General features: G+C 61.3%; 50 protein-coding genes and 6 pseudogenes (1 of these 56 cut by a window edge). 17 read left to right on the top strand and 39 right to left on the bottom strand.

Annotated features, from left to right (window positions below; all coding sequences use genetic code 11):
* The 10 genes from FHS81_RS12400 to FHS81_RS12355 all read right to left on the bottom strand — a co-directional run.
* A protein-coding gene (locus FHS81_RS12400; RefSeq protein ID WP_183753391.1) for an SDR family NAD(P)-dependent oxidoreductase crosses the window boundary here: on the bottom strand, positions 1-479 show its 5' portion. It extends 274 nt beyond the left edge of the window; 479 of the gene's 753 nt are visible here — the first part of the coding sequence; the start codon lies at positions 477-479; the stop codon falls past the left edge of the window.
* A gap of 6 nt (positions 480-485) precedes the next feature.
* Positions 486-1,238 carry an SDR family NAD(P)-dependent oxidoreductase gene (locus tag FHS81_RS12395; protein WP_183753389.1) on the bottom strand — a complete coding sequence of 251 codons (753 nt, stop codon included), beginning with the start codon at positions 1,236-1,238 and terminating at the stop codon, positions 486-488.
* Positions 1,235-2,266, bottom strand: coding sequence for a proline racemase family protein (locus FHS81_RS12390; protein ID WP_183753387.1), 1,032 nt, complete (start codon positions 2,264-2,266; stop codon positions 1,235-1,237). Before FHS81_RS12390 ends, FHS81_RS12395 begins: the two co-directional genes overlap by 4 nt.
* Positions 2,263-3,735, bottom strand: coding sequence for an aldehyde dehydrogenase family protein (locus FHS81_RS12385; protein ID WP_183753385.1), 1,473 nt, complete (start codon positions 3,733-3,735; stop codon positions 2,263-2,265). Before FHS81_RS12385 ends, FHS81_RS12390 begins: the two co-directional genes overlap by 4 nt.
* A gap of 106 nt (positions 3,736-3,841) precedes the next feature.
* On the bottom strand, positions 3,842-5,074 hold the full coding sequence (locus tag FHS81_RS12380; protein WP_183753383.1) for an NAD(P)/FAD-dependent oxidoreductase: 1,233 nt from the start codon (positions 5,072-5,074) through the stop codon (positions 3,842-3,844).
* A 58-nt stretch (positions 5,075-5,132) separates the two neighbouring features.
* The gene (locus FHS81_RS12375; protein ID WP_183753381.1) at positions 5,133-6,014 is read right to left on the bottom strand and encodes a dihydrodipicolinate synthase family protein; all 882 of its coding nucleotides are present in this window, start codon (positions 6,012-6,014) and stop codon (positions 5,133-5,135) included.
* Positions 6,015-6,040: 26 nt separating this feature from the next.
* Positions 6,041-6,709: an amino acid ABC transporter permease gene (locus tag FHS81_RS12370; RefSeq protein ID WP_210281667.1), complete on the bottom strand. Its 669-nt coding sequence runs from the start codon at positions 6,707-6,709 to the stop codon at positions 6,041-6,043.
* Between the two features lie 15 nt (positions 6,710-6,724).
* Positions 6,725-7,384, bottom strand: coding sequence for an amino acid ABC transporter permease (locus FHS81_RS12365; protein WP_183753379.1), 660 nt, complete (start codon positions 7,382-7,384; stop codon positions 6,725-6,727).
* Positions 7,385-7,392: 8 nt separating this feature from the next.
* Positions 7,393-8,115: an amino acid ABC transporter ATP-binding protein gene (locus tag FHS81_RS12360; protein WP_246375002.1), complete on the bottom strand. Its 723-nt coding sequence runs from the start codon at positions 8,113-8,115 to the stop codon at positions 7,393-7,395.
* Between the two features lie 135 nt (positions 8,116-8,250).
* Positions 8,251-9,081 carry a substrate-binding periplasmic protein gene (locus tag FHS81_RS12355; protein ID WP_183753375.1) on the bottom strand — a complete coding sequence of 277 codons (831 nt, stop codon included), beginning with the start codon at positions 9,079-9,081 and terminating at the stop codon, positions 8,251-8,253.
* A 207-nt stretch (positions 9,082-9,288) separates the two neighbouring features.
* Here FHS81_RS12355 and FHS81_RS12350 point away from each other — a divergent pair, with 207 nt between their 5' ends.
* The gene (locus tag FHS81_RS12350) at positions 9,289-10,017 is read left to right on the top strand and encodes a GntR family transcriptional regulator (protein WP_183753373.1); all 729 of its coding nucleotides are present in this window, start codon (positions 9,289-9,291) and stop codon (positions 10,015-10,017) included.
* A 1-nt stretch (position 10,018) separates the two neighbouring features.
* Here the strand turns inward: FHS81_RS12350 and FHS81_RS12345 are convergent.
* The 3 pseudogenes from FHS81_RS12345 to FHS81_RS18990 form a co-directional block, all read right to left on the bottom strand.
* Positions 10,019-10,123, bottom strand: a pseudogene (locus FHS81_RS12345) (IS5/IS1182 family transposase); the annotation flags it as partial.
* A pseudogene (locus FHS81_RS12340) lies at positions 10,111-10,569 on the bottom strand (ATP-binding protein); the annotation flags it as partial. The pseudogenes FHS81_RS12340 and FHS81_RS12345, both read right to left, overlap by 13 nt.
* Positions 10,559-10,753, bottom strand: a pseudogene (locus FHS81_RS18990) (IS21 family transposase); the annotation flags it as partial. The pseudogenes FHS81_RS18990 and FHS81_RS12340, both read right to left, overlap by 11 nt.
* 60 nt (positions 10,754-10,813) lie before the next feature.
* Here FHS81_RS18990 and FHS81_RS12330 point away from each other — a divergent pair.
* Positions 10,814-11,566: pseudogene (locus tag FHS81_RS12330) on the top strand (IS5 family transposase).
* Between the two features lie 114 nt (positions 11,567-11,680).
* On the opposite strand, the gene FHS81_RS12325 reads toward FHS81_RS12330, so the two are convergent.
* From FHS81_RS12325 to FHS81_RS12305, 5 genes are all read right to left on the bottom strand, one after another.
* Complete coding sequence (locus tag FHS81_RS12325) at positions 11,681-12,814, bottom strand: ATP-binding protein (RefSeq protein ID WP_183753369.1); 1,134 nt, start codon at positions 12,812-12,814, stop codon at positions 11,681-11,683.
* A gap of 385 nt (positions 12,815-13,199) precedes the next feature.
* Positions 13,200-14,015: a DNA-binding transcriptional regulator gene (locus tag FHS81_RS12320; RefSeq protein ID WP_183753367.1), complete on the bottom strand. Its 816-nt coding sequence runs from the start codon at positions 14,013-14,015 to the stop codon at positions 13,200-13,202.
* A 40-nt stretch (positions 14,016-14,055) separates the two neighbouring features.
* On the bottom strand, positions 14,056-14,898 hold the full coding sequence (locus FHS81_RS12315) for a fumarylacetoacetate hydrolase family protein (protein ID WP_183753365.1): 843 nt from the start codon (positions 14,896-14,898) through the stop codon (positions 14,056-14,058).
* A gap of 2 nt (positions 14,899-14,900) precedes the next feature.
* Positions 14,901-16,397, bottom strand: a complete 1,497-nt coding sequence (mhpA, locus tag FHS81_RS12310; protein WP_183753363.1) for a bifunctional 3-(3-hydroxy-phenyl)propionate/3-hydroxycinnamic acid hydroxylase MhpA — start codon at positions 16,395-16,397, stop codon at positions 14,901-14,903.
* Between the two features lie 2 nt (positions 16,398-16,399).
* Positions 16,400-17,380, bottom strand: a complete 981-nt coding sequence (locus FHS81_RS12305; RefSeq protein ID WP_183753361.1) for a VOC family protein — start codon at positions 17,378-17,380, stop codon at positions 16,400-16,402.
* 331 nt (positions 17,381-17,711) lie between these two features.
* Between FHS81_RS12305 and FHS81_RS12300 the strand changes: the two genes are divergently transcribed.
* Positions 17,712-19,034 (top strand): MFS transporter, encoded by a 1,323-nt coding sequence (locus FHS81_RS12300; protein WP_183753359.1) that lies wholly within the window; start codon positions 17,712-17,714, stop codon positions 19,032-19,034.
* Positions 19,035-19,226: 192 nt separating this feature from the next.
* Entirely contained in the window at positions 19,227-20,018 is a 792-nt protein-coding gene (locus tag FHS81_RS12295) for a helix-turn-helix domain-containing protein (RefSeq protein ID WP_183753357.1), read from the top strand.
* Between the two features lie 7 nt (positions 20,019-20,025).
* On the opposite strand, the gene FHS81_RS12290 is transcribed toward FHS81_RS12295, so the two are convergent.
* The 10 genes from FHS81_RS12290 to FHS81_RS12245 form a co-directional block, all read right to left on the bottom strand.
* On the bottom strand, positions 20,026-21,714 hold the full coding sequence (locus FHS81_RS12290) for an FAD-binding protein (protein WP_183753355.1): 1,689 nt from the start codon (positions 21,712-21,714) through the stop codon (positions 20,026-20,028).
* Positions 21,711-22,472, bottom strand: a complete 762-nt coding sequence (locus FHS81_RS12285; RefSeq protein ID WP_183753353.1) for an SDR family NAD(P)-dependent oxidoreductase — start codon at positions 22,470-22,472, stop codon at positions 21,711-21,713. Before FHS81_RS12285 ends, FHS81_RS12290 begins: the two co-directional genes overlap by 4 nt.
* A 12-nt stretch (positions 22,473-22,484) precedes the next feature.
* Positions 22,485-23,423 carry a branched-chain amino acid ABC transporter permease gene (locus FHS81_RS12280; protein WP_183753351.1) on the bottom strand — a complete coding sequence of 313 codons (939 nt, stop codon included), beginning with the start codon at positions 23,421-23,423 and terminating at the stop codon, positions 22,485-22,487.
* A 39-nt stretch (positions 23,424-23,462) separates the two neighbouring features.
* Positions 23,463-24,329 carry a branched-chain amino acid ABC transporter permease gene (locus tag FHS81_RS12275; protein ID WP_183753349.1) on the bottom strand — a complete coding sequence of 289 codons (867 nt, stop codon included), beginning with the start codon at positions 24,327-24,329 and terminating at the stop codon, positions 23,463-23,465.
* A 3-nt stretch (positions 24,330-24,332) separates the two neighbouring features.
* A complete protein-coding gene (locus FHS81_RS12270; RefSeq protein ID WP_210281665.1) occupies positions 24,333-25,070 on the bottom strand; it encodes an ABC transporter ATP-binding protein in 738 nt (245 codons plus the stop codon).
* The gene (locus FHS81_RS12265; protein WP_183753347.1) at positions 25,067-25,828 is read right to left on the bottom strand and encodes an ABC transporter ATP-binding protein; all 762 of its coding nucleotides are present in this window, start codon (positions 25,826-25,828) and stop codon (positions 25,067-25,069) included. The genes FHS81_RS12270 and FHS81_RS12265 overlap by 4 nt, the downstream gene beginning before the upstream one ends.
* Before the next feature lie 95 nt (positions 25,829-25,923).
* Entirely contained in the window at positions 25,924-27,072 is a 1,149-nt protein-coding gene (locus tag FHS81_RS12260; protein ID WP_183753345.1) for an ABC transporter substrate-binding protein, read from the bottom strand.
* A 617-nt stretch (positions 27,073-27,689) separates the two neighbouring features.
* Positions 27,690-28,892: a 3-oxoadipyl-CoA thiolase gene (gene pcaF / locus FHS81_RS12255; protein WP_183753343.1), complete on the bottom strand. Its 1,203-nt coding sequence runs from the start codon at positions 28,890-28,892 to the stop codon at positions 27,690-27,692.
* Positions 28,893-28,902: 10 nt separating this feature from the next.
* The gene (locus FHS81_RS12250; protein ID WP_183753341.1) at positions 28,903-29,601 is read right to left on the bottom strand and encodes a CoA transferase subunit B; all 699 of its coding nucleotides are present in this window, start codon (positions 29,599-29,601) and stop codon (positions 28,903-28,905) included.
* Entirely contained in the window at positions 29,598-30,335 is a 738-nt protein-coding gene (locus FHS81_RS12245; RefSeq protein WP_183753339.1) for a 3-oxoacid CoA-transferase subunit A, read from the bottom strand. The genes FHS81_RS12250 and FHS81_RS12245 overlap by 4 nt, the downstream gene beginning before the upstream one ends.
* Positions 30,336-30,481: 146 nt before the next feature.
* Between FHS81_RS12245 and FHS81_RS12240 the strand changes: the two genes are divergently transcribed.
* The gene (locus FHS81_RS12240; protein ID WP_183753337.1) at positions 30,482-31,243 is read left to right on the top strand and encodes an IclR family transcriptional regulator domain-containing protein; all 762 of its coding nucleotides are present in this window, start codon (positions 30,482-30,484) and stop codon (positions 31,241-31,243) included.
* Positions 31,244-31,312: 69 nt separating this feature from the next.
* Here the strand turns inward: FHS81_RS12240 and FHS81_RS12235 are convergent, their stop codons facing one another.
* Genes FHS81_RS12235 through mhpA (FHS81_RS12220) form a run of 4 tightly spaced genes read right to left on the bottom strand, consistent with a single transcriptional unit; the run spans position 31,313 to position 35,266 of the window.
* Complete coding sequence (locus FHS81_RS12235; protein ID WP_183753335.1) at positions 31,313-31,645, bottom strand: hypothetical protein; 333 nt, start codon at positions 31,643-31,645, stop codon at positions 31,313-31,315.
* On the bottom strand, positions 31,617-32,528 hold the full coding sequence (locus tag FHS81_RS12230; RefSeq protein ID WP_183753334.1) for a dioxygenase family protein: 912 nt from the start codon (positions 32,526-32,528) through the stop codon (positions 31,617-31,619). The genes FHS81_RS12235 and FHS81_RS12230 overlap by 29 nt, the downstream gene beginning before the upstream one ends.
* Positions 32,529-32,568: 40 nt before the next feature.
* Positions 32,569-33,624 carry a maleylacetate reductase gene (locus tag FHS81_RS12225; RefSeq protein WP_183753333.1) on the bottom strand — a complete coding sequence of 352 codons (1,056 nt, stop codon included), beginning with the start codon at positions 33,622-33,624 and terminating at the stop codon, positions 32,569-32,571.
* 13 nt (positions 33,625-33,637) lie between these two features.
* Complete coding sequence (gene mhpA / locus FHS81_RS12220; protein WP_183753332.1) at positions 33,638-35,266, bottom strand: bifunctional 3-(3-hydroxy-phenyl)propionate/3-hydroxycinnamic acid hydroxylase MhpA; 1,629 nt, start codon at positions 35,264-35,266, stop codon at positions 33,638-33,640.
* 438 nt (positions 35,267-35,704) lie between these two features.
* Between mhpA (FHS81_RS12220) and FHS81_RS12215 the strand changes: the two genes are divergently transcribed.
* The 7 genes and pseudogenes from FHS81_RS12215 to FHS81_RS12185 form a co-directional block, all read left to right on the top strand.
* Complete coding sequence (locus FHS81_RS12215) at positions 35,705-36,346, top strand: TetR/AcrR family transcriptional regulator (protein WP_183753331.1); 642 nt, start codon at positions 35,705-35,707, stop codon at positions 36,344-36,346.
* A complete protein-coding gene (locus FHS81_RS12210; RefSeq protein ID WP_183753330.1) occupies positions 36,346-36,825 on the top strand; it encodes a MarR family winged helix-turn-helix transcriptional regulator in 480 nt (159 codons plus the stop codon). Before FHS81_RS12215 ends, FHS81_RS12210 begins: the two co-directional genes overlap by 1 nt.
* 638 nt (positions 36,826-37,463) lie before the next feature.
* The gene (locus tag FHS81_RS12205) at positions 37,464-38,672 is read left to right on the top strand and encodes an FAD-dependent monooxygenase (protein WP_183753328.1); all 1,209 of its coding nucleotides are present in this window, start codon (positions 37,464-37,466) and stop codon (positions 38,670-38,672) included.
* A 4-nt stretch (positions 38,673-38,676) separates the two neighbouring features.
* Positions 38,677-39,735: a maleylacetate reductase gene (locus FHS81_RS12200; protein WP_183753326.1), complete on the top strand. Its 1,059-nt coding sequence runs from the start codon at positions 38,677-38,679 to the stop codon at positions 39,733-39,735.
* Positions 39,736-39,775: 40 nt separating this feature from the next.
* Positions 39,776-40,633 carry an intradiol ring-cleavage dioxygenase gene (locus FHS81_RS12195; protein WP_183753324.1) on the top strand — a complete coding sequence of 286 codons (858 nt, stop codon included), beginning with the start codon at positions 39,776-39,778 and terminating at the stop codon, positions 40,631-40,633.
* 228 nt (positions 40,634-40,861) lie between these two features.
* Complete coding sequence (locus tag FHS81_RS12190; protein ID WP_183753322.1) at positions 40,862-42,226, top strand: MFS transporter; 1,365 nt, start codon at positions 40,862-40,864, stop codon at positions 42,224-42,226.
* Positions 42,227-42,532: 306 nt separating this feature from the next.
* A pseudogene (locus FHS81_RS12185) lies at positions 42,533-42,911 on the top strand (transposase); the annotation flags it as partial.
* A 204-nt stretch (positions 42,912-43,115) separates the two neighbouring features.
* Here the strand turns inward: FHS81_RS12185 and FHS81_RS12180 are convergent.
* Both FHS81_RS12180 and FHS81_RS12175 read right to left on the bottom strand, forming a co-directional pair.
* Positions 43,116-46,409 (bottom strand): efflux RND transporter permease subunit, encoded by a 3,294-nt coding sequence (locus tag FHS81_RS12180; protein WP_183753320.1) that lies wholly within the window; start codon positions 46,407-46,409, stop codon positions 43,116-43,118.
* Positions 46,406-47,479, bottom strand: a complete 1,074-nt coding sequence (locus tag FHS81_RS12175; protein ID WP_183753318.1) for an efflux RND transporter periplasmic adaptor subunit — start codon at positions 47,477-47,479, stop codon at positions 46,406-46,408. The genes FHS81_RS12180 and FHS81_RS12175 overlap by 4 nt, the downstream gene beginning before the upstream one ends.
* A 22-nt stretch (positions 47,480-47,501) precedes the next feature.
* On the opposite strand from FHS81_RS12175, the gene FHS81_RS12170 reads away from it, so the two are divergent.
* Genes FHS81_RS12170 through FHS81_RS12155 form a run of 4 tightly spaced genes read left to right on the top strand, consistent with a single transcriptional unit; the run spans position 47,502 to position 52,822 of the window.
* On the top strand, positions 47,502-47,801 hold the full coding sequence (locus FHS81_RS12170; RefSeq protein ID WP_183753315.1) for a hypothetical protein: 300 nt from the start codon (positions 47,502-47,504) through the stop codon (positions 47,799-47,801).
* A 55-nt stretch (positions 47,802-47,856) separates the two neighbouring features.
* The gene (locus tag FHS81_RS12165) at positions 47,857-48,927 is read left to right on the top strand and encodes an HlyD family secretion protein (RefSeq protein ID WP_183753313.1); all 1,071 of its coding nucleotides are present in this window, start codon (positions 47,857-47,859) and stop codon (positions 48,925-48,927) included.
* The gene (gene rbbA, locus FHS81_RS12160; protein WP_183753311.1) at positions 48,924-51,707 is read left to right on the top strand and encodes a ribosome-associated ATPase/putative transporter RbbA; all 2,784 of its coding nucleotides are present in this window, start codon (positions 48,924-48,926) and stop codon (positions 51,705-51,707) included. Before FHS81_RS12165 ends, rbbA begins: the two co-directional genes overlap by 4 nt.
* A 2-nt stretch (positions 51,708-51,709) precedes the next feature.
* A complete protein-coding gene (locus tag FHS81_RS12155; protein ID WP_183753309.1) occupies positions 51,710-52,822 on the top strand; it encodes an ABC transporter permease in 1,113 nt (370 codons plus the stop codon).
* Between the two features lie 245 nt (positions 52,823-53,067).
* Here the strand turns inward: FHS81_RS12155 and FHS81_RS12150 are convergent, their stop codons facing one another.
* The 5 genes from FHS81_RS12150 to FHS81_RS12130 all read right to left on the bottom strand — a co-directional run bounded on the left by FHS81_RS12150 (position 53,068) and on the right by FHS81_RS12130 (position 56,042).
* Positions 53,068-53,517 carry a hypothetical protein gene (locus tag FHS81_RS12150; RefSeq protein ID WP_183753306.1) on the bottom strand — a complete coding sequence of 150 codons (450 nt, stop codon included), beginning with the start codon at positions 53,515-53,517 and terminating at the stop codon, positions 53,068-53,070.
* 20 nt (positions 53,518-53,537) lie between these two features.
* Positions 53,538-53,834: a hypothetical protein gene (locus FHS81_RS12145; RefSeq protein ID WP_183753304.1), complete on the bottom strand. Its 297-nt coding sequence runs from the start codon at positions 53,832-53,834 to the stop codon at positions 53,538-53,540.
* A gap of 80 nt (positions 53,835-53,914) precedes the next feature.
* Positions 53,915-54,640 (bottom strand): sll1863 family stress response protein, encoded by a 726-nt coding sequence (locus FHS81_RS12140; protein WP_183753302.1) that lies wholly within the window; start codon positions 54,638-54,640, stop codon positions 53,915-53,917.
* A gap of 53 nt (positions 54,641-54,693) precedes the next feature.
* Positions 54,694-55,302 carry a hypothetical protein gene (locus FHS81_RS12135; RefSeq protein ID WP_183753300.1) on the bottom strand — a complete coding sequence of 203 codons (609 nt, stop codon included), beginning with the start codon at positions 55,300-55,302 and terminating at the stop codon, positions 54,694-54,696.
* 68 nt (positions 55,303-55,370) lie between these two features.
* Positions 55,371-56,042, bottom strand: a complete 672-nt coding sequence (locus FHS81_RS12130) for a CerR family C-terminal domain-containing protein (RefSeq protein ID WP_183753298.1) — start codon at positions 56,040-56,042, stop codon at positions 55,371-55,373.
* A 348-nt stretch (positions 56,043-56,390) separates the two neighbouring features.
* Between FHS81_RS12130 and FHS81_RS18985 the strand changes: the two are divergent.
* Positions 56,391-56,837 (top strand): annotated as a pseudogene (locus FHS81_RS18985) (integrase core domain-containing protein); the annotation flags it as partial.
* Positions 56,838-56,929 lie beyond the last annotated feature (92 nt).

Genomic DNA, 56,929 nt, shown 5'->3' with positions numbered 1-56,929 from the left:
GCCGCCTTCGTGACATTATAGGCAATGTGATCAGGTGCCGGATGAAGCCCCCATTGCGAGGACGTATTGACGATAACGCCGCCACCAGCCGCGATCATATGCGGCAGCACTGCCTGACAAAGATGGAACATCGCATCGAGATTAACTGCGAAGCTCAATCGCCAGTCATCCGGCGTCAGCGACAGCAGATTGCCACGACGGTTGATGCCAGCATTATTGCAGAGCACATCGATGCGCCCTTCCGTCGCAATGATGTTTTCTATGATTGCCCAACAGCCTTCGGCGGTCGAGATGTCGCTGGTGAGCGCCCGCGCCCTGCCGCCATTGGCGTGGATCTGCGCGACGGTCGCTTCGGCACCATCGCCATTCATGTCGGTGGCGACGACTTCGGCGCCCTCAGCAGCAAAGCGGGCGCTTATAGCGCCGCCTATACCGCCTGCGGCCCCGGTGACGATCACAGTCTTATCCTTGAAGCGCATAAGAATTTACCTTAGATAGCTGCCGCCGTTTACGTCCAGGACGGCACCGTTGAGCGAGGACTGCGAGGAACGGAAGGCAAAGGCAGCGATCTCACCAATCTCCTGCGGATCGGCCATCCGAGCGATGGGGATACCGGCAAGGGCTGCGGCCTCGCCGTGCTCGGCTATATAGGCTTCGGCCATTTCGGTGCGCACCCAGCCGGGCGCGAGCGCTACCGCCGTGATCCCCTCGTGAGCGTGACTCTGGGCGATGGACTTTGTCAGGTTGATCAATGCCGCTTTTGAGGCGCCGTAAGCCATGGCGTTCGAAGCGTAGCCACGCTGCCCCGCGCGGCTTGCCATATTGATGATGCGCCCGCCGCCATGCAGCCGGAAATGCTGGATCGCCAGCTTGGACAGATCGACGGCGGCGAGGAAATTCACCTGCATTTCCCGTGCCCACACTTGCTGCCATTCGGCCATTGGCGCATCGACGGCGACTTCGGAACGGATGCCGGCATTGTTGACGAGGCCTGTGACCCGCCCGGTTTTTGCAACCGCCTCGCTCCATAGCATTTGCGGGCCTTGCGTATCCGCCAGATCGGCGGGTATGCACCAGCCTTTGCCGTCGAGTGCTGCAAGCAGCGCCTCGGCCGCTTCGCGATTGCGTCCGTAATGAATGACGACCCGCGCGCCGTCATTCACCAAGGCTTGGCAGATGGCCTGCCCTATGGCCCCCGTCGCGCCGGTGACGAGGATGGTCTGACCGGAAAGGCTCATAGTTCACCGACCTGCGGACCCCAGGTGTCCGACAGCGCGAAGCCTGTGGCAAAGGGATCGTGCGGATCAAGGCGCAACTCCTGCCGGCCGAACACATACCCCTGCCCCGTGATGCGCGGGAGAACGGCGGGGCGGCCGCCAACCGTGGTTTCACCCAGCATCTCCGCAGTAAAGGTGCCGCCGATGATGCTGCGCGAAATCCGCTTGTCGCCAGTCTTCAACTGCCCGCGTGCGTGAAGGATGGCGAGATTGGCGGAACTGCCGGTGCCGCAGGGCGAGCGATCGACGCGTCCGGGTTTCAGCGTCGTGCAGGTGGTGATCGTGCCGTCATCATGCCGCTCACGGAACATGACATAGGCTATTTCGTTCAGGCTCGGAATGTCCGGATGCTCGACATCGATCTGGTTTTTCAGCAGCGCCTTGATTTCGGTGCCAGCTTCCGCAAGCGCCCGCGCGGCTTCCGGAACGATGCGCAATCCCACCTGATCCACATCGATTTGCGCGTAGAAGACGCCGCCAAAGGCGATATCTGCCTGGATAGTCCCCCATTTCGGGGTCTCTATCGCCGCATCGAGGCTGACGACGAAAGCCGGTACGTTGTCGAGGCTGACCGATATGCAGCGCCCACCCACGCACCGCGCTCGGGCGACGATAAGCCCGGCAGCGGTGTCGAGACGCACGATGGTTTCAGGCTCCGTCATCTTCACACGGCCGGTTTCCAGAAGCGCCGTGACCACGCAGATGCAATTGGAGCCGGACATTGGATGCGCCATGTCCGGTTGGAGCACGATGAAGCCGGCATCGGCATCTGGCCTGCTAGGCGGCAACAGCAGGTTGGTGGTCTGCACAACCTGCGCTCTTGGCTCGCGCGTCAGAAACAGGCGCAGGCTGTTATCGACGTGGTTGAGAAAATTCATTTTCTCAAGAACAGTGGCGCCCGGCAGTTCCGGAGCGCCGCTGACCAGCACATTGCCGCTCTCGCCCTGACAATGCACCAGCAGAATTTCAAGGCTGTTTGCGGTCGTCATTTCAGATACCAACCCCATGGTTCGTTGCTGATGAAGTTGGTAATCTGTTTTGTTTCCAGATAGTTATCCAGCCCCCAGCGTCCCAGCTCCCGCCCGATTCCGGATTGCTTGTAGCCGCCCCACGGCGCTTCGGTGAAGGTGGGTTGCGAGCAGTTGATCCAGACGATCCCGGCGCGGAAGGCACGTGCGACACGCTCTGCCCGCGTCTCATCCGCCGACATCACCGCAGCAGCGAGACCAAAACGGGAATCATTGGCGAGGCGGATTGCCTCTTCTTCTGCCTCGAAGGGGCGAACGCAGACCACAGGGCCGAAGATTTCCTCGACCCATGCGTCGGAGTCGAGCGCCATGTCGGTGAGGATTGTCGGCTCCAGATAATAACCCTTGTCGTATCCCTCCGGCCGGCGGCCGCCAGCGGCCACTGTGGCGCCCTGCTCAATGGCTTTATCGATGTGGCGCAGCACGTCCTCGTATTGCGACTTGTTGACCAGCGGCCCCAGCAATGTTCCCTCATCCAGCCCGTTGCCTATACGGATCTTTTTGGCCTCCTGCACCAGCCGCTCCAACAGACGCGGATAAAGCGATGCTTCGACCAGAACACGCGATGTGGCCGAGCACACCTGCCCCTGATTCCAGAAAATGCCGAACATGATCCATTCGACGGCTTTTTCGATGTCGCTGTCCGCAAACACGATGAACGGCGACTTGCCGCCCAGTTCAAGACTGACTCGCTTGATGTCCTTAGCTGCCGCCGCCATGATGCGCGAGCCGACCGGCCCCGAGCCGGTGAAGGCCAGCTTGTCCACTTGCGGGTGCTCGATCAGCGCCTGCCCAACGACCGATCCTTTGCCGGAGAGGATGTTCAGCACACCGGCGGGCAGTCCTGCGGCTTCCGCGATGGCGCCCAGCTCCAGCGCCGTTAGCGACGTGGTCTCCGCTGGTTTGAGGATCATTGTGCATCCGGCAGCAAGGGCGGGCGCAACCTTCCACGAGGCCATCAGCAGCGGATAGTTCCATGGCACGATCGCCGCCGCCACACCGATCGGCTCGCGAACGGCTTTGGAAACAAAGCGCGCATCGGCGAGCTTCACCGTTTCGACCTCATCATCGAGTTCCTCGGCGAGCCCGGCGTAGAAATCGAAGCAGCCGGCGGCGTCTTCCAGATCCCAGGTGGACTCCGGCAGCGGTTTGCCGTTGTCGCGTGTTTCAATGCGTGCAAGTTCTGGCAGTCTGTCGCGGATGCCCTGCGCAATGGCGCGCAGAACCGTCGCACGTTCCGCGCCGCTCATGCGGGGCCACGGCCCGGTGTCGAACGCCGCCCGCGCGGCATGCACCGCAGCATCGGCATCTGGCGCGGTCGCAGCCGGAATATGATGAAAGACCTCCTCGGTGGCAGGGTCGATCACCGGCAACGTACCGCCCTCGACAGGGGCCACCCATGCGCCATTGATGTAAAGTTTCGTCTGCATGTTTCCCTCTCGTTATACTTGTCACACCGTCATCATCTTTAAGGATAACGGCAGTGGTGCAATTGAATCGTCGTTTGGCGAAGGATTACAGGCCTTTGCCTTTCTCTCAGAACCGATCGACGCGGTAGGGCGTCATATCCACCGGCGGCGTCGCACCGGTTATCAGGTCGCCCATCAGCCGCGCCGTGGTTGCCGCATAGGTCACCCCAAGATGGCCGTGACCCGTGGCGTAGAAGACGCCGGGTGTTTTCGCCGAAGCCGACATCACGGGTATCGTATCCGGAAACGCCGGACGATGGCCCATCCACTCGGTTGTGTTTTCGGCTTTCAGTTTCGGAAGTGCCGTCTGCGCGCGTTTCAGAGTGATCTTGGCGCGGCGGTAATCGGGCGCACTGTCTAACCCCGCCATCTCGACCGTGCCGCCGACACGGATTCCGCCCGCAGTGGGCGTCACCATGAAGGCGCGAGCTGGCCAGATGATCGAATGGCGCATCGCAATGCCGGGAGACATGATCTGCGTGTGATATCCTCGCTCGGTTTCAAGCGGTATCGGTTCGCCAAGCATCCGCGACAACCGGCCCGAAAATGCGCCGGCAGCAATCACCACCTCATCGGCGGGAAGACGGCGCCCGTCCTTCAGAATAACAGACCGAATGGCCTCAGAGCGCTCGAAACCGACCACTTCACCTTGCTCGATACGCCCGCCCAACGCCACGAACTTCTCGGCCAACTTCAGCACAAGCCGATAAGGATCACGCAGGCTGCGGTTATCGGGAAACAGCACGGCCATGCCGATGTTTTCCGACAGATCAGGTTCAAGTTCACGCGCCTGCGCGCCGGTAAGGACGCGGTGCTCGAAACCGAAACGTTCGAGAATTTCGATATGATCGCGATCTGCCCTGAACTCCGCTTCATCGGTATAGAGCGACAGGCAACCCTCCGCGCTCAGCTCCGCCTCAAGGCCAGTTTCACGCAGCAGTGCGCCGAGATCCTCGTGAACGCGCTTGCACAGCACGGCTCCCTGCTCCTCAAGCACCCGCAGTTTTGCAGGCCGGGACGCCGCGATGAAGCGCATGAACCACGGCGCAAGCTTGGGCATGTACGCCGGGCGCACCCGGACAGGACCTTCCGGGTCCAGCATCCAGCCGGGTATCTGCTTCCAGATGGATGGCCTCGACGCTGGCATGAACTCGGTCACCGCTATCGATGCCATGTTGCCATATGACGCGCCGCGCCCCGGTGCGTGCCGGTCCACCAGCACGACAGTACGGCCACGGCGTTGCAGATCATATGCAAGGGCGGTCCCGATGATACCCGCGCCGATGATGACAGTCGCCATCACCCTCTCCCCATTTTATGGTGATGGCGGGCGACCTTTTGCCGCCCGCCGCGATCAATCATGCCCAGCTCAGAATGGGTTCCATGGCAGTGCGGAACTGCGCCTTTTCCTCGTCGGTCAGCGGCCCGAGCGGCGCGCGGCATTGGCCGACAGGCGTGCCCTGAAGCTCGCAACCATATTTGAGCTTTTGCACGAACTTTCCGGATTCCAGAATGTTCATAACAGCATAGAGGATCGCCATCTGCGCCTTGGCCTTGACCAGATCGCCGGACCGGAAGGTGCGGTCCAGATCGCAAACGGCCTTGCCCAGAAAATTGGACGGCCCGCAGATCCAGCTATCGGCGCCCCAGATCATGAAATCCAGCGCGATATCGTCCGAACCGGACACAAGCTGGAGCCGATCCTTATACCGCGTGGAGATGCCGATAGCGCGCTGCAGCGACCCCGAGCTTTCCTTGATGCCAATGACACGGGGATGATCCGCCAGCGCATCCAGCACCTCCCAGCCAAGCTCAACGCCGTCCTTGTCCGGATAGTTGTAGAGCACGATATTGACGTCGACAGCATCGAGAACGGTCTCGAAATGCTTGATCAACTCGGCCTGTGTCGGTTTGGTATAGAATGGAGTGGCCAGAAGAACAGTGTCGTAGCCAATTTCCTTCGCGCGCCGGGTGTTAGCGATGACGCCGGCGGTGTGGGGCGCATTGGTGCCCGCAATCAGGATTTCATCAGGAGTGGCGAAATCCTTGACGAATTGCAGAACCGCATCGCGCTCGGCATCGGAGAGAAAGTTGTACTCTCCCGACGACCCGCAAGGCACCCAGCCGGAGACGCCCGCGGCGCGAAGATCGGTCAGCAAGGCCTTGAAAGCCGCGAAATCGATAGCACCATCGGCGTCGAAAGGCGTGACAAGCGCAGGAAGAATACCTGTAAGTTTCATCGTACTTTCCTTTATGAAAAGAGAGATCAGGCTTTCAGTTTTCTGAGCATTCGGCGCTCGAAAACCGTAACCACCCGGGTGATGGGAAAAGCGATGACGAAGTAGATCAGAGCAACGATCGTCAGAACTTCCACGGGTCGCCCGGTGGTGTTCGAGATGTTCTGGCCAACGAACATGAGATCAGCCAGACCGACAGCGGAAACGAGCGCGCTTTCTTTGAACAGACTGACGGAGTTGGAGAGCAGCGGCGGCGCGGCGCGCAGAAGCGCCTGTGGCAACACCACATAAGTCACCTCGACATGGCTCGGCAGGCCGAGGGCAATCGCCGCATCATGCTGCTCGGGACCGACTGTTCTGAGAGCGGCCCGAAAGGTTTCGGACGAGACCGCGCCCATATAGAGCGACAGCGCGATAACGCCCGAGACCAGGTTTGACAGTTCCACCCCCAGAATGAGCGGGAGGCAGAAGAAGATCCAGAACAACTGCACGAGCACCGGCGTACCGCGAAAGAATTCGACATAGGTCGCGCAGATAAAACGCAGTACGCCGTTGCTGGATGTGCGCGCAAGCGCCACCGCAAAGCCGATCACCGAGCCGATCAGGATTGACAACACCGTCAGCTTGAGCGTCATCACCAGGCCAAGTGTCAGCGCATCGGAGAAGCGCAGAACGACACTGAAATCATAGGACATCATGGCTGTTCCTCCGGGTCACGCGGGCCTGCGCCGCTCCAGCCAGCCGACGAGCTGACTGACCGGGAGGGAGATGGCGAAATACATCAGCGCGACGATCGTAAAGGTTTCGATCGGGCGATATGTCTCGGTTGCAAGGGTTTTGGCCTCGTACATCAGATCCGGAACAGCAACGATGGAAACAAGCGCGCTTTGCTGCAATATTCCGATGCCATTCGTCAGCAAGACCGGTACAGAAGCTCTGATGGCCGATGGCAGAATGATGTAAAGAACACGCTGCAATGGCGAGAGACCAAGCGCTATCCCTGCATCTTCATGCTCGCGAGGCACGGCCTGAATGGCTGCCCGATAAGCCTCGGCGTTGAAGGCGGCAAGGTTCAGGCCAAGCGCCAGCACGGCCATTGTTATCGAGCCGATAAATACGTTGAACAGCATCGGCACGCAGTAAAAGAACCAGACGATCTGGATCAACGCCGGCGTACAGCGGAAAAACTCGACAAATGCCGTTGCTGGTCCCCGCACCAGTGCAAACCGGCTGACAAGCATCAACGCAAGCAGAAAGCCAAGGATCAGCCCGACTATATTAGCAGCTATTGTCAGTTGCAGGGTTAGCGAAAGCCCTTGCAGCAAGACATCGAAGTTGCGCGTCACAGCGCCGAGATCGAACGTGTAGTTCATCGCGCCCCTCAAGTCTTGATATGGAAAACGCGTTCAAGGAATTCTCGTGTGCGTTCCTCGCGCGGGTTGCCCAGCACCTGCTCCGGCGGGCCGTCTTCGATGATCCTGCCTTCGGCGGCAAAGATAACGCGCGACGCGATATTCTTGGCGAACCACATATCGTGCGTGACGATCATCATCGGCATATTCTGGGCCGCAAGCTGCAGAATGACCTGTTCGACCTCGGCAACCAATTCAGGATCGAGCGCCGATGTCACCTCGTCGAAAAGCATGAGCTTGGGATCGAGCATGAGTGCGCGGGCAATGGCGACACGTTGTTTTTGCCCGCCGGAAAGCTGCGCCGGGTATGCATCGACGCGGTGCGACAGTCCAAGGCGCTCAAGAAGAGCCCGCGCGCGCTCGGAGGCGGATGAACGGCTTTCGCCGGCCACCTTGCACGGCGCAAGGATCAGGTTCCCCAATACACTGAGATGAGGGAACAACGTGTAATGCTGGAAGACCATACCGATTTTCTTGCGAACACCAATATCGATCTTCGTCTTCCCCTTATCAGCAGTAATATAAGGGTCGCCTCCGAATGTAATCTGACCGTGCTGGATCTGCTCAAGGCCCATCATGACGCGAAGCAGCGTGCTCTTGCCGCTGCCGCTTGGCCCGATCAGCACGACGCGCTCACCGGGTTTCATTTCGATGTCCATACCTTTGAGCACTTCAACCGGGCCATAGCCCATACGAAGACCTTTTACGCACAACAGGGCACTGCCGTCGCCCTGCGCGGGCGCGACTGTCATAGTATTTCCCATGTCTGCCTCTCGATAGACGGCAAGGAGGCGCGGCAGCCATCAAGAACAGCCGCGCTCTTGGCTTTACTGACCGGCGATGACTTCGGCCGTTGCCTTGTCTATGAACGATTTAACCTTGCCAGCAGCGCGAAGCTGCTCAATGAAGATATTCGCCACTTGAACATCTGAATACGACAGATGCCGCGGCAAGCCGAAGCCCACGCCATATTCGGCCAGCGCCGGAGTTGGATTGAACAGCACGGCCCAGTCTGGATTGATGCCTGCAAAAATAGCATTGGTATCTGACGGAGCAACGAGTACATCGGCCCGCCGCGAGACAAGCGCCATACGCGTCTCTTCAGTTGATGGCAGGCGAAGAATACGAGCGTTCTTGATCGCCTCGGACACAGTCTTGTCCTGAGACGTCCCGGACATCACGACAAACGTCAGATCCTTTTTGTCGAGATCCGCGAAAGACACCAGACCTTCAGGTATCTTCGTATTGTTCTTGTTGTAGACGAAGGAGGTTTGATACTCCATCGCAGGTGCAGAGAAGTTGATGGCCATCGCGCGGGCCGGCGTGCGGCTCAGGGCAAGGGAAACGTCCCATTTTCCAGCCTGAAGGCCTGCGACGATATTGTCCCAGGTCGTATCGACGAATACAGGCTTAACCTTCAGGACTTCAGCGAATTCACGGCATAAATCCGCAAAAAACCCCGAATACTCACCCGTCGCCGGGTTACGCATGACATAAGGCTGATCGATGGCTGCGCCGCAGCGCAGTGTGCCCGCTTTCTGGACACCCTGCCAGAAACCATCGCCAGTTTGCGCCGCTGCTGAAGTCATGGAGAGCCCGGCGACGAGCGCCAAGGCAGACGCCGCACACATTGCGGGCGCGAAAGTTTTAGCAAACATATGACTCTCTCCCGAAATAAAGCCATCTTGAATGGCTCGTTTTATCCCCGGCTTATTGCCTTTATTGATTTTGTGTCGTCACAGTGTCGACCGTAGAGAGTTTGGCGGCAACAGATCATCCGTGTCAAGCGGAAAGTTGATTGTCGACATCGTGAATTTCACGCGCTATGGATTCGCTTGAAAACGGCGTGAGATAGGTCGAACGGGATGGATAAGAGACAGGTGAAGGGGTCTGGCTGGAGAACAGTCTATGAAACCCTGCGCAATGAAATTCTGACGCTGACGCTTCAGCCGGGGCAACTGCTGGATGAAAATACGCTGGCAGAGCGTTTCGGCATGTCACGCTCGCCCGTGCGGGAAGCATTGATCCGGCTTGCGGGGGAAGAGCTTGTCGTAACGCTGTCGAACCGCAGCACCATTGTTGCGCCTATCGAGGTCAGGACTTTTCCCAAATATGTCGAGGCGCTGGATATTGCCCAGCGAATGACCACGCGTCTGGCAGCAGCCTTGCGCACAGCGGCGGACCTGAAGCAGATCGCCAGCCGTCAGCAGTCCTTCGAGGCTGCCGTTCAAGCCAACGACTATCTGGAGATGTCAGAAGCCAACAAGCAATTCCATCTTGCCATCGCCAAAGCCGGAAAGAACCCCTACTTTACATCATTTTATGAGCGCTTACTCAATCAAGGCCAGCGCATGCTGCATCTTCATTTTGAGTATATTGAGAGAACACAGGATAGTTATCTTCTGACGGATGAACACAATCAGATGTTTGAAGCAATCCGCGCGAAGGATGTCGACCTGGCCGATCAGCTGGCCCACGCCCATACGCGCCAGTTCCAGGATAACTTCATCAATTTCATGCGCGAGAATTATACCAGCGACGTATCACTCTCCCCACTTACGACATCTGGAAACAAGCATGCCAGAAGGGATTAGGTCATGTTGACAAATGGCAGAGCCATAGCCTGATGCAGGCGACATCGACGAAGCCGAGGAAACTGTCTGCGGTTTTGTCATCGCGGGTTGCCAGCCGGCGGCTGTCTCCTGCTCGAGCGTATTGACCAATTCGATGGTCGAGAAGAAGCGGACTTTTCGGCAGTGATGCTCGATAGCCTGGACGCCGAGGGCGGTCTCGACGTATGTTTTGCCTGTGCCCGGCCCGCCGACGAGGACAATGTTCTGCGCTCCGTTCATGAACTCGCATCGATGCAGTTGGCGAACCGTCGCCTCTTTTATCTCGCTGGCGGCGAAATCGTAGCCTTAGATATCCTTGTAGGCGGGGAAGCGCGCAGCCTTCATATGATAGGCTATCGAGCGGACCTCGCGCTCAGCCATCTCGGCTTTTAGCAACTGGGACAGGATCGGCACGGCCGCATCGAAGACTGGAGCGCCTTGCTCGATCAGGTCCGTGACCGCTTGGGCCATGCCATACATCTTCAGGCTACGCAGCATGATGACGACGGCGGCGCTGGCGGGATCATGACGCATGGCGACCTCCCACGATCCGGACCCGCAAACCATTGTAGCGTTCCACATTGGCCTTGGGTTCAGGCAGCAAGGTCAGTGCCTGTGGCGTGTCAATGTCAGAGCCGTCAGTCGTCTTCCCATCGATCAGAAGATGCAGCAGGTTCAGCACATGCGTCTTGGTCGCGACGCCTTGATCCAGAGCTAGGATGATGAGCTATTAATATGACTTGAGATGTGATTGACAGTCTCCATTGAGGAGGTTGTGATGGGTGATCTGTTTTTGCTGAGCGAGCGCCAAATGGGGCAGATATCGCCGTTTTTCCCGCTGCCGCATGGTGTTGCGCGCGTCGATGATTGGCGCCTGGTCAGTGGCATCGTCTACGTGATCAGGAACGGTTTGCAGTGGAAGGACGCGCCGAAGGACTACGGTCCGCACAAGACGCTCTACAACCGCTTCATCCGCTGGAGCCGGCAGGGTGTGTTCGACCGCATCTTCGCCAGCCTCGCCGGCGAAGGCCCAAACCTGAACGCATCATGATCGATGCCACGCATCTGAAGGCCCACCGCACGGCGGCGAACCTTCTTCAAAAGGGGATGTTCCCCGTCGTATCGGGCGAACCAAAGGCGGGCTGAACTCGAAGCTGCATGCTGTCTGCGACGAGAAGGGACGACCGCTCGTCTCTGCTCCTGAGCGAAGGCCAGATGAGTGACCACAAGGGGGCTCTGCCTCATGCCTGCTGTCCTGCCACCTGCGGCCAACCTGATCGCCGACAAAGGCTACGACAGCAACTGGTTCAGACAAGCCCTCATCGAAAGGGGCATAGAGCCGTGCATTCCGTCAAACAGAACCCGAAAGCAGCCGCTGCCTTACGACAAGAGGCTCTATCGCCAGCGCCACAGGATCGAGAACATGTTCGGCAGACTCAAGGACTGGAGGCGCATCGCAACACGATACGACCACGCCTTCTTTTCGACCATCTGCATCGCAGCAACCGTCACATTCTATCTTAATCAATGAGGCCTGAGCCTCATAGGGACCACGCCGATGTGCCGCAGACTGTATCCAGCCTTCCGGCCTGACAGGCTCACCTCTTCCACATGCAACGCTATAGCCATCCTTGGCTAATTGTGGCTATCTCCCGTCCTTGAAGTCGGTGTCCGGCCGCCCCCGAACCCATACTTCGAGCAGGGTGTCGTTCAGTCGCCAGGTGTTCTCCCATTTTTCCGCCATGCCCAGACGGGAGAGGCGCCTGATCGCTGTTTGGACCGCTGCGTTCGACGGGGCAGACTTTCCCGTCAGGCTCGCCATGCGTGCGGTCGACGCTTCCGCGTAGATCTGCTCTGTTTGCTCGACCAGAAGTCTGAGAACCGCGCGCTGTAACCCGCTCAGGCCCCTCCAGATCCTGTCGAAGTCAAACTGCACCCCAATGTCTGCAAGGACATGATCGATTGCGGTAGCCGGAGTCAGCTCCGAATGGACCATCAGCGCGATGAGCCATTGCTGAAAGAAAAGCGGGTTTCGCTGAATCTTGTCGAAGACCGCCAGCGCATCAGTCCTTTCGATCTTACGCTTTGCCTTGCTTTTGAAGACAGCCAGTTGATGATCGATGAATTCCTCGTCCAGCTCCGGCAAGGTCATTTGCGTAGCGAAACGATAGAATGGCGCATCTTTGGCGCTGAAAACCTTTCTCAGCCCTTCCTGCGATGAGCCGGTGAAAACCGACAACAGACTGCCATGGCGCTTGTCCAGGCTGGTTCGCAAGGCTGCAACGATCGGAGCGCTGTTCTCGCTGCGCGCCAGTTCTTGAAACTCATCGAACAGCAGAATGGTCGGGTGTTTTTCATCCGCAAGGCGTTCGCAATACTGATCGAGCAAAAGGAGATGATTGTCCTGCGGCTTGCCGCGCAACGCACCCACATCGATTTCGATCTCTGCGCCGGTTCCTGGCGCCTTGAGCTTGAACTTCGGCGCCAGTCTGCGCGCGGTGTCTTTGATCCGGTCGGTCAGACTGCCGCCGCGCAAGGCGCTGTCAAAAGCATAGAGAAGGCTCGCCATCGGCGCTTGGACCGTCTGCCACAGGCTGACATACACGACGCGGTGCTTCCTGCCCTCCGCCAGCGGCGCCAGATCCTGCTGAAGGAACTCCGTCTTGCCCGTTCGGCGCGGCCCGAAGAGGCTGACCGCGGAGGCCGGGCTTTCAACGAGGACGCCATAGACGCTCGCCGCAAACGCGCTACGCGGAAAATGCCATTCTTTTTTCGCCATGAATCACCTCTTGTAGCTACTTATAGCCATAAATAGCTACAGATGGCTAATCCATGCGGCCCTTGTCGGTCGCGCTCTTCCACAGCAAGAATCTTGCATGTCGCATAGACAACAAAAATCCCGCTAAACTGTTGTTTTAGAGTGTTATTTTCTGTCGCGGGGGCTTGCAGTCACCGATGCAGACATTCATTGGAGGCAGCAATTTGACACCGCTATCCTAAACCACTAGTGCCCTCGCGAAAGCAACAGACAACTCGGGGGTGGGCTCGCACAGTTTCAAGGAGAAGAGATGCGTGTGATATTTGGCCACTGCTCCTGGCTGAGGTGAATGGAGTGCCCGGCATGATCCCTTCGCTGGGCCACATGCCTCGCCACCTGCGCCACATCATGGTGTGCCTAGTACCGCATGTGGACGGGCGGGAAGTGCCGCAACGATCCGGCTGGCTAGTTCCCTCAGAGGAGTAGCATAGCTTTCGATGGCATCGCGCGTGTTCAGGGCGCTTCGTATCCAGATCATCGAAATGCAACCGACGATACCGTCGGCCGCGATGATCGGCGCGGCCAGCGACGCCGTATGCGGACGAAACTCCCCCGCATCGCGCAGCGCGACGCGGCGCTCGCGCGTTTCGTACATCATCCGCGCCAGCCATAGCGGTTCGAGAAAGGGGTCGTCGGCCGGCTCGCCCAGACGCCGGATATGCGTCAGGATCAGCTCACGCTGGGCCTGGTCGCAGAAGGTCAGATAAGCCCTGCCCGCGGACGTCCGCAGCATCGGCAGGCGCGAACCGATCATCGCCCGGTCGATGGACAGCGGCGAGCGGCCATGCGTCGTTTCCTGAACGACCATCGCAGCGCTGTGGTGAACGGTCAGATCAAGCGGCCAGACCAGTTGCGCGGCATATTCCGCCAGCAGCGGCGCAGCGATCTGGCAAATCTGGGAACTCAGGGCCGATCCGTCGCCCAGCGAGGCCGCGAGCCGGGTCACGCGCACAAGGTTGGCGCTGGCGGAAAAGGCAACATAGCCGGCCTCTTCCAGCGTTTGCAACAAACGATAGACGCTGGAACGCGGGATGCTCAGTGCATTGGCGATCTCGCCGGGCCGGGCCTCGCCGACAGCGTTGACATGGCGCAGGATTGCGAGGCCGCGCGTCAATGCGCGCACGGTCTCGGATTTTCGGTCCTGTTTTTCGCTCGCCGTCATGGCGGTCCGGGTTGCATGAGATACAAGCGCTTCTCGGGCTTCAGGCCTCGGCCTTCACCTTATTCGAAAGAGTGCCGATGTTCGAGATCTCGACTTCGCTGACATCGCCGTCGCGCAGCCACAGGGGCGGATTGCGGCGCGCACCCACGCCGCCGGGCGTTCCCGAAACGATGACGTCGCCGGGAAGCAGCGGCAGGATGGTCGAGCAATAGGCGATCAATCGCGGCACCGAGGCGATCAGCAAGGTGAGTTCGGTATCCTGAACGATCTCGCCGTTCAACCGCGTCTGGAGATGGAGCTTCGATGGATCGGGGATTTCGTCCGCCGTCACCAGCCACGGGCCGAACGCGCCGGTGCCCGCGAAAGTCTTGCCGGGCATGAACTGGTGCGTGTGCTTCTGCCAGTCGCGGATCGAACCGTCATTGTAGCAGGCATATCCGGCGACATAGTTCAGCGCCTCCGCTTCCGGGATGCGGCGGCCTTCCTTGCCGATGACGACGGCCAGCTCGCCCTCGTAGTCGAACTGGTCGGATTCCAGCGGCTTGATCAGCGGCTGGCCGTGACCGATCTGGCTGCCCGCATAGCGGGCGAAAAGGACCGGGTTCGGCGTTTCCTCACGCCCGGTTTCCTGAATGTGGTCGTGATAGTTCAGCCCGACGCAGATGATCTTGTCGGGGTTCGGAATCACCGGCGCGTGCGTTACATCGTCAAAGGCGTAATCCGCCTTGCTGTCGGCAAGGGCGGCGGCCGGCGCGAGGTCGCCCTGGGCCAGGAAGTCGCGCAAGGTGGGCGCCAGCCCGCGCTTGCCCAGATCGACGATACCGTTTTCGGTGACGAGGCCCCAACTTGCGCGGCCATCCTTCGTGAAGGAAGAAAGTTTCATGGTCAGACCATCTCCGGTTCTTGAGATTTGACAGGATCGGGAAGCGCGCGTTCGAGCAGCGCCGCCAGTTCGGTAGCGGTGTCGGCTCCGCCGAGCGTATGGCGATCGGGGCGCAGCAGCACGGCCCGCGTTGCAAGGCGCTCCAGATGTTCGGCGGCGTCGGCCGAGTTTTCGGTGGTGACGAGGCCGATACCGGGCGGCAATTCCACTCCGGCGGCGAGCGCGGCATCCGCCACCACAACCCACCGGTGGCGATAGACCTCGTCCATCAGCCGTCCATCCGCCAGCCGCGGCTGGCCGAAGAGCCGGCCCGCGACATCGCCTACGCCAAGCCCCGGGCCGATCGGCGGCGCGATGCTCTCCATCTTGGCCGAGCCACGGTTGCCGGGCAACGCGGCGCGCAGGGCCGCCTCGGTTCCGCAGGTGTTGATCAGGCCGCCGAGCCGCACCGCCGTCTGGATGTATTCGCGGGCATTGGGCTTGCGCTCGCTTTCGTAGGTGTCGAGCAGCCTTTCGGCCGCATCGCCGGTGACCGCGCCCTTGCAGACCAGCGCCAGCTTCCAGTAGAGATTGGCGACATCGCGGACGCCCGCGCACATGCCCTGCCCCATGAAGGGCGGGGTCTGGTGGCAGGCGTCTCCCGCCAGCAGCAGGCGCCCCTTGCGCCAGTCCTCGGCAACCAGCGAGTGAAACACATAGACCGCCGCGCGCTCCAGCTCGGCCTCGTCGGGCTTCAACCACGGCGAGAGCATGTCCCAGACCTTTTCGGGACGGGTCATCTCGGCGGTGGTTTCGTCAGGCAGAACGGTGATCTCCCAGCGGCGACGGCGGCCCGGCGTGCGCACATAGGTCGAAGGACGCTCCGGCACGCAATACTGGATCGAATGATCGCCCAGTTCCGGCTTGTCGCCATTCAGGATCACGTCGATCACCAGCCAGCGCTCATGGAAGCCGTAATCCTCCATCCCGGATTCGATAAACCGGCGGATCAGCGAGCGCGCTCCGTCGCAGCCGACGACATAACGGGCACGCGCCCGCTCCACCTTGCCGCGGCTCATATCCTCATAGCGCAGGGTGACGCCGGCGTCATCCTGCTCGACCATGAACAGATCGCAGCGGGTGCGCACGGTGACTTCCGGCCGGCTTTCCATCGCATCGCGGAGCAGCCGTTCGAGATCGGGCTGGTGAAAGCGGTAATTCGCCCGCCAGCCCTGCGGCCCGGTTCCCTGCGGGCGAGGCCAGTCGAGCAGCAGCGCGCCGTCCGGCCCAACGAAGCGCATGCCCGGATGCAGGCACGTCAGCTCCTGCATGGCGTCGGCGATGCCGATCCACTGGAACACCCGCATCACCTCGGCGTCGAAATGCACGGCACGCGGCAAGTGATAGGCAGCGCCTTCGCGCTCCAGCACCAGAACGCTCAGTCCGCATTGGCCCAGAAGATGCGCAAGCGTGGCCCCCGTGGGACCGTAACCCACGATGGCGACGTCGTATTGTTCCATCGTCATTTCCCCGTTTTTGCGATTTCGTTGTAAAGCCAGGGGCAATCCGGCACCGGCGGCGAACGGCGCCCGCGCGCCGCGGCGTCGAGGCGCATGTCGCGCAGCCGCTTGCGCCCACCCTCCTCGGTCAGATACAGGCGCTCGTGCCCCCAGAAGCTGGGACCGTCATGGGTTTCGTGCGGCTCCCAGGTGGCGGGATCTATCAGCCGCCCGCCCCAGCCGTTCTCGACGAAGAAACCCGACGGCGAGTTGGCGTAGAAACTGGTCATGTAATCGTTGGTGTGCCGCCCCAGCGTATAGGCGACCCGCCCCTCCTGCTGCTGGGCGATGTCGTAGCCCTGCCCGACATCGTCGAGGTTCTGGAACTCGACCATGAAGTGATGGAAACCCTGCTGTCCCGAACCGACCATGGCGAAGGAATGGTGGCGTTCGTTCAGATGGAAGAAATACAACCCATAAGGCTGCAACCCGTAATCCGAGACGTGGAAATCCAGCACGTCGCGGTAGAACGGCATCATCACCTCGATGTCCTGCACATGCAGAACCGCATGGCCCATGCCGAGCGGGCCGGTCCTGAAGCCGTCGATGGGGCGCCCGGGCACGAACGGATCGCTGGCGATCATCGGCGCATGAAACAGCTCCACGCGGTTGCCCATCGGATCGAGGAACCAGACCAGATCGCCCACGAACCGCCTGTCCGCCAGACCGGGCGCAGCAGGGTGAACCTTGATTCCGGCGGCCTCGACCCGCGCGGCATAGAATTGAAGGTCGCTCTTGTGCTCGACCTCGAACCCCAGAAACGCCAGCGTCTCGCCCGGCTCGTCCGAGACAAGCAGCCGCTGGACACGGTCGTCCATGCGAAAGGCCAGCGCCTTGCCGCCACGGTCGATTTTCTGCATTCCCAAAAGACGGCCGGCAAAATCGGACCAGTCATCCAGCCGGTCTGAGCGCACGCCGAGATAACCCAGTGCAATGATAGCCATGGCACCCTCCCATGTTATTGTCCGGTTGATCCGCTTGCCGCCCTGCCCCACACCAGCATGCGAAAATTCCGGTTCTCATGGCCGTTTTCTGCACGAACCGACGCGGCAAATCAGCAGCGCACGCAATTCTGTCCGTCAGGCGGACACTTTCGATCCCGCGATTTCGCCGCACAGTGATTTGCCGTTTCTGGCGGAGATCGCGGGCATCCCGATAAAAGTGGCCGCGCGGTGAAGAATCATACGTGCCGGATCGCGACTTCCAAGCGGACACATGAGCTGCCGCACGGAAGCGCGTCACCAGACACAAATCCGCTGGGAGGAAAAAACAGTCATGAATATGATCGACACCCTGAAACAGGGGCCGATGCGTCTGCCACAGATCGGCATCGTCATGCTGTGTATCGTGATCGCCATGGTCGACGGATACGAAGTCGTCGCAATGCCATTTTCCATGTCGGCCATCGCCAGGGACTGGCAGTTGCCCAACTCGCAGGTGGGCTATCTTCTCAGCGCCGGCATTGCGGGCATGGCGCTCGGGGCGCTGTTTCTGGCGCCTCTGGCGGACCGTGTCGGCCGGCGGCAGCACATTCTGGCGTGCCTGGGCGCAATCACCGTGACCATGGTGCTGTCGGGGCTGGCGCAGGGATTGTGGCAACTGGTCATCATCCGGCTGATCGCCGGGCTGTTCATCGGCGCGCTGGTGCCGAGCCTGAACGTGATCGTCTCCGAATACTGCTCCGACAAGCGGCGCGGGCTGGTGATGGGCCTGTACGGCATCGGCCTTCCGCTCGGTTCCGCGCTGGCGGGCTACGCGATTTCGCCGCTGATCGACGCCTATGGCTGGCGCGCGACCTTCCTGTTCGGCGGCGTGCTGAGCTTTGCGGTCATGCTGTTCGCGCTCGTGCTTCTGCCCGAGTCCATCGACTATCTGGTCCACAAGCGGCCGGCCGATGCCCTCACGCGCTACAATCGCATCGCGCGCCGGCTCGGATTTGCGGGAGCCTCGAAGCTGCCCGAGCCCTCCACGGACAGGACCGGGCAACGGCGACTGGCCGACCTGTTCCGGGGCGAGCTTTTGCCGCGCACGTTGCTGCTGTGGGTCGGCTTCGCGTGCCTCAGCGCCTCGTTTTACTTCGCCAATACCTGGACCGCCAAGATCATGGCCGACATGACGGGCGACCAGCATCTGGGAATTCAGGTTGCGATGCTGATCCAGTATGGCGGCGTGGCGGGCGCACTGATTTTCGGCCTGCTCACCCTGTGGCTGCATCCCAGAACCGCAACCGCACTGCTGATCGGCCTCGGCGGCATCGCCTTCTATCTCTACGCCGTCAACGTGACGAACGTCTCGGTGGCCATGGTGATCGCCGTGGCGGTCGGCATGTGCGCGAATGGCGGTCTCGCGGCCTATTTCGCCATCAGCCCCTCCATCTATCCAACCATGCTGCGCGGCACCGGCGTGGGCCTGATGATCGGCGTCGGCCGCGGCTTCGCCATTCTGGGGCCGATCGTCACCGGCTTCATACTGGCCGGAAGCTGGACGCCGGTCGATGTCTACAAGCTGTTTGCCGGAGCCATGGTCGTGTCGGCCATCGCGACCGTCGGACTGATCCTGACGTTCCGGGAAAAAGAGCCGGTTGTCAGCAACGCCTGACGCCGTCGGCGCCGGTCCCCGACCGGCGCCGGAAATTCGGCCGTCAGCCATTGCCAGCCGGGATCGGAAACCCGGTCCGGGAAAAACGCACCGACGCTTCCACAGGCCGCCGCGCCTGACGTATGCTAAGGCAACGGCGGTCCGGTGCGCATTCCCGGACCAGGACGTGTTCCCAACCGATACGGAGGCCCCATGACTGGCAGTTCGCCTCGCCGCAGCTATGAGCCGGTGCGCGCGCTCCAGCGCGGGCTGCTTGTCATGCAGGCCATTTCCCACTCGAAGGAGGCCACGGCGGCGCAGCTTTCGCGCCAGCTCGGCATTCCGCGCCCGACGGTCATCCGCATCATGGAAACCCTGGAGGACATGGGATTCATCGAGCGCAGCGCCTCGACCGGAAGCTGGCGGCTGACCCATCGGTGCCGCACGCTTTCGGACGGATACAACGACGAGGCATGGGTGCGCGAATGCGCGATCCCCGAGATCGAGCGGCTGGGCCGGGAAATCCTGTGGCCCGTGGACCTCATGGCATTCCAGAATTATCGGATGATCGTGCGGGAATCGACCCATCGTTTCAGTCCGTTCTCGATCATTGGAGGAATTGTCGGCACGACGCTTTCCATGCTGGAGACATCGAGCGGCCGGGCGTGGCTGGCCTTTTGCTCTCCGACGGAGCGGGAGGAAATTCTCGCTCACTTGACCGCCACGGAGAAATCAGGCTTCGATGAAACCACGGTCAACCGGATGATCGCGCAGACCGTGAAACAAGGCTATGGCCTGCGCTGCGGCGAGATCTACAAGGAAACCAGCTCGCTGTCCGTGCCGATCTTCGCACGCGACCGGCTACAGGTGGTGCTGACCGTGGTGTGGTTCTCATCCGCGCTGTCGGTTGAGGAAGCGGTGCGGCGCTTCCTCAGCCCGGCGCGCGAAAGCGCCGCCGCGATCGGACGCAAGTGCGACGCTCATCCCGATCTTCAGCAGGAATGAACGGCGCTTATCCCGCCATCTCCTTGCCGGCGAGATAGCCGAAGGTCATGGCCGGGCCGATCAGCGAGCCGCCGCCGGGATAGCTGCCCCGGAAGACCGACAGCATGTCATTGCCCACGGCGCGCAGACCGGGGACCGGGCGCCCTTCGCCATCCAGCACCTCGGCGCGCGGGCTGACCGCAAGCCCGGCGAACATGCCGATATCGCCCGGATGAACAAAGACGGCGCGCCAGGGCGCCTTGTCGAGAGGAGCGACATTGGGGTTGGGGCGATGCATGGGGTCGCCCAGGTAGCGGCCATAGGCATGGCTTCCCTTCCCGAACACGGGGTCGAGCCCCTGCCCGGCCGCGCCATTGTACTCCCGGATCGTCCGTTCCAGCATGACGGGATCGGCGCCGATCGATCGCGCCAACGCGGCAATGCCGCCCGCGCGATGCACATATCCCTTCGACTCCAGCCAGCCGGCCGGCAGGATCGGCTTGACGAAGCCGATGCCATATTTTTTGAAGGCCCGGTCATCGCAGATGAGCCAGCAGCCTTTCTGATCCGGCGAGGGATCGGCCGCCACCATCGCGCGGACGAAATCGTGATACGACAGGCTTTCATCGACGAAGCGCCGGCCCTCCCGGGTAACGGCGATAAAGCCCGGCTTGCCCTGATTCAGCGAGTGCAGGAACAGGCCCCAGCCACCGTCGCGGCGCGGCACTTTCGAGACCGGCATCCAGCCGCCGCCGTCCGAGACATCGCCGCTGACATGACCGCCGAACGCAGCCGCCATGCGGGCGCCGTCGCCCCGGTTGCCGGGTGCGGTCAGCGAGAAATGCGCTTCCGCTCCCGCCGGATGGCCATACAGGCGCTGGCGGGCCTCGACGTCGTGCGAGATGCCGCCGCTTGCAAGGATGACGCCTTTCGACGCGCGTATGCGGTGCAGCCGCCCGCCGCGGCTGACGATCGCACCGTCCACGCGCGCGCCGTCGCCCGTCAGGCGAAGCGCGGGCGCGCCGAGCCACAGGGGCACGTCGAACCGGCGCAGCGCCAGCCACAGCCGCGCCACCAGCGCATTGCCATTGGCCAGTCGCGTCGGGCGGCCGTGAAGCACAGCCTGCATGCGGTTCCATGCGAGCATCCGGACCACCCGCAGGCTCGGCCCCAGCTTGCGGCCGAAGGCGTAAAGATCGTCCAGATTGATGCCGGAACCGATCTGAAGGCCGAAAAGCGTCATCTCCTCCAGCGGCGGACGCAGATGCCGGAGATCGCGGCCGAGCGCGGTGCCCGACAGGCCGGCCACCTGAACGCTGCGTCCCCGCGCCAGCGCACCCGGCAGATCCGAACGGTAATCCGGGGTGCCTATCTCCGTCGTCAGCGGCAGGCGCAGTTCCTCCTCCAGGAAGCGCAGCATGTCCGGCGCGGTTGCGAGATAGGCGTCGATGAAGGGCGGGTCGTAACGATCCCCGAGAAGGGCGCGCAGATAGGCGCGCGCGAGGTCGGCATCGTCCTCGACACCTTCCCGCCGCGCGACGTGGTTGGCCGGCACCCACATCACGCCGCCGGAAACGGCCGTGGTGCCGCCGAAGACGCTGGCTTTCTCGACCACCAGCACCCGCGCGCCACCCGCCGCCGCCGACAGCGCGGCCGACATTCCGCCGGCTCCGCTGCCGATCACCAGCAGGTCGCAATCGACAACGGGCATCGTCATTTCAGCAGCCGCCCCGCATCGATCACCAGATCCGCGCCGGTGATCGACTCCGCCTCATGGGAGCCGAGGAAGGCAACGGCATAGGCCACGTCCTCGGGCCGGGCCAGGCGGCCCAGCGGCAACTGAGCGGCGATGGCGCGCTGCGCTGTCTCCGCATCGCGATAGATCCGCAGCATCTTTCCCTCGATCAGCGAGGTCCAGACGAAGCCCGGATGGACCGTGTTCACCCGCACGTTATGGCCCGACAGCGCGGCGGAAAGCGCCGCCTGCTTGCTGGTGTTCGAGACGGCGGCCTTGCTGGGACCGTAGGCGGCGGCATCCGCCGAGCCGACATAGCCCGCCACCGAGCCGATGTTGACCACCGCCCCGCCCCCGTGCGTCTTCATGTGCCGGATGGCGGCGCGGGTGCCCAGGAAAGTGCCATGCGTGTTGATCTCGAACAGCCGGCGCCAGTCGTCGTAGGGAAAATCCTCGAAGGCGTAGCTTTCGGGACAGATCACACCCGCACCGTTCACGAAAAGGTCGATGCGGCCGCGCCGATCCTCCACTTCCGCCACGATCCTGTCCCAACTGGCTTCGTCGGTCACGTCCAGCCGGATCTCGTCGCCCTCCGCGCCCGGGGTCAGCGACAGGCCCTCGTAGGCGATATCGGCCAGCACGACCCGCGCCCCCTCCGTGCGCAATTGCCTGGCGATGGCCTGTCCGAACGCGCCGCGCCCGCCGGAAATCAGCGCCAGCTTGTCAGTATAGCGTGCCATTTGTCCTGCCTGTCATTTCCTGAAGAGAGAAAGTGCTCCGCGCGGCAGCGCCAGAAGCATCACGACCAGAAGCGCACCGAGGAAAACCTTGTTGCCATCGCCCCCGAGAGACAGAAACCGCTCCTGGAACAGGATCAGCGCCACGCCGATGAGAGGCCCCAGCAGCAGGCGCTTTCCGAGCAGTATCACCGCGCTGAGGAAGAGCATGATGAAATAGGGCTCGAACACGTCGGGACCGACGTAGTTGCGCTGATAGGCGTAAAGCCAGCCGCCGACCGCCGTGACCGGCGCCGAAAGGAGGAAGACCTTCAGCCGCGTACGGCGCAGGTTGACGCCGAGGCTTTCGGCGAGATCGGGATTGAGATGCGACATCAGCGCCTCCGCTCCCAAGGTCGACCGGCGGAACAGCGCCATGAGGCCCAGCACCAGCAGCAACATCAGAAAGACGATCGGCCACAGCCGCAGGTTGGTGTCGGCGACATAGCTGAATGGCCCCAGCGTCAGTTCCATCGAGGGAATGCCGAGGATGCCCTCCGAAGCGCCGAGGAACTCCAGATTGTAGGCCACCTCGTGCGCCACGACGGCAGCGCAATAGGTGACCAGCGAGAACATGAACTCCCGCACGCGCAGCGTGATGAACCCGAGCACGGCGCCCAGCGCCAGCGCCACGACGATCGACAGCGCCAGCGTGGCGACGGGCGAAAGGCCGAGGCGCGTCGTGCCGATGCCAACGCCATAGGTGCCGGCGGCCAGAAAGAGCGCCTGGCCAAGGCTGACCTCGCCCAGATCCGACGTGATCATGTCCACGCCGTAGCTCATGATCGCGAGGATGGCCGTCAGCACGCAGTAGCCCACGATCACCCGGCTGTCGGACCAGGCATAGGGAACGAGGAAAAAGCCGATCAGCGCGAGGGCGAGAAAAAGGTGTGACAGGGGAAGGGATTTCGGCATGATGCCTCCCGAAGTGGATAAGGTCGTCTCCCGCATCGATCAGATTCCTTTGCCAAAACCGGACGGGCGCGCCACGAGAAACACCAGCAGCGTTGCGAAAACCGCCGACAGCGCGAAGGCGGAGGACACGAGCGCGCTGAAGAATGAAATGAAGATGCCGATCGCCAGACCGGCGACAAGCGCGCCGGGAACCGAGCCGATCCCGCCGATGACCACGATCACGAAGGTCAGGATCACCTCCTGAAAACCCATCGTGGTCAGGATCGGCGCCCGCGGCGCGATCAGCCCCGCCGCAAGAGCCACACTGGCCCCCTCGAAGGCGAAGATGCCGCCGAGCAGGAGCGCCGGGTTGATCCCGTAAAGCTGTGCCAGCTTGCCGTCCTCGGCGAGGGCGCGCATGGCGGCGCCGATGCGCGAGCGCCGAAGGACCAGCCACACGGCGGCATAGATGATCAGCGTCACCAGAATGATCGTCAGGTCGAGACCGGTCAGGCGGACGTCGCCGACGGTCAGGCGCAGCGCCCGCAAGGGAGAAGCGATGTTCTGGGGCGTGCCGCCGAAGAACAGGCCGGCAGCCCCCGTCAGGATATAGCTGATGCCCAGCGTGATGATCATGATGCTGGTCAGATCCTGTGTCTGGATCTGGCGCGCCATCATGTGCTGCATGACGATGCAGAGGACGGCGAGGACCAGACAGGACACGAGGATCGCCGGCAGATACTCGAAGCCCTGCATCCGCATCAGATACCAGGTGACGAACGCCGCCAGCATGTACATGGTGCCATGGGCGAAGTTCACCAGCCGCGCCATACCCAGAAGGATCGTCCAGCCGATGGCGATCAGGGCATAGCCAAGCCCCGCCACCGTGCCGTTCAGCAGAAGCTGAAGGAAATACGACAATTGCATGGATCATTCCTTCCGTTTGCCGAGATAAGCGTCCTGGATGCGGCTGTCGCCGGCCACCTCGCGTCCGCCTTCCAGCACTTTCCTGCCCGTTTCCAGCAGCACGACCCGGTCGACGACCTTCAGCGCCGCCTCGGCGTTCTGTTCCACCAGCAGCACCGGCAGGCCGCGATCCACCAGCCGCCGCACGGTCTGGAGAAGTTCGGTCACGATCATCGGCGCAAGGCCGATCGAGGGTTCGTCCAGCAGCAGGACCCGCGGGCAGGACAGAAGCGCGCAGGCGAGTGCGAGCATCTGCCTTTCTCCGCCGGACAACTGCCCGCCCAGATGGCTGCGGCGCTCGGCAAGGCGGGGAAAAAGCTCGAAGATCTCATCGGCCGTCACGCGAAAACGTGTGTCTTCCGGCGCCGGTATGCGGATCAGCCGGAAATGGTCGGAGACGCTGACCCGGCCGAAGACATTCTTGCCCTCGGACACGAGCGCGACGCCGGAGCGAAAGCGGACATGCGGCTTCACCCGCGCGATACTGCGCCCGAGCAGGCTGATCTCGCCGCTGACCGCAGCCGCCCCCCGCGACCAGCCGGCAAGCGCATTGACGAAGGTCGACTTCCCCGCGCCGTTCGCGCCGAGAACGCCGATCATCTCGCCGCGATGCATGTCCAGGCTCATGTCGTGCAGCGCGACGCTGGCGCCATAGCGCACCGACACATCGCGGCAACTCATGACAGCAGCACCTGTCGTCATGCCTCACCTCCAAGATAGGCAGCGCGGACCTTGGGATCTCTCTGGATTTCGTCCGGAGTGCCATAGGCGATCTGGGTGCCGCGATCGATCACGGCGATGCGGTCGCAGACCTGCATGACGAGATCCATGTGATGTTCGATGAGCACGACGGCCACGCCCAGGCCGCGCAACTTGTCCAGAATCCGGGCGAGGACTTCCATGTCCTCACCGCCGACCCCGGCGGCAGGCTCGTCGGCCAGCAAGACTTTCGCCCCGGTGCCGTAGGACATGGCAATGGACAGCAGGCGCTGGGTGCCATAGGGAATCTCGTCCGGGCGCAGGCTGCCGTACTCCGGCGGAATATGGAACTCCGCCAGCAACTCACGGGCGCGTTCGATACGAACCCGTGCGCGCCGGCCGATCGAGAACGGATTGCGCAGGAGAGCCGGCAGGCTCGGGCAATAGGCCCTGCCAAGCGCCATCTCCGCATTGCGCAAAACCGTCAGTTCAGTAAAGAACGAGTTCTGCTGGAAAGTGCGCTTCAGGCCGAAACGCTGCATCTCACAGGTGGGAACACCGTCGAGGCTCTGCCCCGAAAGCGTCACGGTGCCTTTCTTCTCCACCCGTCCGGTGATCGCGTTGAAGGTGGAACTCTTGCCGGCGCCGTTCGGCCCGATGATGCCCAGAATCTCGCCCCCGCGACACGTGAAGGTCATGCCGCTGACTGCCTTGAGCGCGCCGTAGCTGACCTCGAGGTCGCGGACTTCCAATATTGTCATTGCATACTCCCGTTGGTCCCGCCCGCCACGGGAGCGGCAGGGCGAGACGATTGCGGAGGATCAGTCTTTGATGATGAGCCGGACGATCGGAACGATCAGTCCGGAAGAGGCGTGCGCTCGCCGTCCGTCACCTGGAACAGGGTGTAATTGGCGCTGAGTTGGCCACGGTCGTCGACCGACACCTCTCCCCAGATCGTGTCGGGAAAACTCTGGCCGCGCATGGCTTTGGAGACGGCCACCCGTTCGGTCGTGCCGGCGCGGCGCACGGCCTCCGCCCACACCTGCACGGCAATGTAGCCGGAAGCGGCCATTGCATCCGGTGTCACGCCGTATGCCGCGCGATAGGCCTCGACGAACTCCTTGTTCAACGGAATCTCCGAGTAAGGCGGCTTGTCGGCGAAGTAGAAGCCCACGCTGTAGACGCCATTTGCCGAAGGGCCGGCAGCCCCGACGGTGATATCGGTCAGGCCGCCCTGCATCACCACGATCTTGTTGGGCAGGTCGATCTCATCGGCCTGTTGCAGCATGGCGGCCATGCCGGATGCCTGACTGGAATTGGTGACCACGATCACGTCCGGGTTCAGGCTGCGCGCCTTCTCCAGAAGGTTGCGGAAATTGGTCTCCTGATACTGGAACTGCTCCCGCCCCAGCACCTTGATATCCGGCCGCAGGGCAAGGATTTCGGCCTCCATGGCCTTCTGCGTCGTATCGCCGTAGACGTCGCTCTGGCTCATGAAGAGCACGGACTTCGCATCCAGCTTGTCGACCACCAGTTTCGCGATCTGGCGCGCGTCGTCCTTGTTGTCCGGCGAGATCTTGAAAGCGTGCTTGTCGGCGCCGGTCAGGACCTGATCAACCTTGGCGATCGTCGCGATGGAGAAGATGTTTTCCTTGGCCAGTATGGGCTGATAGGCCAGCAATACCGGGCTGTTCCACCCTCCGACAAGGACTTCGATATCCTTGGCCAGAAGCTCGTTCACACGGCTCAGGCCGATGGCGGGCACGCTTTCGTCATCCGCGACGACGTAGTCGATCTCGCGTCCGAGCAAACCGCCATTGGCGTTCAGAGCTTTGAGCCCCAGTTCGACGCCCTCGCGCGTCTGGTTGCCGACGGCGGCGGAAGGCCCGCTAAGCGGCAGCATCACGCCAACCCTCAGAGGCTGCGCCAAGACTCCGGATATCAGAAAACCTGCGGAAAATACCGATAGCGCGCACGCGCCGGCCACTCTGGTCAACAGCGACATTCAATCCTCCCTTTGGCTGCTCTCATGCAGCATCTTGTTGTTTGATCATGCTAGGTTGAACAGGGGAGCGACCTCAAACCAAATCCCGGAATCGTTCATCAGGTGAACTCGCCATTGGGAAATCTCAGGTCTGCTGCCTGAAAAACCGGATCGTTGGGAGCTTGAACTTTCCGCGAAAGTCTCTCCGCCGAGCGGAACGCAACACACCGGGGCAGTGAAGCCAACATCATGCTCGACGTGCTGGAGACGAGACTGGTGATGTCGATCTCGCGGTCATCTACGCAGCCGAAAGCCGCCGCGCCTGTTCGACGCGGCGGCTCATACTGACTATGAAAATGGACGAAAAGGCTATTGGCCAGAAGCCGTTAAAAGTATTGACTTGGGTATTGCGCCCACTGGTCCAAGTAATGCAGCAGGGCGCTCCGCCGTCAGATAGCCGTCATCAGCGCATCCATAGCCAGCACGGCATCCAGGTCTGCCTTTGGTGGTCCTGAAAACAGCCAACTGACTGGCCAGATACGGCGATGCTTGACGATAAAAGTAAACTGCATATCACCATACGCTCAGCGGGGCTCACCTCGATAAAATCCTTGCACACCGCCAGATTGTTTAGCCATTCATACCCGCTCAAGCGCAATGGCAATGCCCTGGCCGACACCGATACACATAGTAGAAAGCGAACGCCGGCCGCCAGTGAGTGACAGTTCCAGCGCCGCCGTGCCCGTGATGCGCGCACCCGACATGCCGAGCGGATGACCGAGCGCGATCGCTCCACCATTGCGGTTCACGCGCGGATCGTCATCGGTTATGCCAAGATCGCGCAATGTTGCAAGCCCTTGACTAGCAAAGGCTTCGTTCAGCTCGATCACGTCGAAATCATCTGTGGCAAGACCAAGTCGTGCAATCAGCTTCTTTGAGGCGGGCGCCGGGCCGATGCCCATGACACGCGGCGGAACACCCGCCGCAGCACCCCCCAGTACCCGCGCGATCGGGGTGAGACCATATCGGGCAGCTGCCTCCGCGCTGGCCACGATCAGCGCCGCTGCACCATCATTCACGCCCGAGGCATTGCCTGCGGTGACGCTGCCGCCCTTGCGGAACGGTGCAGACAACTTCGCGAGAGCTTCAAGCGTCGTGGCGCGTAGATGCTCGTCCCGGTCGATCACCCTGGGATCGCCTTTGCGTTGTGGGATCGTCACCGGCACGATTTCCTGCGCCAGCCGGCCGTTCTCCTGCGCAATGGCCGCCCTCGCCTGCGAGCGCAATGCGAAGGCATCCTGATCCTCGCGGCTGACAGCGAAATCTTCAGCCACGTTCTCGCCGGTCTCGGGCATGGAATCGACGCCGTACTGAGCCTTCATCAGCGGATTGATGAAACGCCAGCCGATGGTGGTGTCGTGGATTTCCGCCTGCCGCGAAAAGGCAGTCTCCGCCTTGGGCAAGACGAAAGGCGCGCGCGACATGCTCTCAACGCCGCCGGCGATCAGCAATTCAGCCTCACCCGCCTTAATAGCCCGTGCCGCCGTGATGACGGCATCCATGCCGGAGCCGCACAGGCGGTTGATCGTCGTTCCCGGCACGCCGACAGGCAGCCCCGCCAGCAGCAATGACATGCGGGCAACGTTGCGGTTGTCTTCACCCGCCTGGTTGGCGCAGCCAAAGATCACATCATCGATGGCGTCCCAGTCGACCTTAGGGTTGCGCTCTATCAAGGCCCTGAGCGGCACAGCACCGAGATCGTCGGCTCGCACGGAAGACAGCGCCCCGCCGAAGCGGCCGATGGGCGTGCGGATGTAGTCGCAGATGAATGCCTCGGTCATCCCGGTTCCCTCACAGTTCGGGTACATTCAGGTCGGTCACCAGCCCGTCGATGACGAGTTCGGCGCCAGTCAGCGATTGCAGTCCTTCAAGACTGATGGCGGGCAGCTTCTCGCGCAGCACGAAACGAGCGTTCTCGATGTCGATGACAGCGAGGCTCGTGTAAATGCGCGTCACGCATCCCACCCCCGTCAACGGCAAGGTGCAGCGTTCCAAAAGCTTGGGCTCGCCCTTCCGGGTGATGTGCTCGGTGAGCACCGCCACCCGCTTCGCCCCGTGGACGAGATCCATGGCGCCGCCCACCGCAGGCACACCCTTGGCCCCGACGCTCCAGTTTGCGAGGTCGCCGTTCTGGGCCACCTGATAAGCGCCAAGGATGGCGACGTCGAGATGGCCGCCGCGCACCATCGCGAAGCTGTCCGCATGGTGGAAGAAGGCGGCGCCCGGATTCAGCGTAACGGCCTTCTTGCCGGCGTTGATCAGGTCCCAGTCCTCTTCGCCCGCCGGCGGTGCCTCGCCGAAGTCGAGGATGCCGTTCTCGGTGTGAAAGATCGCCTCCCGGCCGGGCGGCTGGTAGCGCGCAACCATCTCCGGAAAGCCGATGCCGAGATTTACATAAGCGCCGTCCGCAATGTCCTGCGCCGCGCGCCATGCGATCTGCGCATTGGACAGCTTGATGTCTTCGTAGTTAGCGCTCTTTATGGCATTCATGGGCTGGTCCCCTCGGGATAGACCGCGCCAGCGCGGTTCAGCTCTTCTTCCTGGGCGGGATCGGGCACCTCGACGACCTGGCTGACGAAGATGCCCGGCGTGACGACATGCTCCGGATCGATGCCGCCGGGCGGCACGATCCGCGACGCCTGCACGATGGTGGTGCGCGCAGCCATGCACATCAGCGGATTGAAATTGCGCGCGGCCTTGTTGTAGGTGAGGTTGCCGTGCGTGTCGGCCACATGTGCCTTGACGAGCGCGAAGTCGGCCTTGAGCCAGCGTTCCCGCACATAGGGACGGCCCTCGAACTCCGCCACCGGCTTGCCCTCGGCCAGTTCCGTGCCGTAGGAAGTGGGCGTGTAGAAAGCGGGAATCCCCGCTCCGCCGGCGCGGATGCGCTCGGCAAGGGTGCCCTGTGGCACTAATTCCAGCTCAATCTCGCCGGCAAGATACTTTTCCGTGAACACGCGCGGATCGGCGGAACGTGGGAAGGAACAGATAAGCTTCCTCACCATTCCGACCTCGATCAGCGCCGCGAGGCCGACGTGGCCGTTGCCGGCGTTGTTGTTCACAACAGTCAGGTTTTTCGGGCTTCCGGTCTTCACATACCGGTCGATGAGTGCGTGGATCAGCTCGATCGGCGCGCCGGAACCGCCGAAGCCGCCGATCATCACCACCGCCCTGTCCGCGATGCCGGCGACCGCTTCGGCGGGGCTGGCAATTGTCTTGTCCATCGGGATGTCCCTCCTGATCGCCCCGGCGCGCCGGAGCCGTTTCCTGTTCGCAGATCTAGGCCCCCACGATCTGGACAGCAAGACGATTTGTGCGCTATGCGTTATTTGTTCGATATTCGCACAAGCCCTGCAAGGGAGTTCCGCCGATGAGCATCAGCCCGCGCGACACGATGGGAGGTCTCGCCAAGGGACTTGCCGTTATTGAAACGTTCGCGGCCAGTCGTCCCCGCCAGTCCATCACCGACGTGGCGACAGCAAGCGGCCTCGACCGGGCCACGGCCCGGCGCTGCCTGTTGACGCTGGCGCAGGCGGGTTATGCGGACTATGACGGCAAGTTCTTCACGCTGACGCCGCGCGTGCTGCGGCTCGGCACGGCCTGTCTCGCCACGATGCCGCTGCCGCAGATCGTGCAGCCGTGGCTCGATCGTCTGTCCGATGCGCTGGGCGAGAGCACGTCGGTGTCGATTCTCGATGAGGACGAGATCGTCTACGTCGCGCGGGCGGCGCAGCGGAAGGTGATGTCGATTGCGCTGATGCCCGGCTCGCGCCTGCCCGCCTATTGCACGTCCATGGGCCGCGTGCTGCTTGCCGCCCTGCCGGAGGACGAGGCGCGGCGGCGTATCGCCATCAGACTGCTCACCGCCCGAACGCCCCTGACGCTGACCGATCCGGAAGCGGTGGTGGCACGGATCGGGCTTGCACGCGAGCAAGGCTATGCCGCCATCGATCAGGAGGTGGAGATGGGATTGCGCTCTATTGCCGTCCCGCTATTGAACGCGCGCGGCGCGACGGTGGCCGCGCTCAATGTCGGACTTCCGACACAGGGCGACGACGCCGGGATACTCGTGTCGCGATATCTTCCGGCCCTGCTGGACCTCCGGGATGAAATCCGGAAAATCCTGCACTGATCAACACGCGCGGTCTGCGGCCAGTCATGGCGCTGTTCGCCTCACCGGCCGCCGGTGAGGCGATCCCGATCACCGAAGGACCACATAGGTCTCGGGATCAATGGCACTCACGCGTACCGCCACATGTTCCTGCGATTCCTGAGCCAGAAAGTCGCGGATTTTTCCTGCAACCGCCACAACCACTTCGCGCGTTCGCTCCGGTTTGGGCAGCAGCTGAATTTCAACGGAAATCCGCGTCTGATCCTCCAGACCGTGAACATCCACGATCCCGATCTGACATAGTGAAGCATCCACCTTCAGCTCGCGGCACACCAGCTCGCGCAAGGCGGGCAACGCCTTCGCGAGTCTGTCCTTGCGTCCGGCCTCAATCGTTTTATCGGCATAGATCTTGAGCAGCGGCATGCTTTTCTCCCGTGGTTGAAGTCTCGTCATGATAGGCGATGCCCTGCTCCGGCACGAGTACGAAATCAAAGTGCGATCGCCATATGGTTTTTCCGTCGCGCACGCTCTGGAAAGGCGCGACGAGGGATTGCTTGACACCGAACACAGTGTCGGAGGTCAGGTAGGGATCCTCCCCCACAAACGTATGCGTCACCAGTTTCTGGTATCCCTCGGCGGTCACCATGTAGTGGGTGTGCGCCGGGCGATAGGGGTGGCGTCCCAGATGACCCAGCATCTGCCCGACAGGGCCATCGTCCGGGATCGGGTAGGACACCGGCTTGATGCCGATGAAGCTGTACCGGCCGTCGGCGCCGGTAACGAAGATGCCGCGATTGTTCCATTTCGGCTGGATATCCGGCTGCTGTACGTCATAGTAGCCCTCGTCGTTGTCCGACCACACGTCGATGCGCGCGCCCGCGATGGGATTGCCGTCGAGGTCGATGACGCGGCCCTCGAAGAGGCAGCTCTCGCCCTTGCCGTCGAGGCTGATGGTGTCCCCCATCTGCCGCACCGGCGCGCCCAAGACATGGAACGGGCCGAACACCGTGTTCTCCGTCGCGCCTTGCGGGCGGCGGTTGTTGATGGCGTCGACCAGCATGGAGAAGCCGAGCGTGTCCGAGAGCAGGATGAACTCCTGCCGCTCCCCGCTGCAGATCTGACCGGTGCGGGTGAGGAAGTCGATACCGATTTCCCACTCTTCCTGCGTGAGCTGGATTTCCTTCGCGAACGCATGCAGGTGCCTGACGAGGCAGGTCATGATTTCGGCCAGTCGCGGATTGATGTCCGATCCCATGCGGGCATTGACAGCATCGACTGAGCCTTCTTCGGTGAAGTAGGCTGTCACGATCGTTTCCTCCGTCGTTATCGTTGTTTGTCCGCTCCGGTTACGGGCGAGTGCCCTGCCATGCGCTTTGCAGCAGCGCGCGGATGGCGTCGCGCTCGATGGGACGCGGGTTCCAGTAGGGGTTTTTCACCGCGAGGTCGGCGGCGCGGTCGAGATCGCTCTCGGCGAGTCCGATATCCCTGAGGGCCAGCGGAGCATTGAGGGATGCGGCGAAGTCGTAGAGTCCGCCGCCGATGGAGCCACCGAAGAGTTCGGCGACGGGCGCGAGTTCCGTTGCGGCAGCTTCGGCGTTGTATGCTGCGGAATGGGGCAGCAGGATCGCATGGGTTTCGGCGTGGGGGAGATCGAAGCTGCCGCCCAGCGTGTGGCAGAGCTTGTGGTGCAGCGCCATTCCCACCGAACCAAGAACCGTTCCGCAAAGCCAGGAGCCGTAGAGAGCACCGGAACGCGCCTCGATATCGTGCGGCGTCTCGACGATGCGGGGCAATGCCTGCTTCAGCGCGCGAATTCCCTCGACGGCCTGCAGTGACGCGATCGGATTGCGGTCCTGCGCATACAGCGCCTCGACCGCATGCGCCATGGCGTTGAGTCCGCTGGCAACGCTCATCGCCACCGGCAGGCCGGTCGTGAGTTCGGGGTCGTAAATGACCGTTTCCGGAAGGATGCGCGGATCGCGCCGGGTGGTCTTGAGACCCCCCTCGGTTTCCCCAAGGATCGGCGTCACCTCCGATCCCGCATAGGTTGTCGCCACGACGATCTGCGGCGTATCGTTCCGCCATGCGATAGCCTTGCCGAGCCCGATCGTCGAACCGCCGCCGTAAGACACCACGCAATCCGCGCCGATGCCCGCAAACGCGGCCACGGCCTCTTCGGTGACCGACACGGGAGTGTGCATGGCCGCCCCGGCGAAAACGCCGGCTGCCAGTTCACCGAGTTGCGCGGCCAGCCGCTCGGCATCGGCTTTCTGGAACGGCGTTGCCAGCACCAGCGCGCGCTTGCATCCGAGCCGCGTCACCTCCGAAGCAACATTCCCGAGAGTGCCGCGCCCGAAGACGACCCGGGCCGGATTGACAGTGCAGATAAATGTATCGACCATGGCCCAGCCCTCATTACGCGACAGCAAGCTGGACCGGCGAGCGCGCATGAATGCGTGCCATCACCTCGCCGAAGCTGCGCCGCAGGTCCTCGGGCGACCGGGCGGTCGCCGCGACATAGAAGTCCGGCCGCAGCAGAACATAGGTCGCGTCGAGTTCTTCCAGCCAGCGTGCGTAAGTGCCTTCGACATCTATGACATCAGCCTCCGCGCCAGCAGAGCCGATCTTCACTGTCCGCCCGTCGAGGAATGACAGTTGCGCCAGTTGATCGGCCGTGAGAGCGGTCGCTGGATCATGATCGAAGCCAATGACCATCCAGCCGGAGCCGACGATCTGGTCAAATCGATCCCGCTTGTCGCCGGCCTGCACAACCCCTTGTACCGACAGCTCACCCGCATGGGCAGTGCCCTTGCACCACGCACCGGGGCCGAGTTGACAGACGTCGGTCGGCACCGGCCTGAAGTTGCGTGCCGCCAGTTCCTCCTTCATATGTCGGTCGCGAGCGGCCGCCTCTTCAGGATCGGAAATGCAAATGATCTTGCCGAGTTCCTGGCTGAAATGAATGTAGTGCTTGGCATGTTCCAGACGCTCAGTCGTGTAGCTGTCCAGCACATCGGCCGCGAGTTTGCCTTCGAGTATGCCGTTCAGACGCCAGCCGAGCGCGAAGGCGTCGCGAATGCCAGCACACATGCCCTCACCCGCGAAGGGAGGCATGAGGTGGGCCGCGTCACCAGCGATCGCGCATCGGCCAACGTTCCAGACCTTCGCCCAGCGTGCCTGGAAGCGGTAGACGGCGCTACGCTCCAGCGTCGCGTTCTCCGGCGTCATGCCCCATGGCTCAAGCAGCTTCCAGGCATTGTCTTCCTTCGCGATTTCCTCGGGGTTTTCATGCGGCAGCACCATGTATTCCCAACGCCGCCGTCCAGGCCCACCGGGCACGATCGTCGTCGGGCGCCGAGGATCACAAAGCTGCCATTGCGCGGGAGACGCGGTGTATTCCTCGTGGGGGATCATGTCGAGGATGAGCCAGTCGAAGAAATAGCCCTTGTCCTCGTTCTCGATGCCCAGCGCCTGACGCACGAAGCTGTTGGCGCCATCGGCGCCGACAACGTAACTGGCGCGGATAGTCCGCGTTTCGTTGTCGTCCGGCGCCTCCGCCGGGGTGCGCCGCAGCGTCAGGGTCGCACTGTCCGCATCCTGTTCAAGGCCCGCGGCCTCGTAGCCGCGAAGATGCGTGATTGTCGGATAGCTGTCGGCGATGCGCGTGAGCCTGGTCTCGAGATCCGGCTGGTTGAACCAGTAGCGCACACGCCAGCCAGACGCTGACACGCTCTGCCAATCGACGATCTGGAGATCTTCACCGGCGGCGTCTTTCCAGTAATAAAGCTCGTCGTGATAGTTGATTGCCGGATCGTTTTCTGAATCGATACCGAGAAGCGCAAGAATTCGGGCGATCTCGTGATCGAATGTCACCGCCCGTGGCCGACCATAGGGGATCGACCAGCGTTCGACGAGGGTGACTCTCCTCCCCTGACGGCCCAGCAATATCGCAAGGAACGTACCTACAGGGCCGCCGCCAACAATGGCGACATCGGCTTCATGATCGGTGCCGGCAACGGGTGCGGCAGTCGAAGCGACTGTCATCCTGACTATCCTCCCAAATTGGCATGCGGTGCGCCAATCGATCACACCACACCGCATCGCCACATTCTTTTTTTCGAGTGGTTTTCGATGTTCGGTGACTCTCGAATATATCGAAACTGAATAATCGTCAAGTTTGAAACTAATTCAGTTTCTGGAATGTTTGCGTCATGTCAATGTTTTATAACATATTGATAATAAATGATATTTTTATCATTTTGCATGCTGTGCCGTTGCTCGTGGCACAAAAAATCCGGTATGAAAAATGGGACACGGAGCATCTGGCTGCCGATGGGATCGTGCATAGTACCGACCTAAGCCAGGAACCCGGTCGCATCGTTCGCATGTGCGGCCATTCGCATATGAAGACCCTCAGTTGCGAAGGACACGAACGCGGTTTATTCAGTCCCTGATCGGACAATAGTGAGAATCGAACTGGCGATGACGTCGACACCGGATCTGCACGAGGGGCGGGTGGCACGCCGCAAGCGGCGTGTTCGCGACGCCCTTATCGATGCCGCCCGACGGATCATGAGCGAAAAGGGCGTCGACGCGGCGACCATGCTGGAAATCGCCGAGCGTGCCGATGTCGGTGCCGGGACCATATACAATTACTTTCGCTCGAAAGATGATCTCGCCGTCGCAGTGCTTGAAGAGATGATGCACGATCTCGCACTGCGCATCGAAAATGTTACCAATACGTTTGACGATCCGGCACAGGTCTATGCCTATGGCGTTCGCATGGTACTGGAAACCGCCACGGGAGATATACGCTGGAGGCAATTGCTCAACCGCTCGGAGGTGATCGCAGACGCCATATTCCGCCGTATGGGGCCTTTCGCCATCCGTGATCTCCGGCAGGCATCCGAAGCGGGACGCTTCTCGGTGGGCGATCCGGATCTGGTCTGGAAGATGTCGACACATGCAATCGTCGGCATAAGCCTGACAATCACCACCGGGAACTTGCCGGAAAAGAAGCTTCACGAAGCGGTGGTTGCCCTGCTCTGCATGACGGGCATCGGAACCGAAGCAGCTCGTGAGCTGGCCTCCCGCCACCATCCCGCTCTAACCCCTGAGGATTGATGGCTACGACGCCGGAAGAAACAGCTGCCCTTGTCGGCACAACCTGGCGGCATGCCAATATCGGCCGTTTGCTCAATAACGCAGTGCGCCGCTTCGAGGCACGGGTTCTCGACATCATGAGCGAGAAAGGCCACGCCGAAGCGCGGATCGCTCATATCAATCTAACCCGCAATCTCGATATCGGCGGCACGCGCCTGACGGAACTGGCGCGGCGCGCCTCCATGAGCAAGCAGGCGATGGGCGAACTGGTCGATCAATGTGCAAGCCTTGGTCTTGTCGATCGCACGGAAGACCCGAGCGACAGGCGAGCCCGGCTTATCATTTTCACCCCAACCGGAGTCAAGTGGCTGGAATCATTTCGCGCCGCCGTCGATATCGCCGAGGCCGAGATGCGCGCGGAACTTGGCGCCAAGGTCATGGATGCAATCATCAATGGCCTGACAACCTATGCGGCCACATTCGACACACTCGATTCATAACCAACGACCTGTGTTTACTCATCAACGGCGCCCGGCCCTCTTGATCCACCGGCGTCATCGTCTCGAATGCCGACCACTCGTCAGGGGGCTTGACTAATATGGTCAACCTGCCTTACTGTTGCGGATGTAACAATAAGCAATCGGGAGGAAGCCTGTGCGCAGACGCCAAATCGCCAGCGTGCATGTCATATCAAGCCAATCTTCATCGTATCTGCCACTGTTTGGCATGCCCGGATGCGAGAGAGTGCTTTCGGTAATGATCGATCGACTGCAAGGGGCAGCCGGGAATGACAATTGCGTCCACTGACGCGAACCCCTCATTCTTCAGATGTCGATGAGTTTTATGAATGCCCGCCGGAGAGTAGCCTTTGCGGACTCTCTGTCCGCGGACTATTCCCCAGGAACAAAGCAAGTGCCTTCAAAAAAACAGAATACAGATAAGACAACAAGCTAGGCACTATAAGTATTAACAACAATACGCATGACAAATATTGCTCCTGCCGAGGAACACATACTCGTGCGGACAGCATTATTTTCTTCGCAATACAACTTCGTGTGCGGAACATGGACGATCGCTCCGTTCCCACGCCTGTCCATGAATGCCTGCGAAAAGACAAGCCATCAAGGGAGATACCATCATGAAAATTGCAATTGCGGGTGCCGGTATCGGCGGGCTGACAGCCGCACTGTGCCTGCATGAAAAAGGGCATGAAGTCCGGGTTTTCGAAGCGGTTGAAACTCTGCAGCCTCTGGGTGTCGGCATTAATCTCATGCCTCACGCCTCGGGCGTCCTGCGCGGATTGGGGCTGGCCGATGCACTCGACGAGATGGCCATCCGCACCCGCGCTATCGAGTATCGCACGCGCTTCGGCCACCTGATCCAGTCCGATCCACGCTCCGTCGAGGCCGGTTTCGAACATCCCCAGTATTCGATCCATCGGGGGGAGTTGCAATTCCTGCTGCTCGACACGGTTCGCTCCCGTCTGGGCCACGAGACGGTGACAGCCGGCAAGGCCATCGCCAGTTTCTCGCAGGATGATTACGGTGTTCGCGCTACATTTGCCGACGGCACGTTCCACGACGCCGATCTGCTGATCGGCGCCGACGGCTTCCGGTCGCAAGTGCGTCGGCAGCTTCATCCCGATGAGGGGCCAGCCCATTACGAGGGCACGATGATGTGGCGCGGCGCCAACCTGCAAGCGCCTTTCGCCGACGGCCGCACCATGTTCATCGCCGGCGACCACAACGTGAAGTTCGTCTGTTATCCCATCAGCGGCCGCGCAGCGCGTGAGGACCAGGCGCTCATCAACTGGGTCGCAGAGGTGCGTCACGATCAGCCGCGCGCCGCCGATGACGCCGACTGGACCCGGGAAGGCGACCGCGACTTCATTGCCGAGTTTCTGGGCTTCCGGATGCCGGACATCGATATTCCAGCCCTGCTCGGGAACACGCAGCACATTACCCAATATCCGATGATCGACCGCGATCCGCTGCCGTGGTGGACGCAAGGCCGGGTGACGCTGTTGGGCGACGCCGCGCATCCCATGTATCCGATAGGCGCCAACGGCGCGTCCCAGGCGATCATCGACGCGCAGGCGCTTGCCGATGCGCTGGCCACGCAACCGGGGCCTGAAGGTCTCCTCGCCTATGAGGCGACACGCCTTCCAGTCACGACGAACGTCGTTCTCAACAACCGCAAGTCCGGACCAGAGCGTGTACTCGACATTGCGGCAGCGCGCGTCAAGGGACCGGACGACCGGATCGAGGATCTGATCACCCCTGAAGAAGTCGAGGAAGTGGCGGCAAACTATCGCCAGATCGCTGGCTTCCTGAAAAAAGCGGGGTAGAGTCATGCGGACATTTCATGTGGGCTTCGAGCCCGGACACCCGTTGGTGCGCGTGCGCCTCGGCGCCGGAGTGCTCGCGGAGATCGGCTCCGAAATGGCAGCGCTCGGCCTCTCTCGTGCGCTGGTGCTGACGACGCCGGAGCAGGCCGCGCAAGGGGAAGCGATCCTGGCGCAGCTCGGACCGCGCGCGCATGCGCGGTTCAGCCGGGCGGCCATGCATACGCCAATCGAGATAACCGAGGCGGCAATCGCTGCCGCGCATGGGGCCGACTGCATCGTCGCCATCGGCGGCGGCTCGACCATAGGCCTCGGCAAGGCGATCGCGCTGCGCACGGACCTGCCGCAAATCGTTTTGCCGACAACCTACGCGGGGTCCGAGGCCACTCCCATTCTCGGCCAGACGGCCAACGGCATCAAGGAGACCCTGCGCTCGCCAAAGGTGCAGCCGGAGGTCATCCTGTATGATCCGGAACTCGTGGCGACGCTACCCGCGAATCTGACGGTCACGAGCGGGCTCAACGCCATGGCGCATGCGGTCGAGGCGCTGTATGCGCGTGACGCCAATCCGCTTTCCGATCAACTGGCGCTCAGCGGCATCCGGGCTTTCAGGGATGGCCTCCCGCAGGTCGTCGCCGACCCGGGCAACCTCGACGCGCGTGAGCAAACCCTGTTCGGCTCCTGGCTTTGCGGAACGGTTCTTGGTTCGGTGGGAATGGCGCTGCACCACAAGCTCTGCCACACGCTGGGCGGCAGCTTCGATCTCCCCCACGCCGAAACCCATGCGATCCTGCTGCCCCATTCCGCAGCATACAACGCCGAAGCAGCCGAAAGGGAACTCGCACCCGCCGCCGAACTCTTCGGCGGCTCCATCGGCGGCGGACTCCACGACTTCGCCGCATCCCTCAATGCTCCGCTGGCGCTCAGGGATATCGGACTCGCCGAGAGCGATCTCGACCGCGCCGCCGACCTCGCGGTGAAAAACCCCTACTGGAACCCGCGTCCCATCGAGCGCGACGCCATCCGCGCGCTGCTGCAAAGCGCATGGCAGGGCACTCGCCCGTAACCGGAGCGGACAAACAACGATAACGACGGAGGAAACGATCATGACAGCCTACTTCACCGAAGAAGGCTCAGTCGATGCTGTCAATGCCCGCATGGGATCGGACATCAATCCGCGACTGGCCGAAATCATGACCTGCCTCGTCAGGCACCTGCATGCGTTCGCGAAGGAAATCCAGCTCACGCAGGAAGAGTGGGAAATCGGTATCGACTTCCTCACCCGCACCGGTCAGATCTGCAGCGGGGAGCGGCAGGAGTTCATTCTGCTCTCGGACACGCTCGGCTTCTCCATGCTGGTCGACGCCATCAACAACCGCCGCCCGCAAGGCGCGACGGAGAACACGGTGTTCGGCCCGTTCCATGTCGTGGGCGCGCCGGTGCGGCAGATGGGGGACACCATCAGCCTCGACGGCAAGGGCGAGAGCTGCCTCTTCGAGGGCCGCGTCATCGACCTCGACGGCAATCCCATCGCAGGCGCGCGCATCGACGTGTGGTCGGACAACGACGAGGGCTACTATGACGTGCAGCAGCCGGATATCCAGCCGAAATGGAACAATCGCGGCATCTTCGTCACCGGCGCCGACGGCTGGTACAGCTTCATCGGCATCAAGCCGGTGTCCTACCCGATCCCGGACGATGGCCCTGTCGGTCAGATGCTGGGCCATCTGGGACGCCACCCCTATCGCCCGGCGCACACCCACTACATGGTGACCGCCGAGGGATACCAGAAACTGGTGACGCATACGTTCGTGGGGGAGGATCCCTACCTGACCTCCGACACTGTGTTCGGTGTCAAGCAATCCCTCGTCGCGCCTTTCGAGCGCGTGGACGACGGAGCAACCATATGGCGATCGCAATTCGATTTCGTACTCGTGAAAAAGGATAGCGCCGGAACGAGATAATCGCGCTGTACGCTTTTTTGATCACGTGATTTTTCAGATCACCCTTTCCCTATCGTCCTCTTGCTCATTTCGACCCGACGGGATGATGCGGTCGATAATAATCTGCTCGAAAACTGCAGTATAGATCATGTATCCGTCGGCATCATGCATGTAGAGACGGCCATACGGGAAGTAGAGGGCTCGCCAACACCATAAACAGTGACAAGACATTCAAGCCGGGAGGAAAAAATGGCTGACAACGAAACACCCGTAAATGTTGATCGACTGATCGACGAGGGACGATGGTCCTCTTTTCAGACATTGACGGTGGGCCTGTGCGCCGCCGTCACGGTCATCGACGGCTTTGACACACAGTCGATCGCTTATGTCGCGCCGGTTGTGGCGCGGGAGTGGGGCCTGGAGGCGTCGGCTTTCGGGCCGGTTTTCTCCGTTGGCCTGATCGGCATGATGGTCGGTGCGCTCGCCCTGGGACCAATCGCGGACAGGCTGGGCCGGAAACTGGCGATCGTCGTCTCGGTTGCACTGATGGGGATATTCTCGATCGCGACGATGTTCGCGGAGACCGTTGAGGCGCTGATCGTTCTACGGTTCCTCACGGGTCTTGGCCTGGGCGGCGCCATGCCGAACGTGATCGCGCTCAGCGCCGAATATACACCCGCGCGCTGGCGTTCGACGGCGGTCGGGGTGATGTTTTGCGGCTTTCCGTTCGGTGCGGTGCTGGGCGGTCTTCTCGCTGCGCAGATTATCCCCATCTTCGGTTGGCAGAGCGTGTTTCTGGTCGGCGGCGTGGTTCCCCTGCTATTGATGATCGTTCTGATCCTGACGTTGCCGGAATCCGTACGCTTCCTCGTCGCCAGAAATGGCTCCAGGGAAAAGGTGGCGACGCTCATTACCCGGGCCGTGCCGGATGTGCGGCTTCCTGAGAACGCGACGTTTCAGACCCCCCAGAAAGCAGATGAAACCAGTCGCGGCACGGCGCGCGCCGAACTGTTCGGGCCGAAGCGGATCACCGTCACCCTGCTGCTGTGGGCGACGTTCTTCATGAATCTGCTGATGTATTACTTCCTCATCAACTGGCTGCCGCTGATCCTGCAACACGCCGGCATTGCCCTTTCACAAGCCATTCTCTTCACCGCATTGCTGAACGCAGGCGGAATTGTCGGCACCATCGTCCTGGCGCGCGCCATAGACCGCGTCGGCTCCTTCAAGATACTCGGCGCCGTCCTGTTCGCGGCCGCATTCGCTATCGCGGCAGTCGGATACATCGGCGGTGACGGTGGAATCGCGTTGGCAATCGCGATCTTCATTGCGGGTTTTTGCGTCAACGGCGCGCAGAACAACATGAATGCCCTTGCCGCCGGCATTTACAGCACGCCCGCGCGCTCGACAGGTGTAGGAATGGCGCTGGGAATCGGCCGTATCGGCTCAATCTTGGGTCCGGTCATCGGCGGGGTCCTGTTGTCGGCAAACATGCCGTTACAGACGCTGTTTCTGATCGGGGCGTTACCTGCCTTCATCGCAGCCGCAGCGATGTTCTTCCTGACACAACGCACCCAGCCTCAGGCCACTGCAACGACGGTGCAGGCTCACTGAAAACGGTGAACGCAAGCAAATAGGCCGGTAAACCGGGAACACCGATCGGCCTCCCAGCGGTAGTAGCGTATGCTGTCACGTTCATGGCAAGGCCGTAGATGCCCCAGTCCGCAGCAAGCGCCTTCGTCTCTTTTGCGTGGTCGATAACTCACTGTTGGGTGAGCATGTCGGCCACGAACTGGAGAAGATATCACTCTGTACAGGCTATCCCTGCATGATCGTGTCGGCAACGAAACCAAGTTGAACCCGAACGCCATCCTCAAATGGCAGCGAGACCATGCTGTCGAGTAGCATTACACCGGGCCAGGAGTGGTGATCGGGAAATGTTACAAGCGCCACCGGGCCAACCGAGTTTCTCGACTTTCTGAAGCGGATCGACATGGCCATGCCGAGAGGGCAGGACGTGCATCTTGTGATGAATAATTATACGACGCAAAAGACGCCGAAGATCAAAACCCGGCTCGCGCGCCGCCCCCGTTGGCATGTTCACTTCACGCCCACCTCGGCGAGTTGGATCAACCAGGTCGAGGGTTGGTTCGCGGAACTGAGGCGCAAGCAACTGCAACGGGGTGTCCACCGCTCTATAGCCGAACTGGAGGCTGACATCGCCACCTCCATCGACGCGCACAACGAGAACCCAAAACCCTACCGATGGGTCAAATCCGCCGAAGAAATCCTGCCCTCACGTCATGACCTGCACTGTGCAATTATGCTTGCCGTCGGCAACTTACTGAGACTGCAACTGGTGGGAAGAGGCATACCATCTGCCCAACTACGCCTTTCTTTTGTCGACGTTTGGGGGCCTACGGCATTGTCCTTGGCTCCTGATCGCAGTCCTAAGCCAATGGTGCTGAGACCTTCGGACCCTGCACGCAACTGTGTGGTCAGTTTATTGGCTCTTCACGGCTGAGTGCCGAAGGTGCCTTTCCGCATGGAGTTCATAGAGGATCGGCACCACGAAAACGGTGAGCCCGGTTGAAGCGACGGTACCGAAGATCAGTGAGATGGCGAGGCCACCGAAGACGGGATCGGTTATCATAATCGCCGAGCCCAGAACGATGGCCAGCGTCGTCAACAGGATCGGCCGCAGGCGCACGGCCCCCGCCTGCCGGACGGCGACGTCGAGCGGCATGCCGTGTTTCAGGTTCTCCTGGATGAAGTCGATGATCAGCAGCGAATTGCGGATGACGACGCCGGACAGCGCGATGATACCGACCATGGAGGTCGCCGAGAAATCTGCACCGACAAGCCAGTGTCCGGGGAAGATGCCGATGATGCCGAGCGGCACAGACGACATGGCAATGACCGGCACGAGGAAGGAGCGATAATAGGCGACGAGCAGGAAATAGACCGCCAGAAGCGCGCCGCCGAGCGCAATCCCCATGTCGCGATAGACATTGAGAGTCATGCGCATCTCACCGCCCCAGAGCAACTGATAGCCGTCGATGGTGTCGGGAACCTCCTCGCTGAAGCTGAGGTTGCCAGTCCGCAGCGGGCGTCCGTCTGGAGCGGTGATCCCCGCCAGTCGCCGTTGAAGGTCGAGAACGGCATAGAGCGGCACCGAGTTCGACAACTCCGCGCCGATGAAGGTCACCCTCTCGTTATCGCGGTGAAGTATCGGCCGATCTGCCGAGGTTGGCTGAACGGTAACCAGCTCGGAGAGCGGCACCGGCTTGCCGTCGACATTGTCGACGAATACGCGATCGAGACGGGTCGGATCCACGGCGAAGCGGCGCGGCACGAAGGCCCTCACGTCAACCGGGTTGCGTTCATCGGGCAAATGAGCGCGGCTCAGCGTGTTGCCGCCGTAGACTAGAGAAAGAGCCTCGGCAATCTGCGCCGTGGAAACCAGCGAAAGCGCAGCCTTTTCTTTGTCGGGCACGATGCGATGCTCGATCACGTCGACCGGCTCGGTATCGGTCAGGTCGACAATGTCAAAGGTCGCCTCGAACGCCTTGCGTACCTCGTCGGACAGGGCGCGCAGCCCGTCCGAGTCCGGGCCATAAAGTTCGGCAAGCACGGTCGAACGCAGCGGCGGACCGGGCGGGTCCTCGACAAGCGTGACCTCGACGCCGGGCCAGGCGGCACGAACGGCATCGACCTTTGGCCTGAACTCTCTCACGATGTCGATCGAGCTTTGCGACCTGTCATGCTTGTCGGTGAGGTTAACACGGATTTCCGCTACGTGATTGCCGGTGCGCCCGGCCGTGCCCTTGAACAGGCCGTTGAAATCCTCGACGCCCGCCTGCCCTATCCATGTCTGGTAATTGACGACCTCCTTCTCCTGCGCGAGCAGCGTGGCAATCTCACGCACGAACCTGTCCGTCTCTTCGACCGGGGTATCTTCCGGCATGGAGACGACAATGTTGAAGGTGTTCTTGTTGTCCTTTGGCAGGAAGCCGATGGCGACGCCGAGTTGCGACACTGCTCCGCCCACTCCGGACGGACGGACGAACTGCCAGGCGCCCTGCATGATCGATGCCCCCATCAGAACGAGGATCACGACTCCAAAGGCAAACCGCACCGGGCGACGCTGCTGCAACGGGGTGATGAGCCGAAGGTAAAGACGCTCCATGCGCCCCGGCTCCCCACGAGCATCCTCCCGCGCATGCATCTCCTCCTCGCGGACGTCATGGCGGTGGAGCCAGCGATTGGCGGCCCAGGGCGTAACGATATAGGCGACCACGACGGAGGCGGCCATCGCGATCGGGACATTGTAGGCGATCGGATAGAAATAATCGCCCGCCATGCCGGTGACGAGGAACAGGGCAGCGAAAACCAGCATCACCGCGACGGTCGCGAGATTGGTGGCGTTGCCGATCTCGTTGGTGGCGAGGACCGTCATTTCCTCTTTGCTGGTGCCCGCCCGTGCCGAGCCATAGTGGCGATGGATATTCTCGATGACGACGATAGCCGCGTCCACCAAGAGACCGAGAGCGAGGATCAACGCGAACAAGGTTACCCGGTTGATGGTCACGCCACCGAGCAGGTCGGCCATGAGGGTGATCGAGAGGATGAGCGGAACGGTGACCATGACGATCATGGCCTCGCGCCAGCCGAGAAAGAACATCAGCACCAGACCGACCGTCCCCAGGGCGATGAGGAGGTGTTCGAGGAGAAGGTTCACGGCGGCGTCGGCTTTCTCGCCATCGTCGCGGGTGACGACGACCTGGATATCTTCCGGCACGAAAGACCGCTGCATACGCTCGATGCGGTCGATCACCGCGTTGGCGACGACCACCGCATTGGCGCCCTTCTTCTTGGCGACGGCGATGGTGACGGCCGACATATCCATTGAATTGTCTTTTCCGAAACGGGCGTCCCCCGGACCGAACGAAAATCGGCTGAAGGCCGCGACTTCGGACGGCGGCCCGTCGGTCACCGTTGCCACGTCACGGACGTAGACGGGACGGCCATCGTGAATGGCGACGATCTGGTTTTTCACATCGTCCGCTGACTGGAAGGAGGCCGACAGCTTGATCGCCTCGACCTTGCCGTGACGCACAGTCGGTTGCATCGGCACGGAAAGATTGCTCGCGCCGAATGCGCCATAGGCCTGGCTCAGGGTGACGCCGAAAGCCTGCAAACGATCAGGATCAAGCTCTATGGCGATTTCCCGCTTGTGGCCGCCCTTGATGCTGACGACGGAGACGTTATCCGTGCTGCGAAGCCGGTCGGCCATCCGCTCGGCTACCCTCTTCAGGGCGTAGTCGTCATATTGCGACGAAGCGAGGGTGACGGTCACGATAGGGACGTCGTCAGCGTCGATGCTCTGGACGACAGGCGTCCCCGCGTCCGAAGGCAGGCGGCTGCGGCTCGCCAGCACGCGGTCGTAGAGCTTGACCAGAGACTCTTCCTTCGGCTGGCCTACCTTGAACTGCACCTGGATTGCGGCAACCGAGTTCCGGGCCGTGCTGTCGATATGATCGACCCCGGGAATCTCTTTCAGGATGCCTTCGAGCGGGGTCACGAGGAGTTCCTCGACTTCCGCTGCCGAGGCGCCGGGAAGGCTTACGGTGACCAGGGCCGCGGGCACGACGATCTGGGGATTCTCCTCGCGCGGCGTCTGCAACACCGCCACGACGCCCATAAGGGCAACCGCGATGATGAAGACGATCGTCAGCTTCGAGGTGATGAAGGTCTGCGCGAGACGGCCCGCGAAGTTCAGACGAGTCTCGCTCACCGTGCTTCCTCCGCCGTCTGCACGACAGAGCCGTCACGAATCGTATCATTCGCCGCCGCAAGAATAGTCTCGCCGCCTGACAGCCCGGACACGACCTCGACCGCGTCGCCCCACACCCGACCCGTCCGCAACCAGCGGAAGCGCGCCACGTCACCGTCCAGCACGAATACCCCGTCCAGGCCGCCGCGGCGAACCAGAGCAACCTGGGGGATCAGCGTGACGAACTGCTTGCCCAAAACGATCTCCGCGCGTCCGAACATGCCCGGGACGAGACGCGGATCACTTGGCAGGACGATGTTGACCTCGTAGCGGCGGGTGACATCGTCCCCCGAAGGCACGATACCGCGGATGCGTCCCTGGAAGACCTCGCCCTTGAGCGTATCGATCCGAACGGTCACCGGTGTTTGCGGATCGATCGCCGAAAGGTTGCTTTCCGAAACAAAGGTCTTGAACAACAACACCTCGCGGGATTCCACCGTCATAATCGTGGAGCCCGCCGTCGCCATCTCGCCGCTGCGGCGGGCAACGGAAACGATGACGCCGTCCACCGGGCTAGTCACAGTGGCATAGCTCTTCTGGGCCTCGGCGGAATTGAGCGCCGCCCGCGCCTTGTCGAGATTGGCGCGGGCGATATCGACCCGCACTTTAGCCTTGCGCAGTGTCTCGGCGGCTACGGTTCCGGACTGTGTAAGGCGCGCGAATTTCTCGACATCCTGCTCTGCGTCGTCGAGGTCCTTCTGGCTCGCGCGAACGCCGGCCTCGGCCTGGCGGACTGCCTCATCGATATCGGTCTGGTCGATCCGCACGAGCAGATCGCCCCGGGACACCTTCTGTCCCTCGCGAACGTCGAGTTGCTCGATAAAGCCGACCACGCGCGAGGAAACGTCGATGCGCCCATCGGAGACGACGGAACCGGGAACCGTGTAGGTGATCGGTATCTCCATCATCTCAACCTGCGTCACGGGAAATGCCGGCAGATTGATCGGCTTCTCCTGAGTGGTTGCGCCAGCGGCAGCCGTCAGGAAACAGAGGAAGATCAGAGCGGGAGCAGTGCGCAATACGGTACGCATCTCAGTTGTCCTTGGCATTTGAGTGAAAAGCCTGTTGCAGCGCTCTGGAGATATGGCGGGCAGCGGCTTCGATGATGGCCGTTCGTGTGTCGCCAACTTGCATCAAGTTTCTCACAAGCCGATTGAACGTTCGTTCAGTGACGATTTACGCCTCGGGTTGATCGTCGTCAATTGCAAAGTTCGTTCGATTGAATTATTTCTTTGCAGAGTTAATCGAAGTGTGATTCCCCGGCGCGAAGCAAATATCGCCGGAAGGCTCAGCGACCTTTCGATCGACCCTGTCGCGTATGCACAGCTTCTAGATCGAGCAGAAACATCATGAAGAACGGTATGTTGTCACACTCCCCTCCAACGGGAACCATGGCACGGATAGGGTCATGATCAAGTCAGGAACTCGCTGGATCCTTCCGGTTATCGGCGCCGTAGCCTTGGCAGGTGGCTACTATGTCTGGAGGACGTACGATCCCCGGAGCTTGCCTGACGGAATCGTGGGAGGGAATGGCCGTATCGAGGCGGTCGAGATCGACATATCGACCAAGATTGCGGGTCGTGTACGTGAAATCGTTGCCGATGAGGGCGATTTCATCTTGGCGGGCCAGGTGCTGGCACGCATGGATACGACCCAGCTGGAGGCACAGGAACGTCAGGCGCAGGCAACGTTGCGACGCGCGATTATCAGTGTCGATACAGCGAAGAGCCTCGTCAATCAGCGCGAAGCTGAACGAGAGGCTGCGGATGCGGTGGTCGCGCAACGTGAAGCCGAACTCGATGCGGCGGAACGAAAGCTGGTGCGTTCTGAGCATCTGATCCGCACCAATGCCACCTCCCAACAGACGCTCGACAACGACCGCGCGGCGGCCGGAGGCGCGCGGGCGGCCGTGGCCGCTGCAAAGGCATCGCGCGCGGCCGCCGAGGCCGCCATCAGCGCCGCGAAGGTTCAGGTCGTCGACGCGGAAGCATCGGTCGAGGCTGCGAGGGCGGCCATCGAAAGCATCAAAGCCGATATCGACGACAGCGTACTGAAATCTCCGCGGGACGGCCGCGTGCAATATCGCGTGGCGCAGCCGGGCGAGGTGCTGTCAGCCGGTGGGCGCGTTCTTAATCTGGTCGACCTCAGCGATGTCTACATGACCTTCTTCCTGCCGACCGCGGAAGCTGGCCGTATCGCGATTGGCACCGACGTCCGCCTCGTTCTTGATGCCATGCCGCAATACGTGGTCCCGGCGAAAGCGAGTTTCGTCGCCGATGTCGCGCAGTTCACACCGAAGACTGTCGAAACGGAGGAAGAACGCCTCAAACTGATGTTCCGTATCAAGGCCAAGATCCCTCCCGAACTGCTGCAAAAGTACATCCAGCAGGTCAAGACGGGTTTGCCGGGAATGGCCTATGTGCGTGTCGATCCAGAGGTTGATTGGCCGGCAAGCCTGACGGAGACACTGGTGCAATGAGCAGATCGAGACAGTGTCCGGTCGAGCCGGCGGCGCGCCCTCCGGTCGTGCGCCTTGAGGAGGTGGGGCTTTCCTACGGCAGTGTCGTGGCGCTTGTCCGGATCACCCTCGATATGCCGGCTGGCGTCATGATCGGACTGATCGGACCGGACGGCGTTGGCAAATCCAGCCTTCTGTCGCTGATCGCCGGTGCGCACGCTGTTCAGCAAGGATGCGTTGAGGTTCTGGGCGGAGACATAGCCGATGCCGATCACCGGAGACGAACCTGTCCGCGCATCGCCTACATGCCGCAAGGTCTCGGCAAGAACCTTTACCCGACCCTGTCCGTCTTCGAGAATGTCGATTTCTTCGGCCGTCTTTTCGGACAAGGACGGGAAGAGCGCGAGCGCAGGATCAGCGATTTGCTGGCGCGCACGGGACTTTCTCCTTTCGCCGACAGACCGGCGGGCAAGCTGTCGGGAGGCATGAAGCAGAAGCTCAGCCTGTGCTGCTCCCTGATCCACGACCCCGATCTGCTGATTCTCGATGAACCGACGACGGGCGTCGATCCGCTGTCGCGCCGGCAGTTCTGGGAGCTGATCGACGACATCCGACGTGAGAGGCCGGCGATGAGCGTGCTCGTCGCAACGGCCTACATGGAGGAGGCGGAGCGCTTCGACTGGCTCGTGGCGATGGATGGCGGCCATGTCCTCGCCACCGGCACCCCGGCTGAGCTTCTTGGCCGTACCGAAACGGCGAATCTTGATGCCGCCTTCATTGCCCTTCTCCCGGAGGAAAAGCGCAGCGGCCACCGCAAGGTATTCATCCCTCCCCGTCCCGCCGGCGTGGATGAGGAGATTGCCATAGAGGCGGAACATCTCACCATGCGCTTCGGCGACTTCACAGCCGTCGACGACGTCAGTTTCCGTATCCCGCGCGGCGAGATCTTCGGTTTCCTCGGTTCGAACGGCTGCGGCAAGACCACGACCATGAAGATGCTGACGGGCCTGCTGCCGGCAACCGAGGGGACCGCGAAGCTGTTCGGCCGGGAGGTGGACCCGAACGACCTCGAGGTGCGGCGGCGCGTGGGCTACATGAGCCAAGCTTTCTCGCTCTATTCCGAATTGACCGTCCGGCAGAATCTTGAGCTTCATGCTCGCCTTTTCAGCCTGCCGACGGAGGCCGTCCCGGCGCGCATCGAAGAAATGGTCAGGCGCTTCGATCTGACGGATGTCCTCGACGCGCTTCCCGACGCACTGCCCCTGGGCATCCGCCAGCGGCTGTCGCTCGCCGTGGCGATGATCCACGCGCCCGACATCCTCATCCTTGACGAACCCACTTCGGGCGTGGATCCCATCGCGCGAGACGGCTTCTGGCAAATCCTGTCCGATCTATCCCGCAAGGACAAGGTGACGATCTTCGTCTCCACGCACTTCATGAATGAGGCGGCGCTTTGCGACCGCATATCGCTGATGCATGCCGGCAAGGTACTGGTCAGCGACACGCCACAGGCAATCATTGAGAAACGTTCCGCCCAAACACTCGAGGAAGCCTTCATCTCTTATCTTGAGGAGGCATCGGGGGAACAAGTATCACCTGCGCAGCCCCGCGCGCAGTGTGAAGCGGCGGATGGAGCGGCGAATTCCACCCTTCCCGCTCCATCCGTCCGCGACTATTTCGACTGGCGCCGCATGTTCGCGTATACGCAACGGGAAGCGCTGGAACTGAGGCGCGATCCGATCCGCGCCACACTCGCCATTCTCGGCAGCGTTTTCCTGATGTTCGTTGTCGGTTACGGCATCAATCTGGATGTCGAGGACCTGTCCTTCGCGGTGCTCGACCGTGACAACACCACCATCAGCCGGGATTACACGCTTCAGATCGGCGGATCACGTTATTTCACCGAAAAGGCGCCGATTACCGACTATGAGGATCTCGACCGGCGCATGCGCAGCGGCGAAATCAGCTTGGCCATCGAAATACCGCCAGGGTTCGGCCGTGATGTGGCGCGCGGACAGGCCGTGGAAATCGCTGCCTGGATAGACGGCGCCATGCCCGTGCGCGCCGAAACCGTGCAAGGTTACGTTCAGGGCATGCACCAGAGCTGGCTGACTCAGAAAGCCCGGGAACTCTATGGAGACGCCGCGACAATCGGCAACTTCCGGATAGAGATGCGGTATCGCTACAACCCCGGCATCGAAAGCCTCGTGGCGATGGTGCCCGCCGTTATTCCGCTCCTCCTGCTGCTGATTCCGGCGATGCTTGCCGTGCTCAGCATCGTCCGGGAGAGAGAACTCGGCTCGATCATCAATTTCTACGTCACCCCGGTGACAAAGCTGGAATTCCTGATCGGCAAGCAGATCCCCTACATCGCACTCGGCATGCTGAATTTCCTGATGCTCACCGCATTCGCGATCCTGGTATTCAGGGTTTCACTGACGGGCAGCTTCCTGACGCTTGCCGCAGCGGCGCTCGTTTACGTGACGGTCACCACGGGTATCGGCATCCTGGTCTCCACTTTCACGACCAGCCAGATCGCCGCCCTGTTCGCGACAGCCATCCTCACGCTCATTCCCGCCATCCAGTACTCGGGGCTGATCGACCCCGTATCGTCGCTTGAGGGAGCGGGTGCCTTCATCGGGCAAATCTACCCGACAACCCATTTCGTAACCATCGCCCGCGGCGCGTTCTCCAAGGCGCTCGGTTTCGAAGACCTTGCCGGTTCGTTCGTACCCCTGCTGATTGCCGTGCCGGTGCTGCTCGGAGCCAGCGCTTTAATTCTCAGGAAACAGGCAGGCTGACCATGCGCGTGTCCAATATCGTATTGCTGGGAGTCAAGGAACTGCGCGGACTTGCCCGCGATCCGATGCTTGTCCTTCTGATCGTCTACGCCTTCACGATTTCGATCTATGTCGCGGCGACGGCGATCCCGGAAACACTGAACAATGCGCCGATCTCCATTGTCGACGAGGACCAGTCTCCCGTGTCCTCACGCATCCTGACGGCTTTCCAGCCACCCTATTTCGCCATCCCCGGGCTTATTTCCCAATTCGAGATGGACAGGCGCATGGATTCCGGCCTCGATACTTTTGCACTCAATATTCCGCCGAGTTTCCAGCGCGATCTTCTCGCTGGCAGGTCTCCGGCCATTCAGCTCAACATCGATGCCACGCGGATGACGCAGGCATTTGCCGGCGGAGGATATATCCAGTCCATCATTTCCAGTGAAGTCAGTGAATTTCTCGATCGCCACCGCGGCGCGGCAACGGTGCCGGTCGATCTCGTGTTGCGCTCTCGCTTCAACCCGCAACTCGATAAAACCTGGTTCGGTGCGATCACGAACGTCATCACGGCGATCAGCATGTTGTCGATCGTTCTCACCGGCGCGGCTCTCATTCGCGAACGCGAGCACGGAACCATCGAACATCTTCTGGTCATGCCGATCACACCCGCCGAAATCATGCTCGGCAAGATCTGGTCCATGGTGCTGGTGGTGCTCGTGGCTTCCGCCTTCTCGCTCGTCGTCATCGTCCAGGGGATGCTCGACGTGCCGATCGGCGGCTCATTGCCGCTGTTTCTTCTGGGCGCCACCTTGTACATGTTCGCCATGACTTCGCTGGGGGTTTTTCTGGCGACGATCGCCGGCACGATGCCTCAATTCGGGCTGTTGCTGATAATGGTGCTGTTGCCGCTGATGGTCCTCTCGGGCGCTTTGACCCCTCGTGAAAGCATGCCCCAGATCATTCAGGACGTGATGCTTGTCGCTCCCAATACGCATTTCGTCATTCTGGCGCAGTCGATCCTGTTCAGGGGAGCCGGCATCAACGTCGTCTGGCCGCAACTGCTCGCGCTCCTGGCGATCGGGAGCCTGTTCTTCGGCTTCGCCCTGCGCAGGTTCAGGCGCTTCCTGCGATAGCTGCGGTCCACACCTTCTACCGACCCGGATGCAAGGGAAGAGGGAGCGAAAAGTTATCGTCCGGGGCGCATCAGGAGGGCCATCGCCTCGAACTGTGCTTCGTGCAACAGGCGCAGAGGAAATCTGTTTCATTGCCAGTGCAAATCTGATTGCCAGAAATCATGCCACGTTATCGGTGAGTACCGACGCGACGCAGGGCGGCCAGCCTTTCGGCAAGGCCCGGTCCCTGCGAATGCTCCGGAAGGTCAGGCTTTGGAAGATGACAGCAGCTTACGCAGCGCGGAAAGGATGCCGACGCCGAGCGTCAGACTGCTGCCGAGATTTTCGATGCGGTGACCGGCTGCATTGACCATCTGCACGACACCTTGTGTGTCCGCGACGATCGTTTCGAGGGCGGCCGCCTCCATTTCGGCAAGCGCGTCCAGCTCCGGCGAGCGCGGTTCGCGCAACGTGTAGTCTAGCAGGACAAGAGCTGCGGCGAGGTAAAGTCCCATGATCGCCAGCGTCGCGCCGAGGTCGCCGAGCGGCATCCTGATCGCCAAGAACAGCGCGTAGCTTCCCAGCCCTGCCGTCACGATGAAGGCTGCTACCGCCAGCGCGCCGGCTATCGCACGCCGGATCGCCTGCCGCAGGAGAACCTGCCGCCGCAGCAGCGCGACGCGGCCGTAAAGCTTTGCGGAATTGAGAGTGGACATGATCGACCTTTCGAACAAGGCTAGCGGAGCTGGCGGCCGATGACGATACCGGCGGCGAGGCCGACACCGAGCGCGGCGAGAGCGCTGAGCCGGGGATATTTGTCCAATTCACCGGCAAACGTGTCGAGCGTCTCGTTCACCGCTTTCAGGAACGCTTCGATGTCTTGCTGGGCGGCATCCTGCTGCACCTGCGCTTCGCCTGATGGCGGCGTTTCCAGAGCGGTGGCGGACGTTGCACTGTCTTCCCTTGCCGGCGCCTTGCTCACCTGCGCTTCGATCTCTGCACGCAGGGCCTGGATTTCACTTGTCAGACTCATCGGCCTTCTCCCGGAGCGTTCTGCCGGAGACAGGAATGGCGGGAGGGGCCGCCTGATCCCGCCTCCGACTTCATGGAGGACTATTGCGTTGCGTCCTCTATGGATTTGCGGATCGAGACATAGGTGTCGGAGAGGCGCTTCTGGGTTTCCGCATAGTCCCGCTTCACGGCCTGCCATGCTTCGGCTGAGGCATCCTGAAGCCGTCCAAGGCGGGCCTTCGCCTCGTTCACCTGCGCATTAAGGGCAGCGATGCGGGCATCGATCGCCGCGCGCTGGTCTGCGGCAATCGTCTTCGACCTGGCTTTCAGTTCCTCGAGTGACTTCTGCCATGCCTTCTGCTGTGCATCGATTTCCGCTTCGAGCACCGCCCGGCGTGTCGCGAGATCGGCCTTGATCGCATCTAGATATTCGTCACGCGCGGTCTGAACCGCCGTCCAGCTCTCTTCGAGCGATTTTTGCGCCTCGGCAACCTGCTTGTCCGTCCACGCTTTGGCATTTTTGGCCGCCTCATCTGCCTTGGAGCGGTAGGTGTCGCGTGTCTCGCGAAGCGTTTTCAGCGCAGCCTCGGCTTTCGCTTTTGCGTCGCCCTGAAGTCGCGCCGCATCCTGTTCGATGACACCGATGGCAGCGTCGATTTCGGCAAGGCGGCCCCGCGACCATTCCAGCGCCTGCCGGGCAACAGACGGATCGTCCTGGGACACCGGCTGAGCCTGGGAGGCACTATCTTGTGCGAAAACGGCCGGAACCGGAAACAGCATGGCCTGGGCGGCGAGCGCGAGACCGAGGGCCCGAAAATGGAGTTTCATGTTCTTGTCTTCCTGTGGGATCGGAGTGGCAAAGCTGACTGCCGGGAGGGTTGTCAAAGGAGTTTCGAGAAGGCACCCTTGATCTTTTGGATCGTACGGTCGTGAACGGCCTTGGCGTCTACCAATCCATCTTTCACGGCCTTCCAGGACTCGTCGCCTGCATCCTTGGCATCGCCGATCCGGGTCTGAAATTTCTCGGCCTCATCCGACAGGCGCTTAAGGGCGACATCAAACTCTCCACGAGCCGTTTCCACCGCCGCCTCGGCCTGATCACGCAGATCTTTCAAAGATGCTTCCCAGGACAGACGTTGAGCCTCCGTCCTCGCTGCAACGACCTCGCGAACCGTTTCCGCCCTGCCTTTCACCGTCGACAGGAACGTTTGAAACGCGGATTCGACTTCGACCCACTCCGTATCGATTGCTTCCTGAATGTCCTCGACGTTGTGCTTCGCCGCCGTCACTTCGGTTCGCAGCCTGTCTTCATATGCCTCCAGCTTGAGCCGGGAGGCACGGAGCTGCTCCACCACACCATCGGCTTCCCGGCGGACGCTTTCCTCCAGTTTCTCGGTAGATTTCTCGACCTCCGAAATGATTGTGTCGAGATCGTCAAGACGCTGCTTCGCCCAAGCGACGGCCTCACGTGCATATGATTGGTCGGTCATCTAACTTGTCCTTCACTGATGCAAAAGAATATTGAGCGCCCCAAGCTGCACACACTTCCGATCATGCGTTATTGGGGCAGGTGGACCTGAAGAAAGTCACTGCGGCAAAGATCGCGAACCATGTCCTCGATCTGCCCGATGCTGTCGGGCTGGATCTGCGTCCATGCCATCCCGCGCAACATGATGCCGCGCAGAAACCTGAAGCTGATGATTGCCGTCACAATCGCACTGATGCGCAACCGTAGCGCTTCGTCCTCAGGGGGGCGGCCGGAGAGTTCGCTTGCAGCCTGTACGAGACGTTCCAGCATGGGTGCGATGGCGCGTTCGTAAATCAAGGCAAAAGCTTCGTCATTGTCATAGGCGCAGCGTGCGATGAATGACGACCACGAGTTCAGTTCCTCGTCCTTCAGGACGAGGCGAAGGAGGCCGGTGAGAGCCTGCTCGAAGCGAACAGCTTTCTCGGCTGCCTCATCTGTATCCAGAGTGGAGACCACCTCCTCGAAGCGTGCGTGCGCATACTCAGCAATCATCTGCGCAGCGGCGAGGTATAGTTCCTTCTTCCCCCCGAAATGGTACGGAATTGCAGACAAATTGGTCTTGGCGGCTGCGGCCAAGACGCGCGTACTCGCGCCTTCATAGCCGACTGCACCAATCACCTCGATGGCCGCCTCGATCAGATGAGTCCGCGTCTTGGCGCTCCGAGCCTCGTGTCCACTCTGCGCCGTTGGACTGGCCGTCATGGGCATTTCTCCGTGTTTTAGCGATCCATAAATAGATCAATCGAATGAACTTTGCAATTGATGCCGATCAATCTGTGTGCAAATTTCCTCAGCAGACATTCAGCTCTCTCCGCTGCAAACCTTGCACCTAGGCTACTCCGTCATCCGAAGCAGTCTTCTCCATTCTGACATTGCAAAGCAATATCCAGCGCGAGTCGAGCCCCCCTTGTGAACGCTCATCAAGCCTTCGCTCAGGGGCGGGACGAGCGGCCTCCCCTTCTCGTCACAGATAGAACGCGCACCTTCGTCTATGGCAGCGGTTCGCCGAAGGCGAGGCTGGCGGTGATGATGATCGAGGTGCGTTCGTGGAGTGATTTCACTTATGTCTTCAGTTGGCAGGGCATGGTTTATGTGGCCTTCGTGATCGACGTCTTTGCCCTCAAGATCGTCGGCTAGCGCGTCTCGATCTCGATGACCACTGCCGAAAGACAGATCCATCACAGCGACCGTGGCAGCCAATACCTGTCGATCCGATACACCGAGCGGCTGGCTGAGGCTGGCATCGATACATCGGTCGGCAGCGTTGGTGACAGATACGATAACACCCTGGCCGAAAACATCATCGGGCTGTTCAAGACCGAGGTCATCAAGTTCCTCGGCCCTTGGAAATCGGTCGGCCAAGTCGAGTGGGGAACTTTGAAGTGGGTAGACTAGTATAATAACACACGGCTGCACAGCGCCACTAGCTACGTTAAGCCGAACGAAGCAGAGGAGGTCTTTTACGCAAGCTTGAACGAGACTGAAAAAGCAACCTAGGTTCAGGACCTATTAATTTGGCTTTAGATGTGATTCACAGTCTCCATTGAGGAGGTTGTGATGGGTGATTTGTTTTTGTTGAGTGAGTGCCA

Origin of the sequence: Pseudochelatococcus contaminans, assembly GCF_014195635.1 — a bacterium.
Classification (GTDB): domain Bacteria; phylum Pseudomonadota; class Alphaproteobacteria; order Rhizobiales; family Beijerinckiaceae; genus Pseudochelatococcus; species Pseudochelatococcus contaminans.
The sequence above is the reverse complement of the archived record's forward strand: the minus strand, read 5'-3'. Positions and strand labels throughout refer to the sequence as shown.

Excerpts from the sequence above, each read along its gene's own strand:
- FHS81_RS12395 (WP_183753389.1), bottom strand. The coding sequence starts at position 1,238 with ATGAGCCTTTCCGGTCAGACCATCCTCGTCACCGGCGCGACGGGGGCC.
- FHS81_RS12390 (WP_183753387.1), bottom strand. The coding sequence starts at position 2,266 with ATGACGACCGCAAACAGCCTTGAAATTCTGCTGGTGCATTGTCAGGGC.
- FHS81_RS12385 (WP_183753385.1), bottom strand. The coding sequence starts at position 3,735 with ATGCAGACGAAACTTTACATCAATGGCGCATGGGTGGCCCCTGTCGAG.
- FHS81_RS12380 (WP_183753383.1), bottom strand. The coding sequence starts at position 5,074 with ATGGCGACTGTCATCATCGGCGCGGGTATCATCGGGACCGCCCTTGCA.
- FHS81_RS12375 (WP_183753381.1), bottom strand. The coding sequence starts at position 6,014 with ATGAAACTTACAGGTATTCTTCCTGCGCTTGTCACGCCTTTCGACGCC.
- FHS81_RS12370 (WP_210281667.1), bottom strand. The coding sequence starts at position 6,709 with ATGATGTCCTATGATTTCAGTGTCGTTCTGCGCTTCTCCGATGCGCTG.
- FHS81_RS12365 (WP_183753379.1), bottom strand. The coding sequence starts at position 7,384 with ATGAACTACACGTTCGATCTCGGCGCTGTGACGCGCAACTTCGATGTC.
- FHS81_RS12360 (WP_246375002.1), bottom strand. The coding sequence starts at position 8,115 with ATGGGCTATGGCCCGGTTGAAGTGCTCAAAGGTATGGACATCGAAATG.
- FHS81_RS12355 (WP_183753375.1), bottom strand. The coding sequence starts at position 9,081 with ATGTTTGCTAAAACTTTCGCGCCCGCAATGTGTGCGGCGTCTGCCTTG.
- FHS81_RS12350 (WP_183753373.1), top strand. The coding sequence starts at position 9,289 with ATGGATAAGAGACAGGTGAAGGGGTCTGGCTGGAGAACAGTCTATGAA.
- FHS81_RS12325 (WP_183753369.1), bottom strand. The coding sequence starts at position 12,814 with ATGGCGAAAAAAGAATGGCATTTTCCGCGTAGCGCGTTTGCGGCGAGC.
- FHS81_RS12320 (WP_183753367.1), bottom strand. The coding sequence starts at position 14,015 with ATGACGGCGAGCGAAAAACAGGACCGAAAATCCGAGACCGTGCGCGCA.
- FHS81_RS12315 (WP_183753365.1), bottom strand. The coding sequence starts at position 14,898 with ATGAAACTTTCTTCCTTCACGAAGGATGGCCGCGCAAGTTGGGGCCTC.
- mhpA (WP_183753363.1), bottom strand. The coding sequence starts at position 16,397 with ATGGAACAATACGACGTCGCCATCGTGGGTTACGGTCCCACGGGGGCC.
- FHS81_RS12305 (WP_183753361.1), bottom strand. The coding sequence starts at position 17,380 with ATGGCTATCATTGCACTGGGTTATCTCGGCGTGCGCTCAGACCGGCTG.
- FHS81_RS12300 (WP_183753359.1), top strand. The coding sequence starts at position 17,712 with ATGAATATGATCGACACCCTGAAACAGGGGCCGATGCGTCTGCCACAG.
- FHS81_RS12295 (WP_183753357.1), top strand. The coding sequence starts at position 19,227 with ATGACTGGCAGTTCGCCTCGCCGCAGCTATGAGCCGGTGCGCGCGCTC.
- FHS81_RS12290 (WP_183753355.1), bottom strand. The coding sequence starts at position 21,714 with ATGACGATGCCCGTTGTCGATTGCGACCTGCTGGTGATCGGCAGCGGA.
- FHS81_RS12285 (WP_183753353.1), bottom strand. The coding sequence starts at position 22,472 with ATGGCACGCTATACTGACAAGCTGGCGCTGATTTCCGGCGGGCGCGGC.
- FHS81_RS12280 (WP_183753351.1), bottom strand. The coding sequence starts at position 23,423 with ATGCCGAAATCCCTTCCCCTGTCACACCTTTTTCTCGCCCTCGCGCTG.
- FHS81_RS12275 (WP_183753349.1), bottom strand. The coding sequence starts at position 24,329 with ATGCAATTGTCGTATTTCCTTCAGCTTCTGCTGAACGGCACGGTGGCG.
- FHS81_RS12270 (WP_210281665.1), bottom strand. The coding sequence starts at position 25,070 with ATGACGACAGGTGCTGCTGTCATGAGTTGCCGCGATGTGTCGGTGCGC.
- FHS81_RS12265 (WP_183753347.1), bottom strand. The coding sequence starts at position 25,828 with ATGACAATATTGGAAGTCCGCGACCTCGAGGTCAGCTACGGCGCGCTC.
- FHS81_RS12260 (WP_183753345.1), bottom strand. The coding sequence starts at position 27,072 with ATGTCGCTGTTGACCAGAGTGGCCGGCGCGTGCGCGCTATCGGTATTT.
- pcaF (WP_183753343.1), bottom strand. The coding sequence starts at position 28,892 with ATGACCGAGGCATTCATCTGCGACTACATCCGCACGCCCATCGGCCGC.
- FHS81_RS12250 (WP_183753341.1), bottom strand. The coding sequence starts at position 29,601 with ATGAATGCCATAAAGAGCGCTAACTACGAAGACATCAAGCTGTCCAAT.
- FHS81_RS12245 (WP_183753339.1), bottom strand. The coding sequence starts at position 30,335 with ATGGACAAGACAATTGCCAGCCCCGCCGAAGCGGTCGCCGGCATCGCG.
- FHS81_RS12240 (WP_183753337.1), top strand. The coding sequence starts at position 30,482 with ATGAGCATCAGCCCGCGCGACACGATGGGAGGTCTCGCCAAGGGACTT.
- FHS81_RS12235 (WP_183753335.1), bottom strand. The coding sequence starts at position 31,645 with ATGCCGCTGCTCAAGATCTATGCCGATAAAACGATTGAGGCCGGACGC.
- FHS81_RS12225 (WP_183753333.1), bottom strand. The coding sequence starts at position 33,624 with ATGGTCGATACATTTATCTGCACTGTCAATCCGGCCCGGGTCGTCTTC.
- mhpA (WP_183753332.1), bottom strand. The coding sequence starts at position 35,266 with ATGACAGTCGCTTCGACTGCCGCACCCGTTGCCGGCACCGATCATGAA.
- FHS81_RS12215 (WP_183753331.1), top strand. The coding sequence starts at position 35,705 with ATGACGTCGACACCGGATCTGCACGAGGGGCGGGTGGCACGCCGCAAG.
- FHS81_RS12210 (WP_183753330.1), top strand. The coding sequence starts at position 36,346 with ATGGCTACGACGCCGGAAGAAACAGCTGCCCTTGTCGGCACAACCTGG.
- FHS81_RS12205 (WP_183753328.1), top strand. The coding sequence starts at position 37,464 with ATGAAAATTGCAATTGCGGGTGCCGGTATCGGCGGGCTGACAGCCGCA.
- FHS81_RS12200 (WP_183753326.1), top strand. The coding sequence starts at position 38,677 with ATGCGGACATTTCATGTGGGCTTCGAGCCCGGACACCCGTTGGTGCGC.
- FHS81_RS12195 (WP_183753324.1), top strand. The coding sequence starts at position 39,776 with ATGACAGCCTACTTCACCGAAGAAGGCTCAGTCGATGCTGTCAATGCC.
- FHS81_RS12190 (WP_183753322.1), top strand. The coding sequence starts at position 40,862 with ATGGCTGACAACGAAACACCCGTAAATGTTGATCGACTGATCGACGAG.
- FHS81_RS12175 (WP_183753318.1), bottom strand. The coding sequence starts at position 47,479 with ATGCGTACCGTATTGCGCACTGCTCCCGCTCTGATCTTCCTCTGTTTC.
- FHS81_RS12165 (WP_183753313.1), top strand. The coding sequence starts at position 47,857 with ATGATCAAGTCAGGAACTCGCTGGATCCTTCCGGTTATCGGCGCCGTA.
- rbbA (WP_183753311.1), top strand. The coding sequence starts at position 48,924 with ATGAGCAGATCGAGACAGTGTCCGGTCGAGCCGGCGGCGCGCCCTCCG.
- FHS81_RS12155 (WP_183753309.1), top strand. The coding sequence starts at position 51,710 with ATGCGCGTGTCCAATATCGTATTGCTGGGAGTCAAGGAACTGCGCGGA.
- FHS81_RS12150 (WP_183753306.1), bottom strand. The coding sequence starts at position 53,517 with ATGTCCACTCTCAATTCCGCAAAGCTTTACGGCCGCGTCGCGCTGCTG.
- FHS81_RS12145 (WP_183753304.1), bottom strand. The coding sequence starts at position 53,834 with ATGAGTCTGACAAGTGAAATCCAGGCCCTGCGTGCAGAGATCGAAGCG.
- FHS81_RS12140 (WP_183753302.1), bottom strand. The coding sequence starts at position 54,640 with ATGAAACTCCATTTTCGGGCCCTCGGTCTCGCGCTCGCCGCCCAGGCC.
- FHS81_RS12135 (WP_183753300.1), bottom strand. The coding sequence starts at position 55,302 with ATGACCGACCAATCATATGCACGTGAGGCCGTCGCTTGGGCGAAGCAG.
- FHS81_RS12130 (WP_183753298.1), bottom strand. The coding sequence starts at position 56,042 with ATGACGGCCAGTCCAACGGCGCAGAGTGGACACGAGGCTCGGAGCGCC.